A 57,671-nucleotide genomic window follows, 5' to 3' on the forward strand; every position below is an offset into this window, starting at 1 on the left:
TCGGTTACGGGCATCGGGTCCGCCTTCCGGTCGGGTCGTTGTCGTCACGACCTTCACCCGCGCGGCCTACACCGCTCCTACAGTCGCCCTACACGCCCCGGAAAGCGGGTACGTATCGTCACTGGTCATGCGGTTCGGTGTGCTCGGTCCCTTGACGGTGTGGACGGACCGGGGCGAGCAGGTCACGATCCCGGCCGGGCAGGTGCGCACGGTGCTGGCCGTGCTCCTGATACATCGCGGGCGTTCGGTATCGGCCGATCGGCTCATCGAGGTTCTGTGGCCGCGGCGAGTTCCACGGGATGCGTCGGCGGCGCTGCAGGTGAAGGTCTCGCAATTGCGCAGTGCGCTGGCCGCGGCCGAGCCGGAGGCGCGGGCCCTCGTGGTGTCGGGGCCCGCGGGATACCACCTGGACGTAACAGCCGATGCGGTGGACGCGGGCCGTTTCGAAGATATGCTCGCCCTCGTCGACCTGGACCCCCGGCAGCGGGCCGATACCGTCACCACCGCACTTGAGCTGTGGCGTGGCCCCGCGTTCGCGGAGGTGGCCGACGCGGAGTTCGCGCAGGCCGAGGTCGCCCGGCTGGACGAACTGCGCCTGTCCGCGGTGGAATCCCGGGCCGAGGCGCTGCTCGAGCTCGGCGAATATACCGGGCTGGTCGGCGAATTGGCACCGCTGGTCGCCGAACATCCACTGCGCGAACGCCTGCGCGCCGCGCACCTGTGGGCGCTGTACCGAGCCGGACGGCAGAGTGATGCGCTGGCCGAGTTCACCGATCTGCGCACACGATTGCGCACCGAGCTCGGCGTGGACCCGAGTCCCGAGATCGTTGCCGTGCACCGGGCGATCCTGGCCCAGGACCCGCTGCTCACGCCCCGCTCGGCCACCGCGACGAACCTGCCCGGCCAGCTCACCGAACTGATCGGGCGGGCCGAGGCAGCGCGCGATGTGCGGGCACTGGTCGGCGCGCATCGCTTGGTGACCCTGGTCGGGCCCGGCGGTGTCGGCAAAACGCGCCTGGCGATCGAGGTGGCGCGCACGCTGCTCCCCGCCCGGCCCGACGGCACGTGGTTCGTCGAGCTGGCCGGAATCGAGGAGACCCCCGCCGCGCGCGCGACCGTCGTCGACACCGTGCACGCGGTGCTGGGCATCCGCGACGATATCCGCTCCCCCGCCGGCCCGGTCGACCAGCTGATCAGCGCGTTACGCGGCAAGCGGGTGCTGCTGATCCTCGACAACTGCGAGCACCTGGTGACCGTGGTCGCCGAATTCACCGAGCGGCTGTTGCGCTCGGTTTCCGAACTGTGCGTGCTGGCCACGAGCCGCGAACCACTCGGCGTGGCCGGCGAGGCCGTGTACCCGGTGGCCGCGCTCGAATTACCGCACTCCCCAGTCGATACCGGCCCCGACGCGCTACCGCGGTTCAGCGCCATCCGCCTGTTCACCGCACGCGCGACGGCCGCGGCGCCCGGTTTCACCCTCGATGCGGGAAACGCCGGTGCCGTCGCCACCATCTGTCAACGGCTCGACGGAGTCCCGCTGGCACTCGAGCTGGCGGCCGCCCGGGTGCGGGCGCTCGGCGTGCGAGAACTGGCCGCCCGGATGGACGATCGGTTCGACCTACTGGTCGCCGGCCACCGTGGCGGGCCGAGCCGCCAGCAGACCCTGCGCGCGATGATCGACTGGAGCTGGGAACAACTCGCCGAGCCGGAAAAGATCGTACTGCGCCGGCTTTCGGTGCACGCCGACGGATTCGAGCTGGCGGCGGCGGAGTGCGTCTGCGCGATCGGGGAACTTTCTCGCGCAAGGGTTCTCGATCTGCTCGCCCGGCTGGTGGACCGGTCGCTCGTCGCGACCGCCGACACCGGCGACGGGCCGAGATACCGGCTGCTGGAAACGGTCGCACTGTACTGCTCGGAACGACTGAACGAAGCCGGTGAGTCCGGCCTGGTGCACGAGCTGCGCAACGAGTACTACGCGACGCTGGCCGAACAGGCACGCGACCGGCTACGCGGCGCCGAACAGCGGCGATGGCTCACGTTACTGGACGTCGAATACACGAATATTCGTTCCGCCATCGAAGATTCACTGCGTCGCGGGGATCGTGTCGTCGCGCTTCGGCTGGCGGACGCGATGGCCTGGTACTGGTTCCTGCGCGGCCGCATCGGAGAGGGTGTCCGGCTCCTCGGCACGGCGCTGGCCGCCTCCCACGACGCCGCGCCCGTGCTGTGGGCCCGGGCCAACGGCTGGCGGTCGGCGCTGACGCTGCTCGGCGGCGGCGATACGGACCGTCCGGGATTGGTGCCCGCCGCGCTGGCCGGGTTCGACGATGTGGACGATCCGGCGGGTCGCGCGTACACCGAATGGCTACTCGCCGAAGTGCTGCTCGGCGGCGGCGACCAAGCGGCCAGCGATACGCTGGCACAGCGCGCGCTCGCCGGATTCCGTGCGACCGAGGATCACTGGGGTATCGCCGCGGCCCTGAGCAGCGCCGCGCACCATGCCATGCTGCGCGGCGACCTCCCCGCCATGGCCCGCGACGCCACCGAAAGCGCACGGCTGTTCACCGATCTCGGCGACCGCTGGGGACAGCTGCGCGCCACCGAACTGCTCGCTCGCCGCGCCGAAATCATCGGCGACTACCCCGAAGCCGCCCGCCTGCTCCACGACGGCCTGTGCCGGGCCGAGAAGCTCGGGCTCTGGCCGCAGGTCGCCGATATGCTGTCCGGACTGGGCCGGCTCGCCCTGCTCGCGGGCGATCTGGACCAGGCACGCCGCCTCCACGAACGCGCGCTCGAGCTGTCGGTGAGCCAGGCCCACGAACTCGGCCGGGTCTTCGCCGAGGTCGGCCTCGGCATCGGCGCCCGGCGCGCGGGCCGCCTCGACGACGCCGAACGCCACACCCGCGCGGCCCTGGACTGGAATCGGGAAGTCGGCTACGCACCGGGCCTCGCACACAGCCTCGCCGAACTCGGCTTCATCGCCGAACTGCGCGGCGATCCCGAACAAGCACGCGCACTGCACGAAGAGGGAATCGCGGTAGCCCGCCACACCGGCGACCCTCGCGCCATTGCCCTCGCGCTGGAAGGCCTCGCCGGAGCCGCCGCCCTCGCGGGGGATGTCGAACAGGCGAGAACCTTGCTCGCGGACGCCACCGCGGCACGCGACACCGCGGGAGCGCCACTGCCGGAACAGGAACGCACCGATGTGGACCGCATCGCGGCGGCGATTCGCGCGGCCGAGTGATACGGAGTGCAGCCGAGTTCGCGACTGAAAGCGCACGACGTTGGTTGGGGAAGCTCTCATCTGCGATAAGGACCGATCATGAGCCCTCGCGGTCCGTCGCCTCACCGAAATTCTTGGGATCTCTGTGAGGAGGAGAAATTCCCGCGTTCGGCATGGCCGAATGTCGTCACGGGTACTTCGGGCCCGCTGGCTGGGGCCGGTTCGGGTCGCGATGTCGGTATTGCCGGATTGTGTTGGTTCGTATGCATCACACGAAACTTCGGCGTGGGAGTTGGCTCGGGAGTTACCGCGCGGCCGGAGGCAGAAGCCTCCCGCTGAGGACGGGGCGATCGATGCGGGCATCTTCTTCAGGCACCCCGACGCCGAAGTTCTCTGCAAGCCTGTAGAACAGACCGCGGGACCCCGAGGGGCCGTATTCGTCTTCTTCGGGTCGGGCGTCTAGGGCATGCATCTCGGTGTCGAAGCGGTACGGGTCACTGCCTGTCCGTGCGAAAAGCTCCGTGGTGTCGAGTCCGGTGATGAGGCGGCCGTCCTCGGCGTACCGGAACTCCACTCCCGGTTCCTCCCCGGCGTGCAGTTCCAGAGCCGCGGTTCCGATCGAGGCGCGCAGCACCGGCCCCCGGTCTTCGACGCCTTTCCAACTACCGTGCTCCCACGCCCAGTTGGATCGACCGACTCCAGCTCCTGTCAGAGGTTCCCCGGCAGGGCACACAGCAGGGGCAACTGGAAAGCGCCTGGTCATCACGGATTCTTATCCGGTCTGACGATGCCAGTCCGCTGAACGGGCTGTCCCTGTTGGCCGCGACGTCGGCGGTGTTCCCCCAGTGGGTCGGCGGCATAGCGGCCCATTTCTGCCACGGTGGGTTCCGGTTTGCCGGGAGTGGCAGGCTTCGTACGAAGCCTGGCCGCCCCAGGTGGTCTGGAGGGCTACAACCGGGCGTTCACCGCGATCACGGTGGCGATGGTGGCGGCTGCGGCCGCCACGGTGCTGCTTCCCGCCCACCGCGATACCGCCGACCCCGGCCGGTAGGTGACTTCCGGGCCGGGCCCGGGGCAGGGGTGGGTGCGTGCGTCGAGGAGTTCGCCGAATTCGTTGGCGTAGGTCAGGTGGCGGCGCAGTCGTTCGGCGCTGTCGCGGGTCCGTTCCCGGCACTGCTGTAGGAACTCTCGTGCCCGGGCGTGCTGCTCGTGGTCGGGTTGACCTCCCAAGACGGCTCCGTGCGGCATCTCGGTGACAGTGTCACTGGTGACGGCAAAGGCGACAACGAGGTCGTCTCGATCGATTTCACCCGCGTTCCGGCTGTGGTCGACCGGATCGTCCTGCTGGTCACCTGTCACACGGGGCAGAGCTCCGCCGAAATCGAGAATCCGTTCTACCGGTTGGTGGATGCGCGCGACGGGACCGAACTGCTGCGGCACGACCTGAGCCTGTACGCCGCCAGCGGTTTCGTCCTGGCAGTGCTGGTTCGTGGCGAGCACGGATGGCAGCTACGTGAAATTGCGGACACAGTCAACGCCCAGCATCCAGTGGAGGCAGTGCCCCAGGTTGGGAGGTACCTGGCCTGCGCCGTCACCCATCCGCCCGCCTCCTCGGTGGTGCCGGAGTCCTTGTTCCGGTGAGTGAGTCGGCGGCCGGGGCGGAGTTGTCGATCCGGCAACATCCGTACCGGACGGTAAGTAGCGACGTACCTGTCCAACGTCCGTGGTCAGTACATCTAGTTGCCCTTGTTTTGTGTTTCCTGGAGGATCGAACCAGGGCAACCGTTTGACCTGCATATATGTGGTTCTGTTGATTATTCACAAGCCTGTTGAGGATCAGGAAATCCTGTTGACCTGCGGGAACGCTGTCGCAGATTGTGCCCTCGGCAGGATTCGAACCTGCGACACCCGCTTTAGGAGAGCGGTGCTCTATCCCCTGAGCTACGAGGGCCGGGCCCGGGGGCCGGTGGGCGAGAGTCTACCGGGTGACCCGCTGTGAGGCCGCATCGTACGCCCGGCGGGCCCACAGTAGTCAGGATGCGACCGTGGTTTCGTAGTCGGCGGCGTCGAAGCGGCGGGTTTTCCAGCGGTAGAGGACCGTGGCGCCGGGCCAGTTGTTCGTGATGCGGCCCGAGGCGTTGCGGTACCAGCTGGAGCAGAAGTTCCAGGGGGTGTCCTTCAGGCGTTTTTGTAGCCAGTTGTCCCAGCGCTGTTCGGTTTCCACGCGGGCGGCCAGGCCGCGGCCGGGATGGTGGCGGAGGTGGTCGACGGCTTGGCGGATGTAGCGGGCCTGGGATTCCAGCATGTAGACGATGGAGCCCGAGCCGACGTTCGTGTTCGGGCCGTACATCATGAACAGGTTGGGGAATTTCGGAACCGAGATGCCGAGGTAGGCGCGGGCGCCTTCGGCGGCCCAGGCATCGGAGAGTTTGTGGCCGCCCGTGCCGTAGATGTTCATGGGGGCAAGGAATTCGGTGCCCTTGAAACCGGTGCCGTAGACGATGACGTCGACTTCGTGGTCGATACCGTCGGCGGTCCGCACGCCCGTGGGAGTGATCTCGGTGATCGGGTTGGTCTCCACGGTGACGTTCGGCCGGCCGAGGGCGGGGAAGTAGTCGTTGGAGAACAGGGCACGTTTGCAGCCGGCGGCGTAGTCGGGGGTGAGTTTTGCCCGCAGGATCGGGTCGGGAATCTGCCTGGCGCGGTGGGCTTGCGCCACCTTCAGAACCGGGGCCTGGATGCCTTGCAGATCGGTGAGGGCCAGCGCCATGACCTCGAAGAACATCCACCAGCCGAAGCGTTCGGCCCAGCGAATAGGGGGTAGGTACTTGAATACGGTGTGGTGGCGGGGGGCGTATGCGGCGTCGGCTTTAGGGAGCACCCAGGCGGCGGAGCGCTGGAACAGGGTGAGGTGTTCGGCGATCGGCTGGATACGGGGGATGTACTGGATCGCGCTGGCGCCGGTACCGATACAGGCGACCCGTTTGCCGGTGAGGTCGACGGAGTGGTCCCATTCGGCGGAGTGGAACGCGGGCCCGTCGAAGGTGTCGATACCGGGGATGTTCGGCATGGCGGGGCGAGACAGCTGGCCGACGGCGGAGATCAGCACATCGGCGGTGAGCGGGTCGCCGTCGCGGGTGCAGATCTGCCATTTCGCGGTGGTTTCGTCGTATTCGGCGTCGCTGATCTCGGTGCCGAAGCGGATATAGCGTTCGAGATCGTATTTGCCGACGATCCGGCGCATGTAGTCGTGGATATCGGGCTGCTCGGAGAAACGCCGGGGCCAATCGGAGCGCGGTTCGAAGGACCACGAGTACAGGGGGCTCGGTACGTCGCAGGCCGCGCCGGGGTAGGTGTTCTCGCGCCATACGCCGCCGAGGTCCTGGGCGCGTTCGACGATGGTGAAATCGTCTATCCCGGACCGCAGGAGTTCGAGTCCCATACCGAGCCCACCGAACCCGGCCCCGATGATGATTATCGACGGCGCTGTCATAGTTCGAGCGTAGGTCGGCGAGCGGTCATAGCGAAGGGGAACGAAGGTCAGTGAATCAATATTTCCGGCCATATTTTCGGGCTCGGGCAGCGCTGCGCGTGCATCTGTAAGTGATTCCGGATTTCTGCGCCGAGTGGGTTTGTGTCGGTCATAAAGGGTGGTCGCGCGGCCGGGGCGGCGGTGGATTCATCCCGCCGGTCGGTACACGAATGCGGTGCGTGTCTCGTTTAGATGTCGTTTCGTTATCTGACTTGGCAGCAGGCCGGATTCCCGGCTATCACAGGTGAGTGCTCGGCGGCGATGGCGCAGTGCCGGTGGCCCGCAGGGGGCGTCGCGGGCGCTGCGTCTCATCCCGTACCGTCGCGTCACACCCTCCTTCGTGCTGACCAGGTCGTCGGCTACTTCTCTCGGTTTCGCCCGAGCTTCCCCATGTCCGGCTACTCCACGGTAGTCTCCGGCGGTGTGATGTGAGTCATGCCCACTTCTGTGTCTCACCGACCAGGGCCGGGCTCATATCGCATGCCTGCCGCCACCCAGATCAGTAAGGGGTAGTTCCGATGTTGAGCACCATGATGGACGACCAGCTCTCGCTGGCGACGCTGCTGCGCTACGCGTCCACCTTCGTCGGCGATTCCACGGTGTCCACCTGGACCGGCGACGGAGTGCGCACCATGACCTACCGCGAGGTCGGTGCCGATTCGGCCCGGTTGGCCAATGCGCTCACCGATCTCGGTATCGGGCTAGGCGACCGGGTCGGCACCTTCATGTGGAACAACAACGAACATCTGGTCGCCTATATCGCCATTCCCGCGATGGGGTCGGTGTTGCACGCCCTCAATATCCGGCTCTCGCCCGAACAGCTGATCTATGTCGCCAACCATGCCGAAGACCAGGTGGTACTGGTCGACGGCAGTCTGGTGCCGATGTTCGGGCAGTACCTGCCGCAACTGAAAACCGTCCGGCATGTGATCGTGGTCAACGGCGACACCGCGGCGGTGCCCGCGGTCGACGGGGTCACCGTGCACGACTACGCCGACCTACTCGCGAAATACCCCGACACCTTCGATTTCCCGGTTGTCGACGAACGGACGGCGGCCGCGATGTGCTACACCTCCGGCACCACCGGCGAACCGAAGGGCGTGGTGTATTCGCATCGCTCCAATTGGCTGCACTCCATGCAGGCCACCACCCCCGCCGCCATGGGGTTGCGGATCGACGACACCGTGCTCGGAATTGTGCCGATGTTCCACGCCAATGCCTGGGGGCTGCCGTACGCGGCGCTGATGACCGGCGCGAATGTTCTGATGCCGGACCGTTTCCTGCAGCCGGGGCCGCTGCTGGAGATGATGGCCGCTGTCAAGCCGACGTTTGCCGCGGCCGTACCGACCATCTGGGGTGGTGTGCTCGCCGCACTGGCGGCACAACCGCAGGACATCACCCATCTGCGTGCCGTGGTGGTGGGCGGTTCGGCCGCGCCGCCGTCGATGATGAAGGCCTTCGAGGAGAAGCACGGGGTGCGGGTGGTGCACGCCTGGGGAATGACCGAAACGTCACCGCTCGGCAGCCTGGCGCATCCGCCGAACGGCGTGAGCGAGGAGGAGGCATGGACGTACCGGGTCACCCAGGGGCGGTTTCCGGCCGCCGTGCAGGCGCGGCTGGTCGGCGACGACGGATCGGTGGTGCCCAATGACGGGAAATCCCTGGGTGAGCTGGAGGTGCGCGGACCGTGGATCACCGGCTCCTATTACTCACCCGACGGGGCGGCCGTGGATCCGGGCAAATTCGACGACGGCTGGCTGCGCACCGGCGATGTCGGCAAGGTCACCCCGAACGGCTATCTCACACTGGTGGATCGATCCAAGGATGTGATCAAGTCCGGTGGCGAGTGGATCTCCTCGGTGGACCTGGAGAACGCGGTGATGGGTCATCCTGCCGTTGCCGAGGCGGCGGTCATCGGTATTCCGGACGAAAAATGGGATGAGCGACCGCTGGCGGCGATCGTGGTGGCCGAGGGCGCTTCGGTGCGGCCGGAGGAATTGCGTGAGTTCTTGTCGTCGCGGTTCGCGAAATGGCAGCTGCCCGAGTACTGGACCTTTGTCGAGGAGGTGCCCAAGACCAGCGTCGGCAAATTCGACAAGAAGCGGCTGCGGGCGCGGCACGCCGACGGTGAACTGGATGTGACCACGGTGCGCTGAGCTCCGGGAAAATACGGTCCCCGGCGCGAGATCGCGCCGGGGACCTGTGTTCTCAGCAGTTGCGCAGTTCCGGGCTCTGGTTGAGCAACTGGTTGCGTGGGCTGATGAACCGGCTGTATGTATCACCGCCGACGGCCGCGAGCGGGAACGCCGCGACGCGATGGCAGTTCTGGAACGCCAGTTTCACGCCGAAATGCCGTTCCAGCCCGCCCCGGATGGCATCGGAGGCCAGGGCGCGCAGCAGTTGGCCCCGTGCGGTCTCGTCCGGCGGGGCTACTTCGTTATCGGCGAATTCCGCGGTGCCGGTCTGCAGTTCACCGGCGACGCGGCTGACGACCTCCCAGGCGTAGGGCAGTGAGGTGCGGACGCATTCGACGAATTCGGCGTCGGTGATCTCGCCGCTTTCGGCGCGTTCCAGTAGGGCGGTGGGGACATCTAAGGACACGGCGACCTCCTGAGGTCAACTGGTCTGTGCGACAGGTGATGCGGAAACCCGCGGCAGATCTGCCGGACCGAGTCTAATCGAAATCGGTTGTCAATAACAGGGGGTTGCGAATGAAAGATGTTCGGTGGTTGTCGTTTTGGCTCTCGCCCTACCGGTCCGTCGTCTCCGGGGTGTGGCCTCGGTGGCCGACCGGGCCGGCGCGGGGGTGAAGCGGCCGGGGTGCTGTAGGGCTTCGGCGGAGTGGCCGGGAGCAGCCGGGTGGCCGCGGTAGTGGTGCCGGGCCCGGTTCGCCGGCGGCCGGTTCGCAACCGGTCAGGTAACGGAAAATTCGCGCGATCGTGACCGTTTCACACCGGCGTATCGGGCCTCTGACCGGCCCTTTTCGGGTGAAGGTTGCGATATGATCACGGGGCGGTAGAGTTACCGTCACAACGGATGCCTAAACGTTACGTTTACCGGGCTCGAGTCTGGGTCCGCACGTGAGGCATTCGTGAACATGTTGACCGGATAGCGAGGACGGACAGTGGCGCACCATCGATCAGGCACCGGTTCCATAACCGTTATGAGCCTCATCGGCGACGAGGTCCGCGTGCGGCCGCATCGTCACCGGGCCGGAACCACCGCTGTCGAGAAGGTTCGGACGGCGGCCGGAGCCGCTGTCGCGGCGGGTGCGATCATCGGGACGGCCTCGCAGGTCGCGCCGGCGCTGGCCTACGCCGCCCCGATGCTTCCGGGAGGCGGTGAAAAGGAGGCCGTCGAAGCCGAACCCGCGCCCCCCGTCGCGGAGGAGATCGCACAGCCCGCCGAACAGGCCGCGGAGGCGGACATCGCCGCTCCGGCACCGGCTCCCGTTCGGGCCGCCGAGGTCGCGGCCCCGGCGCCTGTCGCCGCGCCCTTCGGGTTGAGCAACCTTCCGGTCGAGGTCGCCGCGCCGCTGGCCCATGCCGAACAGACCCTGAAACAGCTGCACCAGCAGTTCGCTCCCGCGCCGGTCGTGCGTCCGGTAGCGGGGACGGTGAGCTCCAATTACGGCAGTCGCTGGGGCGCCATGCACTACGGTATCGATTTCTCCGATGCACTGGGCGCGCCGATCAAATCGGTCGCCGATGGCACAGTGATCGAGGCCGGGCCGGCCTCCGGCTTCGGTATGTGGGTCCGTGTCCTGCACGACGACGGCACCACCGGCGTCTACGGCCACGTCAACGATATCTATGTCGCAGAAGGGCAGCGGGTGCGGGCGGGCGAGGTGATCGCCACCGTCGGTAACCGCGGCCAATCCACCGGTCCGCATCTGCACCTCGAGATCTGGGACCAGGGTGGGAGCAAAATCGATCCGATGACATGGATGGCTTCCAAGGGGGTGCCACTGGAGTGGGGACCCTCGCACTGAGTTCCTCGAGCTCTCTCGACCGTCCGATCCTCACCGGCCCCACAGGGCTGCAAGGAGACCTACGAATCCCCGGCGTGACCGAACTGGCGGAAATCTTCGAACCCGACTCGATCCACGGACGCGTCTACGCCACCCTGGTGCAGCGGCCACGGTCCGGTACCGCCGATATCGCGCGGCATACCGGCCTGTCCGACTCCGCCGTCGAAACGGCTCTGGACGAATTGTCCGAGCTGCGCGCGGTACTCCGGGTGGTCGATACCGACGGCACACCGCGATGGGATGCGCATGCCCCGGAATCGCTGTCGGAGGCCGAAGCTCGCCGGCGCCGGCAACAGATCAGCACCATGCACGCCGCCGCGGCCCGGCTCAGCGAAACGTTCCGGTCGGTGCGTCGTGCCCAGGGCTGGAACGGCACGGTGGTTCCCGTATTCGAACGGGCCGAGCTGCTCGCGGATTTCGAGGCCCTGCACGCGAACGCGGCGTCCGGCGTGAAAATGGTCGAGCGCAGTCCGCATCTCAGCGATGCCGAACGCGATAGCCGGATCACCGATCTCAAACAGGCCCGGATGGCCGAAGGCGTGCGGTACCGGATCCTCTACCAGGACACGATCTACCAGGATGCGGACCGGCTGCGGCATACGCTGGCCACCAACGCCCGCGGGGCGCAGGCCCGCACGCTGCCCGATCCGCCGTTCAAGCTGATCGTCGCCGACGACGAACGTGCCAGCCTCGTCCTGCACGCCGACGAACGCCGGCCCGATCCGATGGCATTGCGGATCAGCGGGTCACCGCTGCTGGATCTGCTGGTTCGCAGTTTCGATGTGCTGTGGACAATGTCGGCGCCCATCTCGGTGCAGCCGGCCGCCGACGAACTCGACGAACGCGACCGGGCCATTCTCACGATGATGAGCATGGGCGCGACCGACGATACGATCGCGCGCCGGCTCGGGATGTCGCGACGCACGGTGGTCCGGCGGACCGCGCGGCTGCTCGAACGGCTCGGCGCGAGTACCCGGTTCCAGGCCGGGGTGCAGGCGATTCGCCGCGGCTGGCTGTGAACTGATCGCAAGTCCGGTCCGGCCGATATGATGGCCGCACCGCGCACGGCCCGGGCACACCGGTTCTCCGACGTACGGGCACGCGGGGGCCGGATCCGGGTTCGATGCGAGAGGGTGAATGCACTCGAATGGAAACTGCCCGTCGTCCTTATCGTGGCAGTCGCCGCCGTCGTGCGGGCACCCCTCCTCTCGGCCAGTTACTGACCGCGGCAGTGGAATCCGCCGCGGACGAGGTCGCGATGCGCTACAACCCGACGGGGGCGCCCGCCGACCAGCGCGAGCTGACCTATCGTGCGCTCGACGAGCAGTCCTCGCAGGTTGCGCGGGAGCTGATCGAACGGGGAATCGGGCCGGGTGACGTGGTGGCGATCGGGATCGCGCGCAGCCCGGAATCGGTGCTGTCGGTATGGGCCGTTGCCAAAACCGGGGCCGCCCACGTTTTCCTCGACCCCGCTGATCCGGCCGACCGCATCGCGCATATCGCCACAGATTCGGGGGCTACCTTCGGCCTGACCCTGTCGAAGTACCGGCGGGTCCTGGGGCGCGCCCTGTATTGGATCGAACTCGACGACCCGGTCCAGGCCGACCGTATCGCCCGGCGGCCCCGGCACCCCCTTTCCTACGCCGACCGGATCCGGACCCTCGACGAGCGGCATCCCGCGTATATCACCTACCCCCGCGGTCCTGCCGGTGAGCTCGTAGGCATCGTGGTCCCGCACGCCGGACTCGGCGCGGTGGTCGCCGCGGTCGGCGACAGCTATGGAATATCCAGTGATTCCCGGGTCGTGCACAGTTGCCCGCCGACCGTCGATATCGCGGTCCTCGAACTGCTGCTCACCTGCACCGCGGGCGCGACTCTGGTGATCGCCCCGGCCGGTGTATCCGGCGGGGGCGAACTGGGCGAACTGATCCGCCGGGAACAGGTGACCCACCTGATCACCACCGCGGCCGTCGCGGAATCGGTGGACCCGGGCGGGCTCGACGATCTCGCGCTCGTCGCTGTCGTGGGCGACCGGAGTGGATCCGCGCGGACCGGGCCCTGGGCAGGGGAACACTGTTTCGTGGCCTCCTACGGCTGTTCGGAGGCCGGGATCGTCGCCACGAGTACCGGACCGGTGCTTCCGGAGGAGCCGAGCACCATCGGCACCCCGGCTGCCGGGGTCGTGATGCTGGTACTCGATGCCTGGTTGCGTCCGGTACCCGAGGGCGAAGTGGGCGATCTATATCTGGCGGGTCCGGTTCTGGCGCAGGGTTATTCGAATCGGCCGGTGTTCACCGCCGCACATTTCGTGGCCGTACCCGGCGGTGCCGGGCGGCCGGGTGCCCGGATGTTCCGGACGGGTGACTCGGCCCGGTATGTCGAAACACCGAGTGGCCTGGAGGTCGAGTTCCCGGGCAGCGCCGATTTCCCGCTGGGTTCCGGGCGCGCGGAGAGCGATAACGCGCTGAGCCGCCGAGGCGCCATCGAATACGCCGTGGCAGCCGAGCCCGATCACAGTGCGCCGCCGGAGCCGATGTTCGGGTGGCGGGGTTCCCGCACTTCGGCGGAGGCGGCCGCAGTGGTGGACGGGAAGAGAACCGAATCCGCGGCCGAAGTTGCCGCCGGTGGCCGCCGGGCGGCTCGGTGGCCGCTGGAGCCGTCGGGTGGCACGGGTCTACCGGATGGCCCGGATCTGCTGGGCGACGCGGGCCTGGTGGATGGCCATGAGCTCGTGGCACATGGTGGTGGGCGGGGCTGTGCCGGGATACGGGCCGATACGGGAACCGCCGGTCCGGGCGAGGTCCCGCTGACTCCGCTCCTCGGCCGGTACCTGGCCGGCGGGGTATTTCCGGGGTTCGCGCAGTGCGTGGTGCTGTCACTGCCGGAAGGTATCGATCGCGCCGGCCTGGCTGTCACCGTGGGTGCGGTACTGGCCCGCCACGAAATGTTGCGTGCCCAGGTGGTGACCGAGGGCGGCCGGTACCGGTTCGAGGTGCCGGATCACCCGCCGGGGGCCGGTGCGCTCATCTCCGAGGTCGAGGTTCCGGCGGGCACCGGCGGCGCGGGGCCGGCCGAGGTGGTCCGTTCGGCGGTCAATTCTGCTGTCAACCAACTGGATCCGCTGGGCGGCCGGATGATCGCCGCGACCTGGCTGCGCCGGCCCGGCGCGCGGGATGCGCTGTTGCTGGCCGTGCACCGATACGTCGTCGACGCAGTGTCCTGGCGTATCGTCGTCGACGACCTGATGCAGGCGTGGGAGCAGACAACTGCGGGGCGCGAGGTCGAACTACCGCCCACCGGGATATCGTTCCTGACCTGCGCACATACGCTGGCCACAGCGGACCGGGGAGGCGAGAACTCCTACTGGCGCGAGGTCCTGGCCACGCCCGACCCGCTGCTGGGCGCTCGCGCGGTGGACCCGGCCACCGATACCCACGCGACGGTGTGCCGATTCGCGGTCGAGGTGCCGGCCGAGATCGCCCGTAAAGTCCGGGGAGAGCTTCCGGGCCGGTACGGCACCGGCGCCGACGATGCGCTGGTGGCCGCGCTGGCGCTGGCGGTGCGGAATTGGCGTTTACGGCGCGGTGTGGACTGTGCTTCTACCCGGATCCGGCTCGAAGGGGACAGCCGTTGGTCCTCGGTACTGTCCGAGGCCGATATCGCCCGGACGGTCGGCCGATTCGGCACCGAGTACCCGGTGGCCCTGGATCTGTCCGGTGTCGCCGGCGATGCGGCCCTACGTGGCGGCGCCGAGACTGCCGCGCTGGTGCAGACCGTGTGTGAGCAGCTCGGCGCGGTTCCGGACGGAGGGACCGGGTTCGGGTTACTGCACCCGGCCACCCCCGGTGAACCCGGCGCCGCCCCTGCGCAGATCGGCTTCACCTGCCGTGATGGGGGAATGGCCGAACGCGACGATGCGGCCTGGTCGCCGACCGGTGATTTGGGCGATTTCCCGGCCGAGCCCGACCCCGGTATGCCGGTGGACCTGGTCGTCGATATCGATGCCGCCGTGCGGGCCGACGGCGCGATGACCGTGGTGTTCGGTTATCTCGCCGATATCGTCGACGAGTCCGCGGTCCGGGAGCTGGCCGGTGACTGGCTGGCTGCTCTGCGCGCGCTGGCTCGGCACGCCGGGGACCCTGCGGCGAGCGGGTTCGATTCGCCGTTGATGCGAGTGGCGGACGCGGAACTGGACGCCTGGCGGGCGGTGCATCCGCGCCTGGTGGAGGTGCTGCCGCTGGGACCGCCGAGTACCGGACTGTTTTTCCGTTCTCAGCTCACCGCGGACGGCTCCGTTGCCGAGGCAATGCTTTTCGCGCTGGAACTCGGCGGCGCTGTCGACCTCGACCGGCTGCACAGTGCCGCGCAGGCGCTCACCGACCGGCATCCGGCACTGCGTTCGGTATTCACCACCGGTGCCGACGGGACACCTGTGCAGCTGGTCGTCGAAACCGCCGAGGTGCCGTGGCGAGTGGTCGGCGATGTCGGCGACTACGAGATGGCCGACCTGCTGTCGACCGAACATCGCCTCGGATTCGCCGTGGACAGCGCGCCACCGCTGCGGTTCACGGTCTATCGCACGGTATCCGGGCGTACGCATTGTGTTCTGGTCGCGCATCCGCTGCTGTTCGACACCGCGTCGGCGGCGATTCTGCTGCGGGATCTGCTGACCCTGTACGCACGGCACGGCGACGGGGCAGTGCTGCCCGATCCGCCGGCCTATCGCGAATACCTCCGGTGGCGCGCGCACGGCGATGCCGAGGCCGCTCGCGCCCGCTGGGCGGAGGTGCTGCGCGGAGCCCGCCCCACCGAACTCGCGACGGTACTCGGCTCGGCCGGGCAGCCGGAGGAGGGCGGATACGGGGAATCGGTGCACGCGCTCGGCGAAGCGGAAACAGCCGCGTTGGCCGCCTATGCGGTGGCCTCCGGTGTCACGGTCGAAACCGTCGTGCGGGCCCTGTGGGCGCTGGTCCTGGCGAGTCTGACCGCCCGCGCGGATATCGTCTTCGGCGTCGTCGTACCCGGTCGCCCGCCGGAACTCGGGGGAGCGGACGAGATGGCCGGGCTACTGGCAGAGACGATTCCCGTGCGGGTACGGCTGGAGCCGGGCTGGACAGTGCAGGAGCTACTCACCCGGATCCAGTCCGAACAGGCCGCCCTGCTCGAACAGCACTATCTCGATCCGGCAGGTATTGCACCGGGCGCCGCCCACCTTTTCGACACCGTGCTGGCTTTCGACCCCGACCCGGTGGACGCGGCCGGGCTACGCGCCGCGGCCGGTGCCCTCGACGGTTTGGAAGTCGTGGAGCTCACCACCCGGATCGACAGCCACCACCCGGTCACGCTGGTGGTGGAATCGGCCGACCGGCTGCTGTTGCGGCTGCGTTACCGCCGCGACAGCGTCGCCGAACTCTCGGCGCAGGCACTGTCGGAGCTACTGCGGGCGCTCGTGGGGCAGTTGCTGGCCGTACCTGCGCCGGTTGCCTTTCCGGCCGCCGGCTGGTGGCGCGCTCCCGCCGCGCTCGGCGCTCACGGTGAGCTACCCGCCGACCGGCCGCGACCCGCCACCGCGTCCCGGCGCAGCGCGGTGCTGCGCCGGGAACTGGACGGCAAGCTGCACGACGCACTGAATATTGCCGCCGCACAATGCGATACGAACGATTTCACCGTGGTGCAGGCTGCGTTGGCCGTTCTGCTGGCGCGATTGTCGGGATACCGGGAAACCGCGGTGGGCGCGTTCGCGACCAAAGGTTCTGCGGCGGGGCTGTCGGTTCTGCATACCGATGTGAACCCGGCGGCCGGTTTCGACGCGCTACTGGTCGAAGCCCGGGAAGCCGGTGCCGCGGCCCTGGGCACGGCGAGCCGGGGCAGCGAACGCCTCGGCCACTTGATCGACACCCTCCGAACGGTGGCCGGCCGGCCACCGTTCCGGGTTCTGCTGTCGACCGAGGGCGAACCCGCCCAGCTACCGGGAAGACTGGACCTGCGGGTCGATCTGGTGGCCGACGGCGCCGGCGCGACCCTGGTCTTCACCTACGCCCGCGACCTGTTCGACGCGCCCACCGTCGGCGATCACGCCGACCGGCTGCTCCGCATCCTGGCCGCCGTGGCCGCCGAACCCGGTGTGGTCGTGGGCGATATCGACCTGCTCTTTCCCGGGGAACGCGAACTGGTCCTGCGCGAATGGAACAGTGCGGGCGCCGCGGTGCCACCGGTGACGGTGGTCGATCTGATCGAGGCCCGTGCGGGCCTGGACCCGTCGGCCCCGGCCGTGCGGTCCGGGGACGCGATTGTGAGCTTCGATGAACTGCTCGGCCGCGCCTACCGGGTGGCGCGCAGTGTGATCGGCGCGGGCGCCGGCCCGGAAACCCTGGTGGCGGTTGCTGTACCGCGCACCGCAGACCTCCCGGTCGCCCTGCTGGGTGTGCTGTCGGCGGGCGCCGCGTACCTGCCGATCGACCCGGCGCAGCCCATATTCCCGGCAACGGGGTCGGTCGTTGTCCTCACCACCTCGGCGATGCGGGACGCGGTGCCCGCCGAACTGCCGGTGGTGGTTCTGGAAGAAACCGAACAAAATTCCGCGGCCCCGGTCACCGACGCGGACCGGCGCGCGCCACTGCGGCCCGGCAACTTGATGTATGCCGCGCACACGTCCGGGCCTGCCGGCCGCACCGGCCTGACACATCGCAATGTGGTGGAGCTGTTCGCGAACACCCAGCTGCTGTTCGATTTCGACGACGCCGATGTATGGGCGCTGTGCCATCCCGTCACCTCCGATTTCTCGGTATGGGAGCTGTGGTGCGCCCTGGCCGGCGGCGGATGTGTGGTGGTGATAGACGAGGAGACCGCCGATTCGCCGAAACGATTCCGCGAACTACTCGTACGCGAGCGGATCACGGTGATCGGCCAGACTCCGTCGGAGTTCTCCCTGTTCGCCGAAGCCGATCGCCTCGCGCATGCAGCGGGTGACACGTCCGCCCTGCGGTATGTGGTGCTGGGCGGCGAAGCTCTCGATCTGCACCGGCTGCGCCCCTGGTACGAGCGGCACGGTGCCTCCGCGGGCGCCGAAAAGGACACACCGTGGGTGGTGAATATGTACGGCACCACCGAAACTACCGTGCACGCCGCGTACCTGATCTTGGACGAACACCTGGTGGACCACCCGGCCAGTGTGATCGGGCGGGCACTGCCGGGCATGGACGCGCTCGTGCTCGACGATCGGCTACAGCCCGCGCCGGTGGGCGCACCCGGCGAAATGTACGTGGCGGGTGCCCAACTGGCCCGCGGCTACCTGGGCAGGCCGGGACTCACCGCGACGCGGTTCGTGGCCGACCCCTTCGGTGCGCCGGGGTCGCGAATGTACCGGTCCGGGGATTTCGGTCGGTGGGCAGGGTTCGCCGGGCGCGTCGATCTCGAGTACACCGGTCGCCGGCAGCTGCGCGGATTGGGGGCCGGGCCCGAGACGGCCGATACGGCGCTCGCCGAGCCTTCCGGGGTGCGTGCGCCCTATACGGAACCCGACGGTCGTACGGAAACCGTTGTCGCCGAGGTGCTCGCGGAGCTACTCGGTGACGACCGGATCGGCGCGGACGACGATTTCTTTTCCCTCGGCGGTGATTCGCTGCTGGCGAGCCGGGCGGTGGCCCGGATCAACGAGGCGCTGGGTGCCGATCTCACCCTGCGTGCGGTGTTCGAAGCTCCCGTTGTTTCCGCGCTGGCCGCCCGGGTAGTGCCCGGTGCAGGCCGGGTGCCGCAGCGGCCTGCACTGGACCGGGCCGAGCGGCCGGACCGGATCCCGTTGGCGCCCAATCAGTACCGGATATGGCTGCGGGGCAGAGCCGACCCGGGCGCGCACAATATCGTGCTGGCTGTCGGACTCACCGGTGCGCTCGACACCTCGGCGCTGCGGTATGCGATCTCGGACCTACTGGAACGCCACGAACCGCTGCGCACCCGCTACCCGGCAGGCCCGGACGGGCTGCCGTATCAGGACATCCTGCCGGTGGTCCAGGTGCTGCGTGGCGGCCTGGAGATCGAGGACACCGACGACGCATCCGGCCGGATCGCCGAATTACGCGCCACCGCATTCGATATCACCACCACCGCGCCGATTCGTGGCCTGCTGCTCGCCACCGGCGCCGACGAACATATCCTCGCACTGGTGGCGCACCGGATCGCCGCGGACAGCGCGTCCCCGGCGCCGTTGCTGCGGGATCTGATGATCGCGTACCTGGCGCGGGTCAGCGGGGAATCGCCGCGCTGGTCGCCGCTACCGGTGCAGTACGCGGATTACGCGATCTGGCAGCGTGCCCTACTCGGTGACGAGAACGACGCGCATTCCGTCGCGGCACAACAATCGGGGTACTGGCGGGAACAGTTGCGCGGATCCGCAGGGAGCAGGGGGCTACCACCGGACCGGTCGCGCCCGGATCGGATATCGCTACCCGACGCCGCAACAGATATCGTCCTGTCCCCGCAGGTGCATCGGTCGCTGGACGCACTGGCCGAAGAGCGCGGCGTCACCGTTTTCCTGATCCTGCACGCGGCGGTGACCACAATGCTGCACCGGCTGACGGGCGCCGCAGATATAGCAGTCGGCCGCCGGATCACCGGTCGCGACGAACCGGCGCTGGCCGATCTGGTCGGCCGATTCGCGAATACGGTGACCGTGCGGACGCGAGTACGGGCCACGCAGACCTTCACCGAACTCCTGGACCGCACCCGGGAAGCGAATCTGGCCGCATCCGCAAACGCCGATATTCCGTTCGAACAGGTCGTGGACACCGAATCACCCTCGAACGACCCGCTGTTCGGTGTGTTGCTGTCGCCGTTCCACGAGCCGGCCGTCGTGAATCTGCCTGGCCTCGCGGTCCGCGGATTGGATCACGACATCTCGGATGCGGAGGTCGATCTGCGAATAGATATCGATCCGCGCCGAGACAGCGACGGAACTCCCGTCGAGCTCCGATGCGCGCTGGCGTACCGCACCGACCTGTTCGACGAGGAGACGGTGCGTTCGTTCGGCGACGGGTTGACCCGGATCCTCACCGCTGTCGCCGCGGAGCCACGGTTGCGGATCGGGGAAATCGATATCACCGGCGACTCGGATCAGGGGCCCGCTGATACAGCGGAGGCGGCGCCTGCCGACGCGAACCCGTCAGCCATCGAGACGGCAGGTACCGCGGGAGCGGGAGGTACGGCGCCTGCTGCTGACCAGGCCGGCCAGGGGGCCACGGCCGGCGATGCCGTTGCCGCCGGACCGGGCGTCCCCGCGGGTTCCGCTGAGACCGTTGCTACCGCCGGAGCATTCGGACCGCCGGATGGGTCGGACGCTCTGTTCGCAGCCGGACCGGTGGTTGCGGCAGCGACCGCGGGAGTCGCGCTTGCCCGAGCCCTCGCGGTCTCCGTGGAAGACGACCCGGACGGCCCGGCGGTGGTCCGCGGCGACGAGGTGCTTACGTACCAGGAACTGGATGCACGTTCGTCCCGGTTGGCGCGGGTTCTGATCGCCCGCGGTTGCGGACCGGGGGCCGGGGTCGTGACCGCGCTGGAGCGTGGCGTGGATTCGGTGGTGGTCGTCTGGGCGGTACTCAAAGCCGGTGCGGCACTGGTGCCCGCCGCTGCCGTATCGGTGGCGGCGACCGCAGGTCTGGCCGTGGAGTTCGGTGTGGCGGTGGCCGCGGTACCGCGGCAGCCGGAGGTGGAGTGGCTGATACTGGACGATCCGGCAATGCAGGCCGAGACGGGCCGGCAGTCCCCGCGGCCGGTCACCCACGCGCACCGGGCCAGGACGTTGCGCGGCGACGATCTCGTGGTGGTGGACGCGACCGGCCGGCGGGTGACATACGACCGTTTGGCGGCTGCGGTGGCGCGGGTACATGCCGCCACCGAGTTGAGCTACGAGGCCAGGACATACGGTTACGGCCGCGGCGACGGCCCGGCGGCGGTGATGGAGTTCGTGGCGGCCGGGGCCGCGGGCGCCTCGATCGTCCTGCTGCCCGGCAACGTTCGCCGGGAGACTCCCGGCGAGGAATGGATCACCCATCTGTGGTCCGACGACGAGGGGCTCGGGGTCCTCGATCCCGGATCGCTACCCGACCTCACCGCCTTGATCCTGGCGGACGGTGGTCCGCCCGGGCCGGCCTGGCACGAGGTCGCCTGGGTGCTGGATCTACCGGCGCTGTTCGGCTGACCGTCCGCCGGTTCGGATACCGTCGCCGGATGGTCGAACAGTGACCGGGGCGGTAACCTGCCGGGTGCCATACCGGGGACCGGCGGGTTGTGGCAGGCTGCCATCATGCCGCGGCCACGGTCGGCGCGGCGGTGAAGTGCGATAGGCAGGCGAGGCGGATAGATGGATGCGGTAGTCGGTCAGCGGTATGACCTCCTCGGGAGCGCAGCGTGACGCGGCCGGTCCGGAGCAGGCCGCAGCGAACCCGGCGGCCCCGCGTCACCACTCTGCCGCAACTGATCGCCAATGCCGTCGAAACCAATCCCGATGGCGTAGCACTCGTCCTCGCCGACGGTACCGGGCCCTTGGAGCAGGTCGGTTACGCCGAACTGGACGCCTGGTCCAGCCGGTTGGCCCGCGCGCTGATAGCCCGCGGCATCGGTCCGGAGGACCTGGTCGCCGTGGCCGTTCCGCGTTCGCTGGATGCGGTCCTCGCAGTGTGGGCCGTGGCCAAGACCGGGGCCGGATTCGTTCCGATCGACCCGGCCTATCCACCGGGTTGGGTCGCGCATCTACTCGTCGACGCCGGCGCCGTCTACGGCCTGTCGGTGTCCTGGGTGCGCACCGAACTGCCGGAAGAAATCGACTGGTTGCAGGTCGACACCGTCGATACGGCCCGTTCACTGGAGCAGTTCTCCGCGGACGCCGTCACCTATGCCGACCGGGTCCGCCCGCTGCGCGCCGAACATCCGGCCTACGTCACCTATGTCGCTGACGGCGAGACGTTGCCGGACGGGGTCGTGGTGACCCAGGCCGGATTATCCGGTCTCTGCAGCGAACAGCAGGGCCGCTACCGGGTGGAACCCGATGACCGGACCCTGAACTTCGCGCCGCTGCCCTCGGATTCGTCGGTACTGGAGCTGCTGCTGGCGCTGGGCGGCGCGGCGACCATGGTCGTGGTGTCCCCGCTGGTCTCGCGGGCCGACGAATTGGCGGCATTGTTGCGGCGCACCGGGGTGACCCACGCCTACCTGCCCGCGGACGCGCTCGACCTGATCGACCCCGCCGGACTGGACGAACTGGGTGTGGTGATCGCCGGACGGCGGCCGTGCACGCCCGAGACGGTGCAGCGCTGGGCGATTCCGGTGACCGGCGGTTCGTCCAGGGCCCTCTACCAGGGGTACGGCCCGGCCGAGGCCACCGTGATGACCAGCATCAGCTCACCTCTGGTTCCGGGCGGCCCGCTTTCTCTCGGCGCACCGATCCGCGGAGTCACGGCGCATATTCTGGACGAACAACTCGACGCGGTCACCGATGGTGCGGTGGGTGAGTTGTACCTGGGTGGTACGCAATTGGCGCGTGGCTACCACCGCCGGCCGGGCCGGACCGCGCAACTGCTGGTCGCGGACCCGTTCGCCGCGGACGGCGCCCGTCTCTACCGCACCGGTGACCTGGTGCGGCGCGGTTCCGGCGGCGCCATGGAGTATGTGGGACGGGTGGAGTTACCGGCTCTCGAGGGGCCCGCCGTGATATCGCCGCCGAGTCGCGACGAGCCGGCGCCGCCGCCGGAAAGCCCGGCCGGTGAACTACCCGACTACGAGCAGAGCCTGCCGATCCGGGATCCGGCGCCCACAGCTCGTCCGGTTCACGACCTCGATCGGACGGACGGCGGATTCGGGGCGTCCGGACCGGATTTCGGTCCCGGAACCTCCGCGCCACAGGACGCCGACCCTGCGGCAAGTGCCGTGCCGGAGCCGGTATCCCAGGATCATGGTTTCGCCGCCCATTCCAACGGGCTTTCCCCGGACTCGTTACCGGAGAACGGCAGCCGGCCGGCATCCGAACAGCGGGATATGGAATTACCGGGTCGCGGCTACCTGGAGATGCCCGACCGTCGGCAACCGCTTCCGAGCCGGAGTCCTCATGGCGCGGCGGAACCGTTCGAACCGGCGGTTGCCGATTCGCCCGGACCCGGGCTACACGGCGAGCCGGAAACATACGGTGCACCGGAAACAGCAGGACCCGGTGCGGGCGAGCGGGCAGATCGCGGGGAACCCGTGGATTCGGGGTTGTCCCAGCCTGGGTTCGCCGCGGCCCCCGAACGGCGCCGGTTCGAGGATTCGGCCGACGACTGGCTGCGTAGCGGTCAACAACTTCCCGGGCCTTCGGGTGGTCCCGAGGATCCCGCGAACCAGCTCCCGGCCGCCGCGGACCGATCGCCGGGTACCGCCGACGCGCTACCCGTGCGGGGCAGCTCCGCACCGATCCCCAGCGACGCCACCGCCTTCTACGAGAACCCGTTGTCCGCCGGACGGGAGTCGGATCGCCGGGCCGAACGCGGTACCGCGGTATCCGGCCCTGCACAGCCACTGTCCAGCCGGCCGGACTGGGCGGTACCTCCCGCCTGGTCCGCGGAGCCGGAGCTACCGAGCCGCCCCGGTGTCGGACCGGGGGCTCCGCCCGATCCGGGTGCTGCGGATGCTACCCGCCCGCCCGGCCCGCCGGCCGTAGTAGAACGTCCCGCGACCATTGCGCTTTCCCCCGGGCAGCTGCGGTTGTGGGAACGCAACCAGAGCGCGCCGGGTACCGCCGTCGAAACGATCACCGCGGCAATGCATCTGACCGGACCCCTGGACGCGACGGCCATGCAGGCCGCGGTCGCCGACGTGGTCGACCGGCACGAAACCCTGCGCACGGTCTACCCGGCGAATGGCGCGGTACCACAGCAGGTGGTGCTGCCCCGCGAGCAGGCCGTGCCCGAAGTGGTCGCCGAAACGGTGCCCGCCGCGGACCTCGGCGAATGGCTGCACGCGTTATCGCAGACCGATTTCGACGCCGCCGACGCCGAGCAGGTTCCGGTACGGTTCGCGCTGGCCGAGCTGGGGCCGCGGGAACATGTGGTCGCGGTGGTGGTGCACCGGATCCTCGCCGACGACGCCTCGGCCGGCCTGCTGCTACGAGACTTGCTGCGGGCGTTCCTCGGCCGCCGCAACCGGTCGCGGCCGCTCTGGCAGCCGCTGTCGATCCAATACCTCGACTATTTCCTCGGCCGCCGGGCCGAGCTCGGCGATATCGCCGACCCGGATTCCGTCGCTGCCCGGCGGCTCGCGTTCTGGCGCGAGTACCTGGCCGAGCTGCCTGCGCGGCTCGAGTTCCCGGCCGATACCGCAGCCGCCGCCACCGGCCACGGAATTCATGCTTTCGATATCGGTACCCGCACCCACCGCCGGATCGCCGAGATCGCCCAGCGGGCCGGTACCTCCGAATTCATCGTGCTGCGGGCGGCGTTCGCGGTGCTGCTGGCCCGGTCGGGGACGGTCGCAGATATCGTGCTGAGCAGTTCCGTGCGCGGAGGTGACGAACGCGAACTCGACGACGCGATCGGTCCCTACGCCAACACCGTCGTGCTGCGCACCCGCATCGATCCGGCCGAATCCTTTCTCGACCTGGTGCAACGCGTCGCGGAATCGGATCGCCGGGCCTTCGCCAACGCGGATCTGCCGTTCGAACTGCTCACCGAGGCACTCGGTATCGACGACTCTCTGTTCGATGTGGCGATTGCACTGCGGCACAACGATATTCCCCGGCTCGAAATGCCGAGTCTGGCCACCGAACCCGTCGAGGTTCCCGCGACCCCGGACGGCGCGGCATTAGGACTGATCATCGATCCGCACCGGGCGCCCGACGGTTCCCCGGACGGAATCGCCGCCGCATTCCGCTTCGCGGCGGACCGGATCGGGCGCACCGCCGTCGCCGAGGTCGCGCGGCGGTTCCAGCGGGTCCTCACCGTCGCCGGCGGCGACCCGGACGGCCCGGTCGGCGATATCGATCTGCTCTCGCGGGCCGACCTGGACCGGTTGCTGGTGGTGTGGAACGACACCCGCTATCCGGTGGCGCCCGAACTCTTGCTCGACGGCTATCGCCGAACCGTCGCCATCCGGCCCGACACGATGGCCGTGGCCGATTCGGAAACCGAGCTGAGCTACAAGGAATTCGACGGCCGGGTCAACCGCCTGGCACGCCGATTGATCGAAGCCGGGGTCGGCGCGGAAACAGTGGTGGGTATCGCCACCCGGTGCACCCCCGATCTCGTGGTCGCGATCTACGCCGTGCTCACCGCGGGCGGCGCTTACCTGCCGCTGGACCCGCGCGATCCGGCGCACTGGACCGCGCAGGTCATCGATACCGCCACGCCGGCCCTGGTCCTGGCCGACCGTACGAGCGAATCCCCGGCCGCGGAAGCTGTGCGCGCGAGCCGATGGTCCGCACCGGTTCTCCTTGTCGATTCGGATGAACTCGGGCAGTACTCCACCGAACCGGTGCGCTCCGCGGAACTGATCCGCCCTGCGCGGCCCGGTAACCCGGCCTGCGTCATGTGCGTATCTGCCGCCGCGGACGGACCCGAACTGGCGGTTCTCTCGCATACCGCCCTCAACAACCAGATCACCCTGATGCTCGCCCAGACCCCGCTGGGGTTCACCGATGTCTACCTGCAGCGCAACGCGGCCACTGCCGCAACCTCCCTCTGGGGGTTCTTCCTGCCGCTGCGCGCCGGCGCCGAACTGGTACTGGCCGGACCCGCGAATGCCCGGCAGATCGCCGAGGCCGTCACCGCGCACGGGGTGACGGTCACCGATTTCGGGCCGGCCGAACTCGCCGAATTCGCCGAACTCATCGACCCCGATCGCGTGGGCACCCTGCGCGAGATCTTCGTGACCGGTGAACTGCTGTCGCCGGAGATCGTCTCCGCGCTGCGTACCCGCTGTAGCGCCCAGGTGCACAACCTGTACGGGACCTGCGAAACCGCGGTATCGGCCACGTCCTGGCCGGCCGCCGGATCGGCCGAACGGTCGGTCCCGATCGGCCTGCCGCAGTGGAACACCCGGGTGTATGTCCTGGACGCCCGCCTCCGCCCGGTTCCGCCGGGAGTGCCCGGCGAACTGTATCTCGCCGGTGACCAGCTGGCCCGCGGATACGCCGATCGGCCGGGGCTCACCGCGGACCGCTTCGTGGCCAACCCCTTCGGGTACGGCCAGCGCATGTACCGCACCGGTGATCTGGTGCTGTGGCGCGATGCCACCCACGCCACACCGCACCGTCTGGACCTGCTCGGCCGCACCGACCACCAGGTCCGGTTCCGCGGCCACCGCCTCCGGCTGCACGTGATCGCGGCAGCCCTGCGCACGCTGCCCGGGATCACCGATGCCGCGGTCCTGGCGCGCACCGTCGCCGCGGGTAGCGACCCGACCGCCCCGGGCAGCCGGTTGGCCGCCTACGTGGTGCCCGAACACGGCGTCGACCCGGACCTCGACCGAGTCCGGGCCGGGCTCGGCGGGCTGCTGCCGGCCTCGCTCCTGCCGGTGGCGTACCAGGTGGTCGAACAGATTCCGTCGAACTCCGCGGGCGAACCCGACAGCGACCGGCTGCCGGACCCCGACGATGTCCCGGTGCTCAGCACCGTGCTCGAGCCGCGGCCGACGGAATCCGTCGCCCTACCGGCCAATCGTGGTGGAGAACCCGCTGCGGGCGCCGTGGAGACCTCGACATCGGATGCTTACGGGTTCGGCGATGCGCATCCTGCGAACCCGGACCCGGCCGGTCGCGCAGATGTCCGGACCACGGCCACGGATGTCCTGGATGACACCCGTGCCGCGGATATGGCCGACGATGCCGAGGCGGGAACTGCGAACACAGACCCGGCAGGTCGTGCCGGTGCCCGAGCCGTCGGCCCGGCGGATCTCGCTGGTGGCGGGCCTGCGAACACCGGCGTAGTGGGCGACGCCGGCCGCGGAGGTGGTGCCGGGGGCCCAGCGGATACCGATGTGGCCGAAGCTGTCGGTTTTCGGGCCACGGCCGGGAGTGCCGGCGGTGGCCCTGCGGACGTCGACGTGGTCGGCGAGGCCGGTCGTGGGTCTGCGGCTGTGGACGCGGCCGGTGGTCGGGCGGCGGAGACCGGGGTGGCCGGTCGGCCGGATACCAGGACGAACAGCGGCGCTGATACTGCGACGGTCACCGGTGCAGGTCCTCGATCCGGAGACAGTGCTGCGGTCGATGCCGGCGCTGCGGACCTCGTGGGTGTGCGTTCCGGGTTCGGCGCCGCCGACGGTACACGGCCCGGCGAGGGCGATGCCTCCGCATTCGATGCGGGGACCTCCCCGGCGGCGGGCGCCGCTGCGGTCGCGTCGGTTTCCGAATCGCAGCACGGACCGGCTGCCGAAGACGAGAGTTCCGGCGGCTCCCAGGTTTCCGGTGAACTCCCCGCCACCCCCACGGCGATCCGTCTCCTCGACAATCCACTGCCGGGGGTCGAAGTCCGGTCGATCGTGCTGGACCTGCCCGCGGGCCGGCCGCTCGATCACACCGAGGCAGTGGTTCGTGCGCTGGTCACCCGGCATCCGCTGCTGTCGGCCCGGCTCGACAGCAGCGATCGGTCACCCACGCTGTGGATTCCGCCGCGTGACCAGCGCGGTGACCGGCAGTACTGGTGGCTCGATCGCGAATCCGGCGAGAACACGGTCGCCACCGACGATGTGGTGCAGGCAGCCGCGGATGCTCTCGATCCGGCGACCGGCCGCAATATCCATTTCGTGGTTACCGGCGCCGAATCGGCGCGGCGGCTGGTGGTCGTAGCGAACGGTCTCGTGGTCGACGACCGGTCCTGGCGCGTGATTGTCGATGAACTGATTACCGGCGATACCGCGCCCGCGGCCTCGGAATCGCGGCTGCCGCAGCTCGTGACGGCTCTCGATCAGCGCGCCAGGTCGATCGATCTCCTCGACGAGGCCGGCTGGTGGCGCCGGAATCTGGCGGGTGCCCGGACCGCGGCCCCGCTGGGGACCGTCGATCTGCGGCCTCGGCGCCGGGTATCGCTGGCCATCACCGCCGAAGGCACCGCCGCGGTGACCGCCGCCGCCGACGCGTACCAGGCCACGGTGCCCGAGGTGCTGCTGACTGCGGTCGCGATCGCGTTACGCACCGGCGAGCAGGGCGCAGTGGCCGGGGCTCTCGGCTCACTGGTGCGCTACGACGCCGATGCCCGCTCGCTGGTGAGTCGCAGCGATGATCTGGTCGGCGGATTCGCCACCGAGTTCCCGCTGTCGGTGCAGCTGACCGATATCGATACCGCCGATGCGCTGGTCGGTGGTCCCGCTGCGGGAGCCGCGCTCACCCAGATCCGCGATCTCGTCCGCTCGGTCCCCGGCGGTGGCGCCGGGTATGCGCTGCTGCGCTACCTGAGCGCCGAGACCTCCGCCGAATTCGCTGCCGCCGATTCGGGGCGGTTCACGCTGCGCTACCGCGACCTGCGGCCCGCCCGCGTGCACACCGACGGACCGGCCGACGGGGTTCCCCTGGTTTTGACTGTCGACGTCACCGACGACGGCCTGCTGTGCCGTTTCGACTACGCCACCGCGGTCTTCGTCGGCGAAGATGTGAAAACCTTTGCCGAGCACTGGGTTCGCGCCCTGGGAGGACTGGCCGAACACGGCCTTCGCCCCACGCCGCCTGTCCCGGCTTCACCGGTATCCAACGTCGGGGATCCGTACGCAACGACCGGCCGCGACCCGTATACGCCGCGCACCACCGATCCCTACCCGCCCGCCGGGTACGAGACCGCCGATTCCGCGGCCGGCGCGCGTACATCACCGGATCCCCATCGGCCGGCCGTCCTCGATTCGCCCGCCGCGGGCCACTCCGGCGGCCGAGTGTGGCAGGACGGCGGGCCCGCGCCGGTGGACCCGGAACCTCGCCCGGGCCACGATCCGAACACCCCGGAACCCCTGCCGGACGCGGAGGTCACCTCTCTGCTGCGCCCGATCACCGACCCCCCGCATCCCCCTGTCGGCTCCGGTCTGCCGCAGCGCCGGCGCCGGACCGGTGGTGACCCGGCTCCCGCCGTACCCGAACCCGCCGCCGAGGCGCTTCCACAGCGACAGTCCGCGAACCTCGACGACCGCGCCGATCTGGGCTTGAACGGTCTGCCGCAGCGCCGTCCGCGCTCGCAGGATCATCCGATTCCCCTGGATTCGCCCGGTGGTCCGGGCGTTCCGCAGCGCCGCCGTCAGGCGGAGGACCAGGTCGCGGGTGCTGAAGATCAGCGTCCGGAAGCATCCACGTCCGGTGCGGTCGAGCGGCCGGCCGGCGAGGCGCCCGGAGATTTCGCCGACCGGACCGGGGAGGTTTCCCGGTCGCGCTCGGGCGGCCTTCCGCAGGACGCAGGAACAGCGGACCGGCGGCCGGAAGTATTGATGTCCGGTCCGTCCCGGGCCGGCGAGGACCCGTCGGCCCTGTCGCCGATCTCGGGTCTGCCGCAGCGCCAACCGCGGTTGCACGATGGCCCGCTGCTGCCGGAAGGGGGCGAGCACACACCCGGTACCGGTGGTTTGCCGCAGCGACGGTCACGGCCGGAAGACGGTGTGCTTCAGTCCGAGCCACCGACCGGTTCCGGCCTGCCGCAGCGGTCGCGGCGGCAGGATGGCTCGCCTTCGTCTGAGCCGCCGGTGGATTCGGGCTTGCCACAACGGCAGCCCGGCGTGGCGGATCGCTCGCTTCCAACGGAGCCCGAACCCGGTCCGGACCTGCCGCAGCGGCGTCACCCGGCCGGTGAGCAGCTCACGGAAACCGGGGACGAGCGTCCGGAATCACCGCTGGCCGGTCTTGTCGACGTGCCGCAGGTGAGTGACGACCCCGGGGGGACGGGTGAAGAGGCTGCTCGTCCCGGCTCGAACGGCCTACCGCAACGCCGGCCGGGGTGGCAGGACAGTCCGGGGCCCGGGGAGGCGACGGTTTCGTCGCTGCGTACCGATTTGCCGCGGCGCCGGCCGGGGCTGCCGGGTGGCCCGGATTCTTCGGAGCTGCCGGTTTCGGCCCGTCCCGCGGGCCTGCCGCAGCGTCGGCCGCAACCGGCCGATCAAAGCATCGATGAGGCTTATCCCGGCACCTCTGCCCAGGACCGGCCGGCTACCGGCGCGGATCCGCAAGAGGGTACGGGCGCCGGGCCGGTATCGCTGCCGCAGCGACGCCCGGTTCAGGTCGAAGAGTCCACAGATTCCGCACAGACCGCCGAGCCGCCGCTGCTCCCACAGCGGCGGCCCACATCCGGCGGACGGTCCGTACCAGAGACCCCGGCGCCACTGCCGCGGCGCCGTCAACCCGCCGCGGTAGCGGACGACCCCGCAGCGGAGAGCCTGGAACTGCCGGCCGTGGGTGCCGAGCCGGAATCCACGGCCGACCCGGAACCGACGACCTTCCTGCGGCCGGTCACCGATGTGGAGACCACTGCGTACCTGTCGCCGATTCGCGATCTCGGCCCCCGCGACGACGAGAACACTCTGCTGTCGCTGTTGGACGCCCAGGTGGCGCGCACACCTGCCGACCCGGCTGTCCGGCAGGGTGCTCGGTTGCTCAGCTATGTCGAACTCGACCGCAAATCGCGGGCGCTGTCGGTGGAGCTGATCCGGTTCGGTGTCGGAGCGCAGACCCCGGTTGCGGTGGCCATGCGACCAGGAATCGACCTGGTGGTCGCGGTCTGCGCGGTATTGCGTGCGGGCGGTGCCTATGTACCGGTGGATCCGGGTGGTTCCGCCGAGGACCTCGACCGGGTGCTGGCGTCGGCGGAGCCGATCTGCGTGCTGAGCATTTCCGACGACGGCGTGACCACGGGTACCGGTATCCCGGTCGTCGCGATCGACCTGCTCTATCTGGACCTGCCGACCGATCCGGCCGCGGACCCCGTGGTGGACGCCGACGATCTCGCCGATATCCGCTACCGGCCTGATATGGCGACAGGGGTCACGGGGACGCACCGGCAGATGGTCGAACGGTTGCGCCGGGCGCAGCGCAGCCATCCGTACGATTCGGCGGATCTGGTGCTGCACGCGGCGCCCACGGTCGGCGATATCACCCTCTGGGAGCTGTTCCGGCCGCTGCACAGCGGCGCGCAGATCTTGATGCCCGACCATCCCGGCCGGGCCGCGGATCTGTCGCGGTCGATAGCCGCCAACCGGGTGACAGTCGTGCATGTCGTCCCGGCGCTGCTGGACCGGTTCCTCGATTCGGTGACCGACGGGGGTGGCCGGGCCGCGCATCCGAGTCTGCGGCGGCTCGTCGTGGACGGTGCCGCTCTGCCGTCGGGTGGGGTGGAACGGTTCATGAATCTGCTGCCCGGCGCGGAATTGGTCATCTGGTACGGGCACAGCGAGACGGGTGTGATCACCGTCGGGTCGGTCGGTGGGCGGCCGGTCACCAACGATCGGGTGTATCTGCTGGACGAACAACTGCGTCCGGTGCCGCCGGGCACCGCGGGGGAGATGTACATCGGCGGGCCGCAGCTGGCACGCGGTTTCTACGAGGCCGCGAGCGAAACTGCCGCCCGGTTCGTCGCCGCCGCCGGCGGCGGCCGGTTGTATCGCACCGGCGATATCGTGCGGCGTCGCGCCGGTGTGCTGGAATACCTGGGGCGGGTGGAACGGTACGGCGGGTCGTTGCCGGTCGGTTCGCGGCGTGGCGGGCATGATTAGCGCCATCAGCGCGACCGAACCGAGATATTCGGACAACGCTACGGTAACGATATGCCCACGCCGTACGACTACACAGGCGGAAACTCCGGGGCGGTCGATTCGTGCCCGGATACTGTGAGCGTTCGGTCCGGGACCCGGCCTGTGCCGGTGTGTGGAAAGAGCCGAATGAACATTCGATACGAAGCGAAGGTGCGAAATTGATACGTCGACTCAGCCGGCGTGGCGGAAGACGCGCCGCGGCGATGGTCGCGGCCACAGCGGTGTTCGCGGGAATGATGACGGGGCTCGGTGGTGGTACCGCAGCGGCGGCCGACCCGATCATCGAGTCCAAGACTCTGCTCGCCGACCCCACCTCGCCCAACGGGTCGCGGATTGTCAAGGCCGAGTACAAGGACGATCGCAACCTGCGCCTGTATGTGCACTCGACGGCCATGGACAAGGAGATCGTCGTCGATGTCCAGCGTCCGGCCGACGCCTCGGAGCCCCGGCCCACGCTGTATCTGCTGAACGGTGCGGGCGGCGGCGAGGATTCCGCATCGTGGCAGGCACAGACCAATACGCTCGAATTCTTGTCCGACAAGAATGTGAACGTGGTCCAGCCGATCGGTGGTAGCTGGACCTACTACACCGACTGGATCGCCGATGATCCGGCGCTCGGCCGCAACAAGTGGAAGACCTTCTTCACCGAGGAACTTCCGCCGCTGGTCGACGGCGCGCTCGGCACCAACGGTGTGAACGCCCTCGCCGGCCTGTCGACCTCCGCCACCACCGTGCTGGCCCTCCCGATCGGGAATCCGGGCCTGTACAAGGCGGCCGCCTCCTACAGCGGTTGCGCGCAGACCAGCGATCCGGTGGGGTCGGAATTCGTGAAGCTCACCGTCGAGACGTGGGGCGGTGGCGACACCATGAACATGTGGGGTCCGCAGGGCTCGGAGGCGTGGGTCGCGAACGATCCGTTCGTCCACGCCGAGGCGCTGCGCGGTATGGAACTCTACGTGTCCACCGGTAACGGCCTGCCCGGCCGCTGGGACACGCTGGACGGCCCGCACACGCTGCCGGGGTCCTACGGCCTGGCCAACCAGATCCTGGTCGGTGGTGTCATCGAAGCGGGTACGAATTTCTGCACCCACAACCTGAAGGGCCGGCTGGATTCGATGGGTATCCCGGCGACCTTCAACTTCCGTGATTCGGGCACCCACTCGTGGGGCTACTGGGAAGACGAGTTCCGGGCTTCCTGGCCGGTGCTCGCCCGTGGCCTGGGGGTCTGATCCCGGCTCCGCGCCGCTGAGGAAGGCGTGAGATAAGTCGAATATTGGCGGCCCGGTCGAATCGACCGGGCCGCCAATGGTTTCCGTACAGGCGGGCGATCACCCGAAGATCGGGCCGGAGCTTGTCGGTGCGGGCCGGCCGGTGGTGTTTCACCCCGGAACAGAACAACGGCCCGGCCGAATCGACCGGGCCGTCCTGGTAGTCCGGGGCGGCACCTACTCCGCGAAGACCGCTTTGCGCTTGCCCAGCATGGCGGCGGCGCCCTCGAAGAAGTCGGGCGACTGCAGCAGTTCGACCTGCCCGGCTTTCTCGTCGGCGAGGGCGGTGTCCAGCGCGGCCAAGGTAGCGCGGTTGAGGGCCTTCTTGGTGAGCTCCAGTGCCCGGCGGGGGCCGTGGCCGATCTTTTCGGCGGCGGCCTCGACGGCGGCATCCAGTTCGTCGGTGGTCGCCAGGACATCGGTGAACAGGCCCTCGGCGCGGGCGGCCGGGGCGGGCAGGCGCTCGCCCAGCAATGCCAGGCGGGCGGCCAGGGGGCGACCTGCCGCCGCAGCGACCAGGGCCGCGGCGCCGCCGTCGGGCATCAGGCCGATATTGACGAAGGCCAGTAGTAGGTAGGAGTCGGTTTCGGCGTAGACCAGGTCGGCGGCCAGCGCGATACCGACACCGACCCCGGCGGCCGCACCCCGGATCCGGGAGATCACGGGGACCGGCATATCCACAATGGCGCGGACCAGACGGTTCGCCGCATCCATCACCATTTCCGGGGTGATTCCGCGGGCGCCTTCTCCGGCGCCGGCGGCCAGATCGGCGCCGGTGCAGAAATCGCCGCCCGCACCGGTGAGTACGACGACGCGGACCGATGTGTCTTCGGCGGCGGCTAGGAAGGTGTCGCCGAGCGCGACCAGGCTGTCGTAGTCGAGGGCGTTCTTGCGCTTGGGTTTGGTGAGCGTCACCCGCAGCACCCGGCCGTCGTGCACCGCGGAGAAACCCGCCGGCTGTGTTGTGGGGGAATCTGTGTTGACCATGTGCGCTCCATCGGGTGCTGTCCGGTGCCGGTCGGCGTGCGAATACCGGTTAACATTGCGAATTGTGGTTAACTTAGGTTGACTTGTCGGGCGCTGTCAACACCGGCGGCGTCGCCACGGAACGGAGAATGCATGGTCGCGGAGAGCAGCCGGGTGAACCCGGTGCGCATTCGTCCGGCCGACCGTGGCAACGGCCAGGGCGGACGCCGGCGTCCCAAGGATCGCAAGGTGCAGATCATGCGCGCGGCGGCCCGCGCGTTCAGCGAGCGCGGCTACTACCCGGTCGGCGTGGACGAGATAGCAGCCGAGGTCGGGATCTCCGGTCCGGCGCTGTACCGCCATTTCGCCAACAAGTATGCGCTGCTGGTCGCCGCGGCCGAAGAAGGCGCCCGGCAACTACTCGATGCCGCGCGCGGCGCGGACGAACCCGGTGCGACCCCGGAACAGCACCTGGATGCCCTTATCCGCGCCGTGGCCGAGCATACGATCGAGATCCGCCGTGAGGCCGGCCTGTACCGCTGGGAGGGCCGCTACCTCGAGCAGCCCGACCGCGCCCGGATCCGCACCCTGTACAACGAGATCAACCGGACCTTCGCCGGGCCGATCGAGAAGTTGCGGCCGGACGCGCCACCGGAGGACATTGCCCTGCTGGCGGCCGCGGTGCTCAGTGTGATCGGCAGTATTTCGGCACATCGCACCGCCTTGTCGAGCGCCAAACTGCTGCCGCTGCTGTGCGATATGGCGTGGGCGATCGTGCGGACCGAACTCCCGCCCGCCCCCGGCCCCGGTGAACCGGATCCGCAGCCGCGGGGCCTGCCGGTCACCTCCAAACGGGAGCAGTTGCTCACCGAGGCGATCCGCATCTTCGGCCGCCGCGGCTATCACGAGGCCAGTATCGAGGAGATCGGTGCCGCCGTCGGTATCAACGCCTCCAGCGTCTACCGGTACTTCAGCAGTAAATCCGATCTGCTGGCCGCGGCGTTCCACCGCACCGGTGACAGGCTGGCATTCGCGATCACCGAGGCGCTGGCCGAGGCCAGTGGCCGCGCGGATGCCGTGAACAAGATCGCCGACCGGTATGTGCGGCTCAGTTTCGCCATGCCGGAGATCATGCCGGTGTACTACGCGGAATTCCCGAACCTGCCGCAGGCCGAACAACACAAACTACGGGCGATTCAGCGGCAGAACGTGCACGAATGGGCGAATCTGCTGGACGACGACCCCACCGAGGCGCGTTTCCGGGTGCATTCGGCGATCGGTCAGGTGATCGATGTGGGCCGGTTGATCCGCTTCGATTCCCGCCCGCAGCATATGGCCAGGCTGCACGCGCTGATGATGGCCACGTTGCTGGGATCCGAACTCCGCTGAACTGCCCTACGGATCCGGCCCCGGCCGGGCGAAGGTGAGATCTCGCAGGAGTGCGCTACCCGTGCCGGAACCGGAAGACGGTGCGCGCGAATCGCAGTCGCCGCGCGTTCCGGTAAAAGCTGGACAGCCCCAATGCTTCGCCGTAGCGGTTCCGGGCGATGGACAGGGTCCGGCTGAATTCGCGCAAGCCCAGATCGCCGTGGCTGTGGCCCTGCCCGTACTCGCCCACACCGCCGAACGGCAGCGCCGGGATGCTCGCGTAGGTAGTGGCGGTATTGACCGTGACCACTCCCGCCCGCAATCGTTCGGCGTAGATTTCGACCTCGGCGATATCGCGGGTGAACACCGAGACCGCGATACCGCGACCGGCATCGTTGATGCGGGTTACGGCATCGTCGAGGTCGCGCACCTTGTTCACGATGAGAACCGGGCCGATACCCTCCTCGGTGATGGCGATGCTCTCCTCCGGGACGTCGGTCAGAACGATGGGTTCGACGTAGGGCTCGCGAATCGAGTCCAGGCCGCCGACGACCGCTCGGCCGCCCCGGGCGAGCGCGTCGCGGACCTGTCTGCGCACCACCTCGGTCTGCGATTCCAGGATCATCGGGCCGTAGGACGACCGGCGGTCGGCGCCCGGACGTAGTGCCCGTGCCCGGTCCGCGACCAAGTCGAGGAACCGGTCGTAGATCGATGCCGCGACGTAGGCGCGCTGGACACCGGTCGCGTTCTGGCCCGCATTGGCCATGGCGCCGAATACGGCCGCCTCGGCGGCATCGTCGATTTTCGCGTCGACGTGCACGATCATGGCGCCCTTGCCGGAGTTCTCCACCACGACCGGCGTCATGGTCTGCGCGCACAGCGAGATCACCTCCCGGCCCTGCGCCTCCGGACCTGCATACGCGATCTTGTCGACACCGGAGCGGCACAGTGCGGCGGCGGTGGAATCGTCACCGGTGACCGCCGACAGCACCGGTTTGTCCGGCGCGACCTCCCGCCAGGTCGATGCCAGCCACAATCCGGTACCGCTGGTGAGCTCGTGGGGTTTGAAAACCACGGCGTTACCGGCGGCCATGGCGTACACGATGGACCCCATCGGGGTGAACACCGGGTTTTGCCAGGGCCCCAGCACCCCCACCACGCCCAGCGGCAGATAGCCGACCGACGCGTGCTGGTTGCGGGTGAGCCAGTTCGGTGCCAGTGTGCGCCGGCTCAGGACCGGGCCCGCGTTGCGCGCGGCCCAATCGAGGTTCTCCACCGCGAGCATCACCTCGATCGCGGCATCGGCCTCGGGCTTACCGGTTTCCTCGCGCAGAATCTCCACCAACTGTGCTGCGCGGCGGGCGATAACGCGTTTCCACTCCAGTAGCAGTCGTTTGCGTGGGCCGAAACCCGCTGTCGACCACCAGCTCTCGGCGGATCGGGCTTCGGACACTGCGCGTTCGAGTTCGCCCGGTCCGGCGATGGAGTAGTTGCCGACGATCTCTCCGGTGCGGGGATCGTAAGAGGTGAGCACGCTCGGTCGGCCGGATCCTCCCGAACGCGCCGCCATCTCGGGCTGCGCGGTATCGGCCATGCAAGTCAGATTATGGTGGCGGCCGCCACGCCGACAAGGCACCCGCACTGCCCGTGCACTGTCATTGCACCGCCGACCAGGGGTGATAGTCCGCCTATACGCTGCTGTGAGCAAACGCACAGTTGGCCCGGATTTCATTCGGGGTACCGGCGGCGCCCCGGCCGCCGAAACGCCGATCGGTAACATCGCGACCGGCGCCGGGGATCATCCAGCGGGATACCGATGCGCCGGTCCGCCCCACCGCCCCATCCGGCCGATAGTGGAGAGTTGATGCCGAGTTCGAATGATGCTGGGACAGCCGCCCGGAACGTTGTCTCTCCGGCTGAGCCGGGCAATGTCCTTCCGGCCGAGCCGGAGGGTGTGCCCGCCTCGCCGGACGAGAGCGCCGCGGCCCGGCCGGGCACCCCCCCGCCGGAGACGAATCGGGCGGGTTCCCGGAAGTCCGGCCCCGGCGCGACCGCTGTTACGGCGACGGTCGAGGTCGACGGGATCACCAAATCGTTCGGCGAGGTACACGCACTGCGGGGGGTGAGCTTCACCGCCGAGCGCGGCACCGTACTCGGCATCCTCGGACCCAACGGGGCCGGCAAGACCACCGCCGTAAAAATCCTCTCGACCCTACTGCGGCCGGACGCCGGGCAGGCGATCGTGGCAGGTCACGATGTCCGGCGGGATCCGGCGGCGGTGCGCCGTTCGATCATGATGACCGGGCAGTATGCGGCGCTGGACCTGAACCTGTCGGGTCGGGAGAACCTCGAACTGTTCGGCCGGTTGATGGGCTTGGGCAAATCGGCGGCGCGGAAACGCGCGGACACACTGCTGGCCGAATTCGATCTCGTCGCCGCCGGCCGGCGCCCCGTGCACCAGTATTCCGGTGGTATGCGGCGCCGGGTGGATATCGCCTGCGGGCTGGTGGTCCGGCCGGAAGTGGTGTTCCTCGACGAACCGACCACCGGCCTCGACCCGCGGAGCCGGCAGGGCGTCTGGGAGCTGGTGAACGCGCTGAAGGAACAGGGCATCACCGTTCTGCTGACCACCCAGTACCTGGAAGAAGCCGATGTGCTGTCGGACAACATCATCGTGATCGACAAAGGCACGGTGATCGCCGAAGGCACCGCCGACGAACTCAAGGAGAAGACGGGCGGCAGCTACTGCGAAATCGTGCCGCTGGATCCCGCCGAGGTACGTCGTGCCGCCGCCGCCCTGGGAGACCTCGTCCCGTCCGTGGTGGCAGCGGATCTCGACGGTTCCGAGCGGCTGTCCATCCCCGCACCGGAGGGCGCCGCGACACTTGCCGAGGCATTGCGCCGGCTGGATGCCGCCGAGATCAGGCTCGCCGATATCGGGCTGCGGCGTCCCTCCCTGGACGATGTCTTCCTGTCCATCACCGGCCATACCGGCACCGAGCGGCCGGGTGAGCCCACATGAGCGCTCCCGCCCTCGACCGCCCCGGGCTCTTCGCCGCCGAACTGCCGCGCACGCACGTCTCGTACTTCGCACAGTGGCGGGCACTGACCGGCCGGATCGTCTGGACCATGATCAGCAAGGGTGAGCTGATCGGCGCGATCCTCACGCCGCTCGTCTTCACCGTCGGCTTCTACCTGCCGCTGCGCATGGTGATGCAGTTCCAGGGCATCGACTACGCGCAGTTCGTGATGCCCATCGTCGTATTGCAGACCATGGCGTTCACCATGATGTCGAACGCGCAACTGGCGGCCTTCGAGGCGCGCACCGGATTCACCACCCGGTTGCAGACCATGCCGATCGGACTGCTGGTGCCGTTGACCTCGCGGATCGCGGCCGGACTCGTCCGATCCGTCGTTTCGCTGACCGCCGCGCTGATCTACGGGCACATCATCGGATTCGAATTCACCGCCGGGTGGGGCCAAACCATCGGGTTCTGTGCCTTCGCGCTCGCTGTCGGCACCATGCTGGCCGTCGGCGCGGACGGTCTGGGGAGCCTGACGAAGAGCCCGCAGGCGCTGAGCCAGGCGTTGACCCTGCCGACCTTGATCTTCGGCATGATGTCCTGCGGTTTCGTACCGGAAACCCAGTTTCCCGAATGGGTCCAGCCGTTCGTCCGCAACCAGCCCATCACCCAGTTCGCCTACGCCCTGCGCGATATGGCGGGCGACGGTGTGAGCTGGGAAGTGCTGCGGGTCGGTGTGATCTGGCTGGTCGCCGGGGCGGTGCTGTTCGTCCCGTTCGCGGTCTGGGCGAGTGTGAGGCGATCATGAGCATTGTCGATACCCCTGCGGGCCGCGAACGTTTCGCGCCGACGGCCGCCGCGATCGATCTGCCGAAGGTCGCTGCGCGCCCCGAGACCTCGCCGGTGGCCTGGGCGGTACACAGCTGGCTCGAATGCAAACGGCTGCTGACCGCCTGGCTTCGCGATCCGTCGACCACCATCCAGACCATCGTGTACCCGGCGCTGACCCTGGTGATGTTCTGGATCGTTCTCGACGAGTCCATTTCGAGTTTCTCCGGGAAGCCGGCCGTCTACGGCACCGTCCCGATGATCACGCTGATCGCGGCGATGATCGGGGCCGTGGTGAGCGCGCTCGGCTTCAAGAACGAGAAGGCCACCGGGCTACTCGGCCGGTTCTGGACCATGCCGATCCATCGTGCGGCCGGTCTCACCGGCCGGATGCTGGCCGAAGCGATCCGCGTGCTGGTCACCACGCTGATCGTGATCGCGGTGGGCTTCTGTATCGGTTTCCGATTCGAACAGGGCCCGGTGGCCGCGCTCGGGCTCATCGGGATCCCGATCCTTTTCGGTATCGGCTTCGCAGTGTTCATCACCGCGATCGCCACCGTCACCGAAGGGCCGCTGCTGGTGCAGCTGGTCGGGCTGCTCACCAACCTGCTGCTGTTCTTCAACTCCGGATTCGTGCTGATCGAGGCCTACCCGACCTGGCTGCAGTCCACCGTGGCGAACCAGCCGATGAGCTGCGCCATCGAGGCGATGAAGGGGCTCTCCTACGGCGGCCCGGTCGCCGAACCACTCATCGACACCCTGCTGTGGGTGGGCGGGGTAATCCTGGTATTCGGTTACCCAGCGGTCCGCGGCTACCGGAAGGCGTCGGAGACGAGCGGCTGAGGACCGGCCGCGATACCGGATGACGAACTGCCGCCGCGGCCGGTCAGCAGATCGCCGCGGTAGTGCAGGGGTCGCCCGGGTTCACCTTCCAGCCGCCGGCCCGGCGCTGCTCGGGGCTATTTCCTACTGTCGGCGGGCACTGCCGGGGCGAACGGGTAATCGACCCACCGGTTGCGGTTGGTCCAGCCGACGAGGTCGTAGCGCCAGCGGAACGGCCAGGTGTGGGCGACGGTGTTGAAAAGCACCGACCCCAGGACGGTGTAGTCGTCATGCGCCGACAGGAGTGCCCGTTGCCCGCGCGGGGAAGCGGAGAAGAAGGAATCGAACATGGCGACGGACTGTTCGGTGGTCAACCGGCCCAGCCCCCACAGCCCGCGCATCCGCATCCAATAGGTGAGACGTGCTTGCCACGGCCACAAGGCGGCGATCGCGTCCTCGCCGCGCTGGATGGCGCCGACCGCGGTATCGGCCAGCGCGAATGAATCGGCCACGCTGTAGCCGGTGCACGGATGCATCATTCCGCCGCGCGAGCCGAACGGCACCACCCGCCCGACGCCTTTGGCCGGCGGCGCCGTGTCCAGCGGGTAGTGCGCGGCTTCGGTGGGTTCCTCCCCGGTCAGTTCGATACCGTGCGCGGCCAGCCGGTTCAGGGCGCGTTTACGCAGTTCGTGCTGTGGCATCCCGCCCCGCAACCCGAGGCTGGTTTCCTCGAAGATCACCGTGCCGTCGCCGAGCGGCACCGCGTACAGGAACGACGGCGGCTCGTCCGGTCCCGCGCCGTTCTCCGGCCGCCAGTCCAGCAGCAGCCCCTCGCCGTCGCGAACCATCGGCTCAGCGGTTTCGGCGGCGACGAAGATTCCGTGCGCGCTGGCCGTACGGCGGTCACCCGGCCCGGGCATACCGCGGGAGTCGACCACCACCGTCGCGCCGATCACCGTGCCGTCGGCGAGTTCGACCTCGTGCGCTTCCACCCGGGCCGCACGCTGTGCGAACACCCGGGCGTCGTCGAGCGCCAGCGCGTCCCGCAGCAGCGGTTTCGACAGTACGCAGTAGGGGCGTTCGATCCGGAGCTCGGAAGTGGACCAGACGACCGGTGCGGGGATCCGGCTTGCGATCACGTTGTGCGGCAACCACTCCGGCAGTTCATCGATCCAGCACGAAAACGTCGGCGGCCACAGACGATCGGGCCGGGGATCCACGGCCGCCACCCGCAGCCCGGCCACGGTGGCGCGGTGGGCGAGAGCCCGGCCGGCCGGGCCCAGCCCGACGACGCAGATATCGAACTTGTCGGTACTGGCTGACATACAACGCATTCAACGGGGTTCACCTGGGGAAGACAACAGGCGGCTGCGTGCGATGGTTGTGAGCTGGATCGCGCAGGTAATGAGTGGCCCTGCTCGCGAAGGTGTTGTGTTTCTTGCGGCGCCGCGGGTTTCGGCCCCCCTTGGACGGGCCGAAACCTTTCAGGGCCTCGCTGAACTCGGCACCGCCGTTGGTTACGTGGGGATGGGGGTGGGTCCGGGTTCGGAGTCAGTTCTTGGGGGTCACCCAGGTGGTGATGTCGGCGTGCACGACCTCGCGACCGGTTTTGTCGAAGATCGATACGGGGACGGTCACGTCGCGGCCTTCGACGATGGCGGCGAAGTCGGGGATTTCCGGGAGTTCGGCGACCGCGCGGAGGCCGGTGGTCGCTTTGGTGAGGTACTGGACCTGCATCGCCTTGGGAATCCAGCGGTGTGTGTCGGGAACTGTGGCCTCGCTCAGCATGCCCATGGCGATCTCCGCCAGGTTGCAGGCCGCGATGGCATGGAAGGTGCCCAGGTGGTTGTGGACACCGAACCATTTCGGAGCCTTGACCTCGCACAGGCCGGGTTCCAGCCGGGTCACCCGGGGCAGGACCGTGGCGAAATAGGGGACACGGGCCACCATCGACAGGGAGAACAGGCCGTGGCCGACGGCGTTGTCCGGCAGTTTGCGCCAGCCACGGTAGGTGCCGGTTAGGTTCGTCATGCCACTATCTTACTCAGCGGTAAGATAGTGCCTCGGCGGTATGGTCGACGCAGTGCCGGACCTCGGTCGACCCCGATTTGAAACCCCTCGGGGGGCTCGTGCATACTGTTCGGGTTGCCTTGCCCCGGGTCGCCGTCGTTTCCATGAAATGACACGGCTGGGCGGGGTGAGTAAAACCAGCGAGTACCTCACCGAATGCGGTGCGGGTACGTCCGGGACGAAGTTCCGCCGGCCACGATCGAAGTTTTCTTCCGGGGCCGAGGAATGAGCGGAATGGCGACACGCCCGACCGCGTGGACCGGAGAACCATGACAGATGAACAGCGGCACGGACTGGGTTGTCCCCGGTCGTGGTCTCCACTGAGACGTCATCGTGTGTTCGGGCTGTGCAAATGAAGGTGGTACGGACGCCCTAGCCGGTATCCGGATCACGGACGAAAGCGGAGAAAAGGACACTTAGCGTGGCGGGACAGAAGATCCGCATCAGGCTCAAGGCCTATGACCACGAGGCGATCGATGCGTCTGCACGCAAGATCGTCGAAACGGTGACCCGCACCGGGGCCCGGGTCGTCGGGCCGGTGCCGTTGCCGACCGAGAAGAACGTGTACTGCGTCATCCGTTCGCCGCACAAGTACAAGGACTCGCGCGAGCACTTCGAGATGCGCACGCACAAGCGGCTGATCGACATCCTCGACCCGACGCCGAAGACGGTCGATGCCCTCATGCGCATCGATCTGCCGGCCAGCGTCGACGTCAATATCCAGTGACGGGGACTCTCGATATGACTGACAACAAGAGCAGGCCCGCGGCCGGCATCCTGGGCACCAAACTGGGCATGACCCAGGTGTTCGACGACAAGAACCGGGTCGTCCCGGTCACCGTCGTCAAGGCCGGACCGAACGTGGTCACCCAGATCCGTACCGTCGAGCGCGACGGCTACAGCGCCGTGCAGGTCGCCTTCGGCGCCATCGACCCCCGCAAGGTGAACAAGCCGGAATCCGGTCAGTTCACCAAGGCCGGTGTCACCCCGCGCCGGCACGTCGCGGAGATCCGCATCGCGGATGCCGCCACCTTCGAGGTCGGCCAGGAGATCTCGGCCGATGCCTTCGAAGAGGGCACCTACGTCGATGTCACCGGCACCAGCAAGGGCAAAGGCTTCGCCGGCACCATGAAGCGCCACGGTTTCAGTGGCCAGGGTGCCTCCCACGGTGCGCAGGCCGTGCACCGTCGCCCGGGTTCGATCGGTGGCTGCGCCACCCCCGGCCGCGTGTTCAAGGGCATGCGCATGTCGGGCCGGATGGGTAACGACCGCGTCACCACGCAGAACCTGTCGGTTCACAAGGTGGACGCCGAGAACGGGCTGCTGCTGATCAAGGGAGCGATCCCGGGTCGCAAGGGCGGCGTCGTGATCGTCAAGAGCGCCGTGAAGGGTGGTGCGCACGCATGACCAGCCTCGAGAAGAAGGCGAATCTGACGCTGCCGGTCAAAGAACTCGGTGGCAAGAGCAACGGCACCGTCGATCTCCCCGCGGAGATCTTCGATGTGACCGCCAATATCGCGCTGATGCACCAGGTGGTTGTGGCCCAGCAGGCCGCTGCCCGCCAGGGCACCCATTCCACCAAGACCCGCGGTGAAGTCCGCGGCGGTGGGAAGAAGCCGTACCGGCAGAAGGGCACAGGCCGCGCCCGCCAGGGTTCGACCCGCGCTCCGCAGTTCGCCGGCGGTGGCATCGTGCACGGCCCGAAGCCGCGCGACTACAGCCAGCGCACCCCCAAGAAAATGATCCAGGCCGCCCTGCGTGGTGCGCTGTCGGATCGGGCGCGTAGCGAGCGGATCCACGTGATCAGCGAACTCGTCGCGGGCCAGGACCCCTCGACCAAGACCGCGAAGACCTTCCTGTCCGAGCTCTCGGATCGCAAGAAGTTCCTCCTGGTCGTCGGCCGCGAGGACGTCAACGCCTGGAAGAGTGCCCGCAACCTGGAATACGTGCACACCATCGCACCGGACCAGCTGAACACCTACGACGTTCTGGACAGCGACGAAGTCGTGTTCAGCGTCGAGGCGCTCAATGCCTTCGTGCACGGCCCGGCTGAGGCTGCACAGGAGGAGAGCAAGTGAGCACCATCGCCGATCCGCGCGACATCCTGCTGGCGCCGGTCATCTCGGAGAAGTCCTACGGGCTGATCGAGGAAGGCACCTACACCTTCATCGTGCACCCCGACTCCAACAAGACCCAGATCAAGATCGCGGTCGAGAAGGTCTTCGGGGTGAAGGTCACCAGCGTCAACACCGCCAACCGTCAGGGCAAGCGCAAGCGGACCCGCTTCGGTTACGGCAAGCGCAAGGACACCAAGCGCGCGCTCGTGACCATCTCGGCCGACAGCAAGCCCATCGAGATCTTCGGAGGCCCGGTCGCGTAAGCGGCGGGGAATCCAGAAAGCAGAGAAGAACTCATGGCAATCCGTAAATACAAGCCGACTACTCCGGGCCGCCGCGGGTCGTCCGTCTCGGACTTCGCCGAGATCACTCGGTCGACCCCTGAGAAGTCGCTGGTTCGCCCGCTGACCAAGAGCGGTGGCCGTAACGGCCACGGCCGGATCACCACCCGTCATCGCGGTGGCGGTCATAAGCGCGCCTACCGGCTGATCGACTTCCGCCGGCACGACAAGGACGGTGTACCGGCCAAGGTCGCTCATATCGAGTACGACCCCAACCGCACCGCCAATATCGCGCTGTTGCACTTCCTGGACGGCGAGAAGCGCTACATCATCGCCCCCCGTGGCGTGGTGCAGGGCACCAAGATCGAGTCTGGTCCGACCGCGGATATCAAGCCCGGCAACAACCTGCCGCTGCGCAATATCCCCACCGGTACCACCATCCACGCGGTGGAACTGCGTCCCGGCGGCGGTGCCAAGATGGCCCGCTCGGCCGGTGCCAGCATCCAGCTGCTGGGTAAGGAAGGCCCCTACGCCACGCTGCGTATGCCCTCCGGTGAAATCCGCCGCGTCGACGTGCGCTGCCGCGCCACCGTCGGCGAGGTCGGCAATGCCGAACAGTCGAACATCAACTGGGGCAAGGCCGGCCGTATGCGCTGGAAGGGACGCCGCCCCACGGTCCGTGGTGTCGTCATGAACCCGGTCGACCACCCGCACGGCGGTGGTGAAGGCAAGACCTCCGGTGGTCGCCACCCGGTCTCGCCGTGGGGGCAGCCGGAAGGCCGCACCCGTAAGCCGAACCGTCCGAGCGACAAGCTCATCGTCCGTCGCCGCCGCACCGGCAAGAAGCGCTAAGGAGGAGGTAAGAAATGCCACGCAGCCTCAAGAAGGGCCCGTTCGTCGACGACCACCTCCAGGCGAAGGTGGACGTGCAGAACGACAAGGGCACCAAACAGGTCATCAAGACCTGGTCGCGTCGTTCGACCATCACCCCCGATTTCATCGGCCACACCTTCGCCGTCCACGACGGTCGCAAGCACGTGCCGGTGTTCGTCTCGGAGAACATGGTCGGGCACAAGCTCGGTGAGTTCGCGCCGACGAGGACGTTCCGCAGCCACGTCAAGGAAGATCGGAAGAGCAAGCGGCGATGAGCACAGAAACTCAGAATCCGACTGCGCGCGCGACCGCCAAGCACGTGCGCGTGACCCCGATGAAGGCCCGCCGAGTGGTGGACCTCGTTCGCGGCAAGCGTGTCTCCGATGCGCTCGACCTGCTCCGGTTCGCCCCGCAGGCCGCCAGCGAGCCGGTCGCCAAGGTCGTGGCCAGTGCCGCGGCGAACGCCGAGAACAACCTCGGCCTCAACCCCGACACCCTGGTCATCTCGACGGCGTATGTCGACGAGGGCGCGACCATGAAGCGGTTCCAGCCGCGCGCCCAGGGCCGCGCGTTCCGGATCCGCAAGCGCACCAGCCACATCACCATCGAGGTCGAGAGCGTCCCCACCGCCGGTGGCACTCGTGGCCGCCGGAAGGGAGGGGCAAAGTAAATGGGACAGAAAATCAACCCCCACGGCTTCCGCCTCGGTATCACTACCGACTGGAAGTCCCGTTGGTACGCCGATAAGCAGTACGCGGATTACGTCAAGGAAGACGTCGCCATCCGCAAACTGCTGAGCACCGGCATGGAGCGGGCCGGCATCTCCAAGGTGGAGATCGAACGCACCCGTGACCGGGTCCGCGTCGATATCCACACCGCGCGCCCCGGCATCGTCATCGGTCGCCGTGGCGCCGAAGCCGACCGGATTCGCGCCGCGCTGGAGAAGCTCACCAAGAAGCAGGTCCAGCTGAACATCCTCGAGGTCAAGAACCCCGAATCGGATGCCCAGCTGGTTGCTCAGGGTGTCGCCGAACAGCTGTCGAACCGTGTGGCGTTCCGTCGCGCGATGCGTAAGGCCATCCAGTCGGCCATGCGTTCGCCGAACGTCAAGGGCATCCGTGTGCAGTGCTCGGGCCGCCTCGGCGGCGCCGAAATGTCGCGCTCGGAGTTCTACCGCGAAGGCCGCGTCCCGCTGCACACCCTGCGTGCCGATATCGATTACGGCCTCTACGAGGCCAAGACCACCTTCGGTCGTATCGGTGTCAAGGTCTGGATCTACAAGGGCGATATCGTCGGCGGCAAGCGTGAGCTGCCCGCCCCCAGCGCCCCGGCAGGCGATCGCCCGCGCCGGGAGCGGCCGAGCCGTCCGCGTCGTTCCGGTTCCTCCGGCACCACTGCGACCAGCACCGAGGCCGGGCGCGCCGCTACCGCGGTGGCCGAGCCCCCGGCAGAAAAGCAGGAGGGCTGACCAATGCTGATGCCCCGCAAGGTCAAGTTCCGTAAGCAGCATCACCCGAGCCGCAGCGGTCTCTCCAAGGGCGGCACCTCGGTGGCGTTCGGCGAGTTCGGCATCCAGGCTCTGGAGCCGGCGTACGTGACCAACCGGCAGATCGAGGCGGCGCGTATCGCGATGACCCGCCACATCAAGCGTGGCGGCAAGATCTGGATCAACATCTACCCGGATCGCCCGCTCACCAAGAAGCCGGCCGAAACCCGTATGGGTTCCGGTAAGGGTTCGCCGGAGTGGTGGGTCGCGAACGTCAAGCCCGGTCGCGTGATGTTCGAGATGAGTTACCCGAACGAGGAGATTGCTCGTGAGGCGCTGCGCCGCGCGATGCACAAGCTCCCCATGAAGTGCAGGATCGTGACGAGGGAGGAGCAGTTCTGATGGCAACCGGTACCCCTGCCGCAGAGCTCCGCGAGCTGAGCGAGGAGGAGCTCGTCTCCCGCCTGCGTGAATCCAAGGAAGAGCTGTTCAACCTGCGCTTCCAGATGGCGACCGGTCAGTTGACCAATAATCGCCGGCTGCGTGTGGTGCGTCATGAGATCGCGCGTATCTACACGGTCATGCGTGAGCGCGAGCTCGGTTTGGCCACCGGACCCGCTGACAAGGGAGATGCGGCATGAGCGAGACAGAGCAGGAGCGCGGCCGCCGCAAGGTTCGAGTCGGTTACGTCGTCTCCGACAAGATGAACAAGACGATCGTCGTGGAGTTGGAAGACCGTCATCGGCACGCTCTCTACGGCAAGATCATCCGCACCACCTCCAAGGTGAAGGCGCACGACGAGAACGAGGCCGCCGGTGTCGGCGACCGCGTGCAGCTGATGGAGACCCGGCCCACGTCGGCCACCAAGCGGTGGCGGCTGGTCGAGGTCCTGGAGAAGGCCAAGTAAGGTCTGCTTCTCGGCGAGGTCGTAAACGTAAGGCCCGCTTCCTATTCTGGGGAGCGGGCCTTCGTTGTCGTTACGAGTTCCCGATTACGTCGATAGCCCTGATCATCGAAGCTCGGTAGTATCGGATGCCGATCTCAGAGAATGGCGTGTGACGTATAAGTACTTGGACACAGGCCGAGATGGAGTGGTAGCTGTTTCCACAGCTGGAGGGGTGAGAAAATTGGGAAAATAACTCCTAGCCTTGGGGAATGAAATGGGAGATGGTCATATCGCTGGTATCGGGGAACCCGTGACGGTACCCGAAAACAACGAGTTCGAAGGAGCGAAGTGGGGCGAAGGTCCTTCCGTTGGGGGGACGAAGGTGACCCCCGAGTCCGAACGGGAGCCCCATCCTTTGCCCGAGTCCGAACGGGAGCCCCATCCTTTGCCCGCATCTGATCCCGATCCCGATCCCGATCCATCTCCGCCTCCAGGGGCCGGGACTTCGAACCAAGGGAGCGGGAACGATTCCAAAGGCGGGAACGATTCCAAAAGCGGGAACGGCTCTAAAAGCGGGAAGGATGACAAAGAAACTCTTGCCGAGAACCCGTGCGGGGACGGCGATGTACGAATCCTGCCGATCACGGATGGCGAATTGGTGTGCCCGAGTGGCGCCTCGCCGGGGCTGCGATCCTATATCGCCTGCGCGGAGAATGCCATCGGGAAGGCGATCGAACTGCTGGCCGGCGGTGTAAAACCCCTGCCACCGCCGAATCCCTCCGTCGAGGTACCGGCAATCGCCCCGCTCGACACGGGCACCAGCAAGATGGCAACGGTGTACCGAGATGTCGCGGACAACGCTCGAGCGCAGTACAGCTTCTTATGGAACAGCGACAGTCAGGTTGTCACCGCATCGGACCATGTTGCTACCGAAAAGCAGGCAGCATTGCACAAAATCGGGAACATCGTGCGTGATCTGAATGCGAAGCTGTCGGCCGCAGATGGCCGGAAGCTGACTACCGCCCAGGAGGTATCCCTGATGCAGGGCGTATCGCAGGCGGTAGCCCGGGTCTATGAACAGCTCTCGATGACAGCGGAATACAACACCCAGGTAGCCAATGGCTCCGATGGCAGCGGCGGTACGGTGCCCAACCTGGACGGACTGTTGAACCAGGTCGGCGGTGTCGGCGGGTTGGAGAGTCTCCTGCCGATGCTCGCGGCTGCCATACCTATGGCCGGCATGGCGGTGCCGGAGTTGCTGAAGGCGGGCGAAGGTCAGGCCGGCGCGGCCACCGAGACAGCGGTCGCTACGGGCGAGGCTACGGAACTCTCCATGCCGGACGCTGCCGGGGTAGTACCGATTGCTGACGTGGAGCGCGGGAGTCTTGTATCGGATACCGGGCAGCCGGGTCTCCATCCGTCGCTACCCGGTCTCGGTAGGACCTCGACGTCCCGGCGTGCCGCCGGACAACAGGTGTCGAACACCGGCGAATCGGTCGAGGAAGATGAAGCGGAGGCTGTCGAACCCGATTTCCTGGCTGTGTGATGCGAGGGGGCGCGTGACCCCGGCTATCAGCGCGCAACCACGTCGGTCGCCGGTGGCCCGATTACAGTTCGCTCGGTGTCTGTTTCGCGTCGCCGCGCACCTGGAATGCGCCGACGATCTCGACGAGGCCCATGAAGATCAACCACCATCCGGCCACCAAAGTCAGGACGGTGACGGAGTTGAACGGCCAGACGATCAGCATGCCACCGCCGATCAGCAGCACAATGCCGAAGAAGATGTTCCAGCCGCGACCGGGTGTGCCCGAGGGCGCCTCGGTGGCGGAAACAATGACCGCCACGCCCCGGAACAACCACCCGATACCGATCCACAGCGCCATCAGCAGAACGGCGTCACCGAGATGGCGAAGTGCGAAGAAGGCCAGGACGAACGACAGTATTGCGCTGATGATCAGAATGACCCGCCAGCCGCTCGATACATGCTGTCCGAACGCCGCTACCAGCTGGAATACGCCCGACACCAGGAGGTAGATACCGAACAGGATGGCCAATACCACGATCGTCGGCCCGGGCCAGAGCAGAACCAGAACACCGACGGCCACCGACACCACGCCGATGATCAGCATCGCCTGCCACGCTCGCTGAGCCAAACGATGCAACGGCCCCTCGTAGTGTGTTTCGTTGGATGTCATTCCGGCAGAATATGCCGTGACCAGTCCATTTCCGGTGATCGCCCGGCATCGAAACGGCTACAGCGGTGACCGGCCCGATACGCGCGGTAGATCTCGGACCTGACCATCGCCGTCACGGTGCCCAGTTCCGGTTACACCTGGTCCAGCCACCGATGATCAGGTGCACGCTCCGGCGTTCCATGGACGGGCCTCTATTCCTGTCGAGGGTGCTCCGGTTCTACGGCGCACTCAGCTGTTGCGAGGTGATGGCCGGCAAGAGAATTCGGCGGCGGCAGATCGAAATGTGCTGTAGGGAGGGCGGTTGACCGCCCGGAAACGGTTGGCGCTACAGTGTACGGGCTATGAGGGACGCTGCGACAACGATTTCGGGGGCCTGGCGGAGCGAGGACGGAACGGCGGTCGCCTTCCGTGATGCCGCAGTGGCCTGGGCGATGGCCGCTCATGAAGTGCTGACAGAGACCGCGACGGAGTACGGGTACTACGTCACGGCGCAGGAGTTGGCCGAGCGGGTCCAGGAGATGTCGGGGGTGCGTACCGACGCACCGACCCGCACCTGGATGGATGCGATTCTGCGGAAGGTGGCCCGGCGCTGCCACAACGGTGGGGAGCCGCCGCTGACCGCGCTGTGCGTGAAGCGGAATCTGAAGGTGAGCGACAGCTACAAGTATGTGCTGGAGCTGGCTGCGCTGCCGGTGCCGGCGGATATCGAAACCCACGCCGCGTACGCCCGCTGGGCCTGCTATGCGGCGCACGGTGCCGATGTTCCCGCCGACGGTGGCACTCCGCCGCTGATTCCGCGGGGCGGGTCGGCGCGACGCTCCAGCGATGGGTCCGCCGCGAGTAGGCCGGCGCCGCCGAAAACCGAGTCGCGGACGGTCGTGTGCAAGAGCTGTTTCATCCAACTGCCCGCCACCGGGATCTGCGAACACTGCTGACACCCTCGACTGATCCGGCGGGGGACCACGGGCCAGCGATATCGAGCGGTTCGGCGCGGTCGCGGGGTCAGGCCAAAGTCGTATGCCAGAGGAAGGCAGCGGTGAGTGCGCCGGCGCCGTTGACCGCCCAGTGCAGGGCGATGGGGGCCAGCAGGCTGCCGCTGCGGTGGCGGAGCCAGGTGAAGACCACGGCGGCTGCTGCGGTGGCGGCTACGGCGAGCAGGATTCCGGTGACCTGGCCGAGCAGGCCGCCGCCGAGTAAACCGGACAGGCCGCGGTTGCCGGTGGTGAGGCCGAAGGACGAGGCGATATGCCAGAGGCCGAACAGTAGTGAACCGGCGGCGAAAACGCCCCGGGCACCCCACAGCCGATCGAGGGTGCCGTGGAGGACGCCACGGAAGGCGAGTTCTTCCGGGATCACGGTTTGCAGGGGGATGACGATCATCGAGGCGATGAGGGCGCCGGAGATCGTGGCGTAACGGTCGGCGAAGAAGAAAGGGCGGGTCAGGGGGAGGGCGGCGCCGATGACGACCGCGGCCAGCACCACTGCGACCGCGGCGAAGGCGTATGTGGTTCCGGTGCGCCAATGCCGTGGGGACAGGCCGAGCTCCGACCAGTGCAGCCCCCGGCGGCGCATCAATGCCAGCAGCACGAGGGCGGCAACCGGGACGCTGACGATATTGGCCCACGCCGTGGTGAAGTGGGCGATCAGGTTGGTGCAGACGAGTACCACCACCACGACCGCGACATCGATGTAGGCGTGGATTTTGCGCCGCGGAGCAGCCGTTTTCTCGGGAACCGGGTGGAGCATTCGGCCCAGTGTACGGATCGGCCGCGGGCACTTGGGGGGACGTGCCGGGCGACCGCGTTCATCCGGCGGGTCCCCGGCGCCTCGATTAGCATATGCGGCGCGGCAAGGCCGCGAGCTCGATCGTGCCCAGCGGTACAACCAGCGGTTTCCGGGGAAAGTGGGTTGTGATGTCGACCGGCGAAACGGACGCCGAGCGGCGTTCCGGGCGTGCCCGGTGGCGGGCGGTGGGGTGGCTGCTCGCGGTGATCGTGCTGGTGGCCGTGGCGCCGGTGCTGGCCGGTGATCGGATGCGTATTCCGTATTACAGCCAGGAACTGGATTGGCAGTTGTGCGATACGCCCTCGGTCGATACCCCGGGTGTCGAATGCGCAGACGTGGTGGTCCCACTCGACTACTCCGACCCCGACGGGCGCACGCTGACCGTGGTGATCTCCCGGGTACCGGCCACCGACCCGGATCGGCGGCGCGGAATCCTGATGTCGAACCCGGGCGGCCCGGGGGCGGCGGGGTTGGACAGCCCGGCGCTGCTGGGGGATGTGCTGAGCCCTGACGTGCTCGCACAGTACGACCTGATCGGCATGGACCCACGCGGTATCGGTGCCTCCGACCCTGCGGCGCCCTGCGGCTGGCCGGTCTCGGAGGCCGTTCGGTCGGCCGGGCCGACTCCGGCCGGTTTCGACGAAGAAGTGATGTTCGCCGGTGAGCTGGCCGCGGCCTGCCTGGACGGTGATACCGAGAAGCTGCGTCACCTCACGACCCGCAATACCGCGCGCGATATGGACCTGATCCGCGCCGTGCTGGGGGAGGAGAAGATCAACTACTTCGGGTTGTCCTACGGGACGTATCTGGGCGCGGTGTTCACCGAGATGTTCCCGCGCCGCAGCGACCGGATGGTGCTCGACAGCGCGATCGACCCGGACCGCTACTGGACCGGCCTCGTCCAGGACTGGGGCCCGGCCGACGAGATCGCATTCGACGACTGGGCCCGCTGGGCCGCGGCCCGCGACGCCACCTACCGTCTGGGCGCGACCGCGCCGGAGGTCCGCGCGACGGTGGACGCGCTCTATCAGCGGACGGCCCGGGAGCCGATCATGGTCGACGGCTACCCGATCGACGACCATATCTTCCCGTTCATCCTGCACAACCTGCTGCGTGGTTACCAGGTGAACGAAACACTGGCCGCGACGGTGCGCGATATCGCCGACGCCACCGCGGGTGATACCCGGAGTTCGGCCGAATCCGGGCTCGCGGACCTGCTCGCGGCATTGTTCACCGGGGAGAACTCGGAACTGATGTTCGTTGCCTGCGGCGACTCCGACGCACCGGACGATCCGCAGTGGTACCGGCGCAACGTCGACGCCACCCGCGTCGCTCAGCCGCTGTTCGGGGCGCTGGCGAACAATATTCAGCCGTGCGCGTTCTGGCCGCCGCCCGTCGAGCCGGCAACCGTGGTGCGCAATGAGGTGCCGGTACTGATCGTGCAGGCGACCGGTGACCCGCGCACACCCTACGGCGGGGCGGTTCAGCTACACCGGCATCTCAGCGGGTCGCGGCTGGTGACCCTGCGCGATATCCGCATCCACCTCACGTTCCGGCCGGGCCTCAGTAGTTGCGTGAACAACGCGATCAATGGCTATCTCGCCACGGGGCAGCTGCCTGCCACGGATATCACCTGCACCCCGGATCAGCCGGTTCAGTGAGTCGAAACCAGCTCGCCTGGTTGGTCCGAGATCGATCGGCCCTGGGCGGTCCGGAGTGGTCGCCCCAGCACCGCGGCCTGGGGTTCGGTTCACCGGCCTTCAGGCCGGCCCACCGGCATGGCCTGATCCCGGTCCACCGGCGTGACCAGGGGCCGGAGCGGCGGCCTCGGCGAGCACCGCCGGTCCGGCGGCCCACCCGTCGGGGTCCGTCCATGCTTGGAGCGATCGCCTGGTTTCGAACCGCCGGAGCTCACCGGTGTGTGGATCGGTGAATTCCAGGGTCGCGGCCAGCAGCTGGAGCGGGCGGCGGTAGTCGTCGAGCTGTTTATCGGTGAGCACCGGGTAGAAATCGTCGCCGAGGATGGGGATACCGAGCGAATTCATATGCAGGCGCAGCTGGTGGGTGCGCCCGGTCGCCGGGTGCAACCGGTAGCGGCCGAGTTCACCGCGCCGTTCGAGAAGTTCGATGCGGGTGCGTGCGTTCGGCGGGCCCGCAACCTCCTGTGCCGCCAGGATGTGTTTTTCCTTGATGATCCGGCTGACCAGCTCGACCGGGAAATCCAGGCCGGGCCGGAATCCGGCCACGGCCTCGTATTCCTTGCGGACGTGTTGGCGCTGGAACATCGTCTGATAGGCGCCGCGAGATGCCGGATCGATCACGAACAGCATCAGCCCGGCGGTGGCGCGGTCGAGGCGGTGCGCGGGAATCAGATCGGGCAGGTCGAGTTCGCGGCGCAGTTTGACCAGCGCGGTCTGCAGAATATGGCTGCCGCGCGGGATGGTGGCAAGGAAGTGGGGTTTATCGGCGATCAGGATGGTGTCGTCGCGGTAGACGATCGGAATATCGAACGGGACCGGGTGCTCGGCGGGGAGGTCGCGATGGAACCAGACCGCGCCACCGGGAACAAAGGGGGAGTCGAGGCCGAGCGGGCCTTCCAGATCGACGATCTCGCCGGCGCGCAGCATTTCGTCGATGCGGGCGGGTTCGACTCGCGGCAATCGGTGGATCAGATGCTCGCGCAGGCTCGGCCAGTTACCTTCTTCGGGGAGCCGTAGCCGGGCCGGGTCGAGCCCGTACCGCTTCGGCAGCGGGGGCTGCTGCCTTCTTCGCATCGTCGCAGCATAGTCGGCGCGACCCGGGCGGCTTCGGGGTGGACCGGTCGGCTATTTCCAGTAACCCTGTGCTTTGATCTGGGTTTTCGGCAGCGTGCCGCGCAGAGTTTTCACCACGGCGCGGGTGGTGGCGGCATCGCAGGCGACCCACGCGAACGCATCCCGGGCGACGGTGAGTCCTTGGGCTGCCTCGCGTATGGCCCGGCCGTCGTCGACGCGCTGGAGCCAGGTCACCGTGTGGTGCGGTTTGTTGCGTACCGGCAGAGTGGGGTCGGATTCGTATTGCCATTCCAGCCATACCCGTGCCGGTGTGTTGCCGATGGCTTCGAGCAGGGTGTTCACCGCAGGTAGCGACGCGCTGTCACCGAAGATCACGTATTCGCCCGGGGTGGTGGCGGGCAGCTCGAAGTTCGAGCCCAGCACGGAGGTTTCGATGACCTCGCCGATCTGTGCGCGCTCGGCCCATGCGCCGGCCGGGCCGGTGTGGACGGCGAATTCGATGTAGAAGTGGTCGTTGCCGGGGTCCTGGTCGATCAGGGTGTAGCCGCGGTGGTGGAGTTTGTCGGTTTCGGCGTCCGGAATCCACAACCGGATGAACTGGGTGGGATGAACGGGATGGTCGTTCAGCAGCCCGCCGGCAGTGAAACCGATGCGGATGTATTTGTCGGTGATCCGCTCGGTGGTAGTGACTGTCAGCCGGTAGTCCTCGGCCCGCCACACCTTCATGATTACGCCATTACCGCCTCTACCCATGCAGGTTAGCGTAACCTAACTTCGATGTGGTGTCGGGGTTTGTCGAGACTCCTTGCCGGGGCGGGGAGTCCGTCCGTTTGCGTGTATCGGACGGATCCTGTTCGCGCGACATTGGTGAAGATGTTAGCTTAGCCTAAGCGAATTGTGAGATGAAAATGGAAGATGCTTGTATGGAGAATCCCACTCTCGCAATGTAAGGTAAGCCTAAGTGTAAGGGTGTCAGGGTTCGGTGGTGACCGTGCCGAGCAGTGAAGCGGGAGCGGTGGTGAGCGATCCGATGGTGGTCGGTGCCCGAGTGCTGCCCGCGCCAGGAGGTGACCGATGACCGTCGTCGACGATATCCGGGGAATCGATTCGCTCGTCGTTGCGAGCCCGACAGCCGGTGAACGGGAACGCATCCTGGGCGAATGGGCCACCGGTGTCGAACCGTATGACCTGTCCCCACTGGTTACCGTGATCCGGCACGGTCATATGGTGCCCGGTACGCGGGTTGCCGCCCGCTGTGGCGGCGATGTGGTGACCTACGGTGAATTGTTCGGCCGGCTCGATGGGATCGAAGGGGTACGTGGTTCGTCCGCGCTGCCCACCCCCACCGGACTCGCCGCGCTGCTCGCCGAATTCGTCACGGCCTCCCGGGTCGGTGCCGGCCGTTTCGGTTGCGCCGGTCTGCTGCTCGGCGCCGATGCACTCGCGGTAGCCGTTGCCGACCGCCGCGGTGTCGCCGCCGACCGCCGCCTGCGCCGGGTCGATCCCGCGATGCGGCCCGCGGACGTCCGGCTGCTGGCACTGCCGTGGGGCGATCCGCAGAACACGGTCGACCTGCTGGCGGCCTGGTCCTCGGGTGCGTCGGTCGTGGTGCCGACCGAAGCGCAGCGCCGCGACCCGGCTGCACTGGCCGCACTCATCGAGACCCACGCGGTATCGCAGATAGTCGCCGAGGCCGAACTTCCGATCTGTCTCGCCGAGTCCGGGGCAGACCGGATGCCGACCGTGGCGCGCTGGGATCTGGTCGGCACCGATGGTGGTTCGGCGCTGCCGGATGCGGTGCGCCGGTTGTCGCCGGATGCGGTGGCGACCGTCGCCTATCACGCCTCTGCCTACCTGGGTGCAGTCGCGCGCGGGCCGCTGGCGGCGACCGCCTGGACCCGTCCGGTGCCCGGTGCGAAGGTGCTGTTGCTGGATGAGGGCCGGTTGGTTCCGCCGGGTGTCGTCGGTGATGTTCACGTCGGCGGCCGCGCGCTGGGGGCGGAATTCGCCGGTGATCTCGAACGTGAGCGGTTCGTCGGTGATCCGTATGAACCCGACGCGCGCCTGTTCCGGACAGGTCATCGGGGCTGGTGGACCTCCGAGGGTCGGTTGATCATCGAATCCTGAGCGCGGCGGGCTGTGCTTTGGGGCTGCTCGCGAATCGCGCCTTAGGTCCCGGTATTCGTGCTGTTCACAGGCTTTTCGGCTGAGCATTCGCGTTATTCTCCGATCGGACCGAAGGTTTCGTCACCCAACCTGATGTAAGGTAAGCCTATGCGAACTCGGGTGGTTCGGCCTGTCCCGTGCGACAGGCGCCGCCGTGTAGAACGAGGCGCGACGCCATCGGGCTGTCGGGAAAGTGGGAGAACCAGTGGACAGACTTCTGGTGGTGGGTGCGGGCCCCAAAGCCATGGCGGTTGCGGCCAAGGCGTATGTGCTGCGCGAAATGGGTCTGCCGGCGCCGCATGTCACCGTGGTCGAACCCGATGCGGTGGGCGGGAATTGGCTGGCGACCGGCGGGTGGACCGACGGCAGGCACCGGCTGGGGACCAGCCCGGAGAAAGATATCGGCTTCCCGTATCACTCGACCTGGGCGCGCGGCCACAATCACGCCGTCAACCAGGCCATGATGGGCTTCGGGTGGACGGCCTTCCTGATCGATCGCGGCACCTACGCGGAATGGGTGGATCGCGGACGGCCGAGTCCGGAACACAACCTCTGGGCGAAATATCTACAGTGGGTGGCACGTAAGTCCAGGGTGGAAGTGGTGCGTGGCCGGGTGCGCACCATTCGGGCGGAGGGTGCCGGCTGGCGGGTCACTGTAGAAGGTGCGGACGGGGAAACCGCCGAGATCGACGCGCAGCGGTTGATGATCACCGGTCCGGGTGACAGCAGGCGGGCGCTGGCCGAGCATCCGAAGCTGTTGAGTATCGCCGACTTCTGGGATCTGGCGGGTAGGCGGAAATTGCCGGCGTCCTCCCGGGCCGCGGTGATAGGTGGCGGTGAGACAGCGGGTTCGGCCATGGACGAACTGGTCCGCCATGATGTGCTGACGGTGTCGGTGATCTCGCCCGCGGCCACCATCTACACGCGGGGTGAGAGTTATTTCGAGAACTCGCTGTTCAGCGATCCTGCCAAATGGCGGGCCCTGAGCGTCGCCGAACGCCGGGATGTGGTGCGGCGGACGGACCGGGGCGTGTTCTCGGTGCGGGTGCAGGAGACGCTGCTCGCGGACAACCGGGTGCATCATTTGCAGGGCCGGGTGGTCCGGGTGGCCGATCAGGGCGACGGGGTGGCGCTGACCTTGCGTAACGACTCCCGGCCCGATCAAACGCACGCCTTCGACCTGGTGGTCGACGCGATCGGCGGTCAGCCGCTGTGGTTCCTGGACCTGTTCGACGACGAGGTTGCGGACCT

Annotated in this window: 41 protein-coding genes and 1 tRNA gene (2 of these 42 running past the window's edge); 28 read left to right on the forward strand and 14 right to left on the reverse strand. The window is 68.0% G+C overall.

Annotated features, from left to right (window positions below; genetic code table 11):
- On the reverse strand, window positions 1-14 hold the 5' portion of the coding sequence (locus tag NS6_RS12740) for an NADPH-dependent FMN reductase (RefSeq protein WP_068040940.1). Its footprint begins 559 nt before the window's first position; the window shows 14 of its 573 coding nt (coding positions 1-14); it begins with the start codon at window positions 12-14; the stop codon falls past the left edge of the window.
- A gap of 113 nt (window positions 15-127) precedes the next feature.
- Here NS6_RS12740 and NS6_RS12745 point away from each other — a divergent pair, with 113 nt between their 5' ends.
- Window positions 128-3,244: an ATP-binding protein gene (locus tag NS6_RS12745; RefSeq protein ID WP_068040942.1), complete on the forward strand. Its 3,117-nt coding sequence runs from the start codon at window positions 128-130 to the stop codon at window positions 3,242-3,244.
- Window positions 3,245-3,527: 283 nt separating this feature from the next.
- Here the strand turns inward: NS6_RS12745 and NS6_RS12750 are convergent, their stop codons facing one another.
- The gene (locus NS6_RS12750; RefSeq protein ID WP_068040944.1) at window positions 3,528-3,857 is read right to left on the reverse strand and encodes a hypothetical protein; all 330 of its coding nucleotides are present in this window, start codon (window positions 3,855-3,857) and stop codon (window positions 3,528-3,530) included.
- A gap of 314 nt (window positions 3,858-4,171) precedes the next feature.
- Window positions 4,172-4,453 (reverse strand): hypothetical protein, encoded by a 282-nt coding sequence (locus tag NS6_RS34700; RefSeq protein WP_157112739.1) that lies wholly within the window; start codon window positions 4,451-4,453, stop codon window positions 4,172-4,174.
- On the opposite strand from NS6_RS34700, the gene NS6_RS12755 reads away from it, so the two are divergent.
- On the forward strand, window positions 4,442-4,864 hold the full coding sequence (locus tag NS6_RS12755; RefSeq protein ID WP_168443527.1) for a TerD family protein: 423 nt from the start codon (window positions 4,442-4,444) through the stop codon (window positions 4,862-4,864). The two genes, NS6_RS34700 and NS6_RS12755, sit on opposite strands and share 12 nt — an antisense overlap.
- Window positions 4,865-5,101: 237 nt before the next feature.
- Here the strand turns inward: NS6_RS12755 and NS6_RS12760 are convergent.
- Window positions 5,102-5,174: transfer RNA gene (locus NS6_RS12760), tRNA-Arg, on the reverse strand.
- Between the two features lie 81 nt (window positions 5,175-5,255).
- Complete coding sequence (locus NS6_RS12765) at window positions 5,256-6,716, reverse strand: flavin-containing monooxygenase (RefSeq protein ID WP_068040948.1); 1,461 nt, start codon at window positions 6,714-6,716, stop codon at window positions 5,256-5,258.
- Between the two features lie 557 nt (window positions 6,717-7,273).
- Here NS6_RS12765 and NS6_RS12770 point away from each other — a divergent pair.
- The gene (locus tag NS6_RS12770) at window positions 7,274-8,911 is read left to right on the forward strand and encodes a long-chain fatty acid--CoA ligase (protein ID WP_068040949.1); all 1,638 of its coding nucleotides are present in this window, start codon (window positions 7,274-7,276) and stop codon (window positions 8,909-8,911) included.
- A gap of 52 nt (window positions 8,912-8,963) precedes the next feature.
- Here NS6_RS12770 and NS6_RS12775 read toward each other — a convergent pair whose 3' ends face one another.
- The gene (locus NS6_RS12775; protein ID WP_068040951.1) at window positions 8,964-9,356 is read right to left on the reverse strand and encodes an SCO5389 family protein; all 393 of its coding nucleotides are present in this window, start codon (window positions 9,354-9,356) and stop codon (window positions 8,964-8,966) included.
- Between the two features lie 562 nt (window positions 9,357-9,918).
- On the opposite strand from NS6_RS12775, the gene NS6_RS12780 reads away from it, so the two are divergent.
- The 5 genes from NS6_RS12780 to NS6_RS12800 all read left to right on the forward strand — a co-directional run bounded on the left by NS6_RS12780 (window position 9,919) and on the right by NS6_RS12800 (window position 32,741).
- Entirely contained in the window at window positions 9,919-10,746 is an 828-nt protein-coding gene (locus NS6_RS12780; protein WP_068040953.1) for a M23 family metallopeptidase, read from the forward strand.
- A 74-nt stretch (window positions 10,747-10,820) separates the two neighbouring features.
- Window positions 10,821-11,804, forward strand: a complete 984-nt coding sequence (locus tag NS6_RS12785) for a LuxR C-terminal-related transcriptional regulator (RefSeq protein ID WP_068041049.1) — start codon at window positions 10,821-10,823, stop codon at window positions 11,802-11,804.
- Window positions 11,805-11,932: 128 nt separating this feature from the next.
- Window positions 11,933-20,977 (forward strand): condensation domain-containing protein, encoded by a 9,045-nt coding sequence (locus NS6_RS12790; protein ID WP_157112740.1) that lies wholly within the window; start codon window positions 11,933-11,935, stop codon window positions 20,975-20,977.
- A gap of 209 nt (window positions 20,978-21,186) precedes the next feature.
- The gene (locus tag NS6_RS12795) at window positions 21,187-31,473 is read left to right on the forward strand and encodes an AMP-binding protein (RefSeq protein WP_068040957.1); all 10,287 of its coding nucleotides are present in this window, start codon (window positions 21,187-21,189) and stop codon (window positions 31,471-31,473) included.
- Between the two features lie 242 nt (window positions 31,474-31,715).
- The gene (locus tag NS6_RS12800) at window positions 31,716-32,741 is read left to right on the forward strand and encodes an alpha/beta hydrolase (protein ID WP_068040959.1); all 1,026 of its coding nucleotides are present in this window, start codon (window positions 31,716-31,718) and stop codon (window positions 32,739-32,741) included.
- Window positions 32,742-32,957: 216 nt separating this feature from the next.
- On the opposite strand, the gene NS6_RS12805 is transcribed toward NS6_RS12800, so the two are convergent.
- A complete protein-coding gene (locus tag NS6_RS12805) occupies window positions 32,958-33,767 on the reverse strand; it encodes an enoyl-CoA hydratase-related protein (protein ID WP_068040961.1) in 810 nt (269 codons plus the stop codon).
- Window positions 33,768-33,899: 132 nt separating this feature from the next.
- Here NS6_RS12805 and NS6_RS12810 point away from each other — a divergent pair, with 132 nt between their 5' ends.
- Window positions 33,900-35,135: a TetR/AcrR family transcriptional regulator gene (locus NS6_RS12810; protein WP_084471007.1), complete on the forward strand. Its 1,236-nt coding sequence runs from the start codon at window positions 33,900-33,902 to the stop codon at window positions 35,133-35,135.
- Between the two features lie 55 nt (window positions 35,136-35,190).
- Here NS6_RS12810 and NS6_RS12815 read toward each other — a convergent pair whose 3' ends face one another.
- On the reverse strand, window positions 35,191-36,708 hold the full coding sequence (locus NS6_RS12815; RefSeq protein ID WP_084471008.1) for an aldehyde dehydrogenase family protein: 1,518 nt from the start codon (window positions 36,706-36,708) through the stop codon (window positions 35,191-35,193).
- Window positions 36,709-36,978: 270 nt separating this feature from the next.
- Here NS6_RS12815 and NS6_RS12820 point away from each other — a divergent pair, with 270 nt between their 5' ends.
- The 3 genes from NS6_RS12820 to NS6_RS12830 are packed head-to-tail and all read left to right on the forward strand — an operon-like array spanning window position 36,979 to window position 39,808.
- A complete protein-coding gene (locus tag NS6_RS12820; RefSeq protein ID WP_245669300.1) occupies window positions 36,979-38,136 on the forward strand; it encodes an ATP-binding cassette domain-containing protein in 1,158 nt (385 codons plus the stop codon).
- Window positions 38,133-38,945: an ABC transporter permease gene (locus tag NS6_RS12825; RefSeq protein WP_068040963.1), complete on the forward strand. Its 813-nt coding sequence runs from the start codon at window positions 38,133-38,135 to the stop codon at window positions 38,943-38,945. Before NS6_RS12820 ends, NS6_RS12825 begins: the two co-directional genes overlap by 4 nt.
- The gene (locus NS6_RS12830; protein WP_068040965.1) at window positions 38,942-39,808 is read left to right on the forward strand and encodes an ABC transporter permease; all 867 of its coding nucleotides are present in this window, start codon (window positions 38,942-38,944) and stop codon (window positions 39,806-39,808) included. Before NS6_RS12825 ends, NS6_RS12830 begins: the two co-directional genes overlap by 4 nt.
- A gap of 116 nt (window positions 39,809-39,924) precedes the next feature.
- Here NS6_RS12830 and NS6_RS12835 read toward each other — a convergent pair whose 3' ends face one another.
- Together NS6_RS12835 and NS6_RS12840 are read right to left on the reverse strand one after the other, a co-directional pair.
- Complete coding sequence (locus tag NS6_RS12835; protein WP_068040967.1) at window positions 39,925-41,112, reverse strand: lycopene cyclase family protein; 1,188 nt, start codon at window positions 41,110-41,112, stop codon at window positions 39,925-39,927.
- Window positions 41,113-41,338: 226 nt separating this feature from the next.
- Complete coding sequence (locus NS6_RS12840; RefSeq protein ID WP_068040969.1) at window positions 41,339-41,818, reverse strand: hotdog fold domain-containing protein; 480 nt, start codon at window positions 41,816-41,818, stop codon at window positions 41,339-41,341.
- 460 nt (window positions 41,819-42,278) lie between these two features.
- Here NS6_RS12840 and rpsJ point away from each other — a divergent pair, with 460 nt between their 5' ends.
- The 12 genes from rpsJ to NS6_RS12900 all read left to right on the forward strand — a co-directional run bounded on the left by rpsJ (window position 42,279) and on the right by NS6_RS12900 (window position 49,046).
- Window positions 42,279-42,584 (forward strand): 30S ribosomal protein S10, encoded by a 306-nt coding sequence (gene rpsJ / locus NS6_RS12845; protein WP_003938093.1) that lies wholly within the window; start codon window positions 42,279-42,281, stop codon window positions 42,582-42,584.
- A gap of 14 nt (window positions 42,585-42,598) precedes the next feature.
- Window positions 42,599-43,264 (forward strand): 50S ribosomal protein L3, encoded by a 666-nt coding sequence (gene rplC, locus NS6_RS12850; protein ID WP_068041057.1) that lies wholly within the window; start codon window positions 42,599-42,601, stop codon window positions 43,262-43,264.
- Window positions 43,261-43,935 (forward strand): 50S ribosomal protein L4, encoded by a 675-nt coding sequence (gene rplD / locus NS6_RS12855; protein WP_068040971.1) that lies wholly within the window; start codon window positions 43,261-43,263, stop codon window positions 43,933-43,935. The genes rplC and rplD overlap by 4 nt, the downstream gene beginning before the upstream one ends.
- The gene (gene rplW / locus NS6_RS12860) at window positions 43,932-44,237 is read left to right on the forward strand and encodes a 50S ribosomal protein L23 (protein ID WP_030522697.1); all 306 of its coding nucleotides are present in this window, start codon (window positions 43,932-43,934) and stop codon (window positions 44,235-44,237) included. Before rplD ends, rplW begins: the two co-directional genes overlap by 4 nt.
- 33 nt (window positions 44,238-44,270) lie before the next feature.
- Complete coding sequence (gene rplB / locus NS6_RS12865; protein WP_068040973.1) at window positions 44,271-45,107, forward strand: 50S ribosomal protein L2; 837 nt, start codon at window positions 44,271-44,273, stop codon at window positions 45,105-45,107.
- 14 nt (window positions 45,108-45,121) lie between these two features.
- Window positions 45,122-45,403 carry a 30S ribosomal protein S19 gene (gene rpsS, locus NS6_RS12870; protein ID WP_030522695.1) on the forward strand — a complete coding sequence of 94 codons (282 nt, stop codon included), beginning with the start codon at window positions 45,122-45,124 and terminating at the stop codon, window positions 45,401-45,403.
- A complete protein-coding gene (gene rplV, locus NS6_RS12875) occupies window positions 45,400-45,798 on the forward strand; it encodes a 50S ribosomal protein L22 (protein ID WP_030522694.1) in 399 nt (132 codons plus the stop codon). Before rpsS ends, rplV begins: the two co-directional genes overlap by 4 nt.
- Window positions 45,799-46,596: a 30S ribosomal protein S3 gene (gene rpsC, locus NS6_RS12880; protein WP_033244238.1), complete on the forward strand. Its 798-nt coding sequence runs from the start codon at window positions 45,799-45,801 to the stop codon at window positions 46,594-46,596.
- A 3-nt stretch (window positions 46,597-46,599) separates the two neighbouring features.
- A complete protein-coding gene (gene rplP, locus NS6_RS12885; protein ID WP_068040975.1) occupies window positions 46,600-47,016 on the forward strand; it encodes a 50S ribosomal protein L16 in 417 nt (138 codons plus the stop codon).
- Complete coding sequence (rpmC, locus tag NS6_RS12890) at window positions 47,016-47,255, forward strand: 50S ribosomal protein L29 (protein WP_068040977.1); 240 nt, start codon at window positions 47,016-47,018, stop codon at window positions 47,253-47,255. The genes rplP and rpmC overlap by 1 nt, the downstream gene beginning before the upstream one ends.
- Complete coding sequence (rpsQ, locus tag NS6_RS12895) at window positions 47,252-47,521, forward strand: 30S ribosomal protein S17 (protein ID WP_068040979.1); 270 nt, start codon at window positions 47,252-47,254, stop codon at window positions 47,519-47,521. The genes rpmC and rpsQ overlap by 4 nt, the downstream gene beginning before the upstream one ends.
- Before the next feature lie 289 nt (window positions 47,522-47,810).
- A complete protein-coding gene (locus tag NS6_RS12900; RefSeq protein ID WP_157112741.1) occupies window positions 47,811-49,046 on the forward strand; it encodes a hypothetical protein in 1,236 nt (411 codons plus the stop codon).
- Window positions 49,047-49,107: 61 nt separating this feature from the next.
- On the opposite strand, the gene NS6_RS12905 is transcribed toward NS6_RS12900, so the two are convergent.
- Entirely contained in the window at window positions 49,108-49,695 is a 588-nt protein-coding gene (locus NS6_RS12905; RefSeq protein ID WP_068040982.1) for an HdeD family acid-resistance protein, read from the reverse strand.
- Between the two features lie 341 nt (window positions 49,696-50,036).
- Between NS6_RS12905 and NS6_RS12910 the strand changes: the two genes are divergently transcribed.
- Window positions 50,037-50,630, forward strand: coding sequence for a hypothetical protein (locus NS6_RS12910; RefSeq protein ID WP_245669302.1), 594 nt, complete (start codon window positions 50,037-50,039; stop codon window positions 50,628-50,630).
- Between the two features lie 67 nt (window positions 50,631-50,697).
- On the opposite strand, the gene NS6_RS12915 is transcribed toward NS6_RS12910, so the two are convergent.
- Complete coding sequence (locus NS6_RS12915; RefSeq protein ID WP_068040984.1) at window positions 50,698-51,441, reverse strand: CPBP family intramembrane glutamic endopeptidase; 744 nt, start codon at window positions 51,439-51,441, stop codon at window positions 50,698-50,700.
- A 167-nt stretch (window positions 51,442-51,608) separates the two neighbouring features.
- Between NS6_RS12915 and NS6_RS12920 the strand changes: the two genes are divergently transcribed.
- Window positions 51,609-53,141, forward strand: coding sequence for an alpha/beta hydrolase (locus tag NS6_RS12920; protein WP_068041060.1), 1,533 nt, complete (start codon window positions 51,609-51,611; stop codon window positions 53,139-53,141).
- Between the two features lie 99 nt (window positions 53,142-53,240).
- Here the strand turns inward: NS6_RS12920 and NS6_RS12925 are convergent, their stop codons facing one another.
- Both NS6_RS12925 and NS6_RS12930 read right to left on the reverse strand, forming a co-directional pair.
- Window positions 53,241-54,254, reverse strand: a complete 1,014-nt coding sequence (locus NS6_RS12925) for a pseudouridine synthase (protein WP_084471009.1) — start codon at window positions 54,252-54,254, stop codon at window positions 53,241-53,243.
- Window positions 54,255-54,305: 51 nt separating this feature from the next.
- A complete protein-coding gene (locus NS6_RS12930; RefSeq protein ID WP_068040986.1) occupies window positions 54,306-55,007 on the reverse strand; it encodes a siderophore-interacting protein in 702 nt (233 codons plus the stop codon).
- 321 nt (window positions 55,008-55,328) lie between these two features.
- Here NS6_RS12930 and NS6_RS12935 point away from each other — a divergent pair, with 321 nt between their 5' ends.
- Both NS6_RS12935 and NS6_RS12940 read left to right on the forward strand, forming a co-directional pair.
- Window positions 55,329-56,381 carry an AMP-binding protein gene (locus NS6_RS12935; RefSeq protein WP_068040988.1) on the forward strand — a complete coding sequence of 351 codons (1,053 nt, stop codon included), beginning with the start codon at window positions 55,329-55,331 and terminating at the stop codon, window positions 56,379-56,381.
- A gap of 244 nt (window positions 56,382-56,625) precedes the next feature.
- Window positions 56,626-57,671: the 5' portion of a SidA/IucD/PvdA family monooxygenase gene (locus NS6_RS12940; RefSeq protein ID WP_068040990.1), read on the forward strand. 247 nt of this gene lie beyond the right edge of the window; only the first 1,046 of its 1,293 coding nucleotides appear in the window; it begins with the start codon at window positions 56,626-56,628; its stop codon lies off the right edge, out of view.

The organism is Nocardia speluncae NBRC 108251 (assembly GCF_001613245.1).
Lineage (GTDB): Bacteria > Actinomycetota > Actinomycetes > Mycobacteriales > Mycobacteriaceae > Nocardia > Nocardia speluncae.

What these genes read in the sequence shown, in the direction of transcription:
- NS6_RS12745 (WP_068040942.1), top strand. Translation starts at nt 128, where the DNA reads ATGCGGTTCGGTGTGCTCGGTCCCTTGACGGTGTGGACGGACCGGGGC.
- NS6_RS12765 (WP_068040948.1), bottom strand. Translation starts at nt 6,716, where the DNA reads ATGACAGCGCCGTCGATAATCATCATCGGGGCCGGGTTCGGTGGGCTC.
- NS6_RS12770 (WP_068040949.1), top strand. Translation starts at nt 7,274, where the DNA reads ATGTTGAGCACCATGATGGACGACCAGCTCTCGCTGGCGACGCTGCTG.
- NS6_RS12780 (WP_068040953.1), top strand. Translation starts at nt 9,919, where the DNA reads ATGAGCCTCATCGGCGACGAGGTCCGCGTGCGGCCGCATCGTCACCGG.
- NS6_RS12790 (WP_157112740.1), top strand. Translation starts at nt 11,933, where the DNA reads ATGGAAACTGCCCGTCGTCCTTATCGTGGCAGTCGCCGCCGTCGTGCG.
- NS6_RS12800 (WP_068040959.1), top strand. Translation starts at nt 31,716, where the DNA reads ATGGTCGCGGCCACAGCGGTGTTCGCGGGAATGATGACGGGGCTCGGT.
- NS6_RS12805 (WP_068040961.1), bottom strand. Translation starts at nt 33,767, where the DNA reads ATGGTCAACACAGATTCCCCCACAACACAGCCGGCGGGTTTCTCCGCG.
- NS6_RS12810 (WP_084471007.1), top strand. Translation starts at nt 33,900, where the DNA reads ATGGTCGCGGAGAGCAGCCGGGTGAACCCGGTGCGCATTCGTCCGGCC.
- NS6_RS12815 (WP_084471008.1), bottom strand. Translation starts at nt 36,708, where the DNA reads ATGGCCGATACCGCGCAGCCCGAGATGGCGGCGCGTTCGGGAGGATCC.
- NS6_RS12820 (WP_245669300.1), top strand. Translation starts at nt 36,979, where the DNA reads ATGCCGAGTTCGAATGATGCTGGGACAGCCGCCCGGAACGTTGTCTCT.
- NS6_RS12825 (WP_068040963.1), top strand. Translation starts at nt 38,133, where the DNA reads ATGAGCGCTCCCGCCCTCGACCGCCCCGGGCTCTTCGCCGCCGAACTG.
- NS6_RS12830 (WP_068040965.1), top strand. Translation starts at nt 38,942, where the DNA reads ATGAGCATTGTCGATACCCCTGCGGGCCGCGAACGTTTCGCGCCGACG.
- NS6_RS12835 (WP_068040967.1), bottom strand. Translation starts at nt 41,112, where the DNA reads ATGTCAGCCAGTACCGACAAGTTCGATATCTGCGTCGTCGGGCTGGGC.
- NS6_RS12840 (WP_068040969.1), bottom strand. Translation starts at nt 41,818, where the DNA reads ATGACGAACCTAACCGGCACCTACCGTGGCTGGCGCAAACTGCCGGAC.
- rplC (WP_068041057.1), top strand. Translation starts at nt 42,599, where the DNA reads ATGACTGACAACAAGAGCAGGCCCGCGGCCGGCATCCTGGGCACCAAA.
- rplD (WP_068040971.1), top strand. Translation starts at nt 43,261, where the DNA reads ATGACCAGCCTCGAGAAGAAGGCGAATCTGACGCTGCCGGTCAAAGAA.
- rplB (WP_068040973.1), top strand. Translation starts at nt 44,271, where the DNA reads ATGGCAATCCGTAAATACAAGCCGACTACTCCGGGCCGCCGCGGGTCG.
- rpsS (WP_030522695.1), top strand. Translation starts at nt 45,122, where the DNA reads ATGCCACGCAGCCTCAAGAAGGGCCCGTTCGTCGACGACCACCTCCAG.
- rplV (WP_030522694.1), top strand. Translation starts at nt 45,400, where the DNA reads ATGAGCACAGAAACTCAGAATCCGACTGCGCGCGCGACCGCCAAGCAC.
- rpsC (WP_033244238.1), top strand. Translation starts at nt 45,799, where the DNA reads ATGGGACAGAAAATCAACCCCCACGGCTTCCGCCTCGGTATCACTACC.
- rplP (WP_068040975.1), top strand. Translation starts at nt 46,600, where the DNA reads ATGCTGATGCCCCGCAAGGTCAAGTTCCGTAAGCAGCATCACCCGAGC.
- rpmC (WP_068040977.1), top strand. Translation starts at nt 47,016, where the DNA reads ATGGCAACCGGTACCCCTGCCGCAGAGCTCCGCGAGCTGAGCGAGGAG.
- rpsQ (WP_068040979.1), top strand. Translation starts at nt 47,252, where the DNA reads ATGAGCGAGACAGAGCAGGAGCGCGGCCGCCGCAAGGTTCGAGTCGGT.
- NS6_RS12905 (WP_068040982.1), bottom strand. Translation starts at nt 49,695, where the DNA reads ATGACATCCAACGAAACACACTACGAGGGGCCGTTGCATCGTTTGGCT.
- NS6_RS12910 (WP_245669302.1), top strand. Translation starts at nt 50,037, where the DNA reads ATGAGGGACGCTGCGACAACGATTTCGGGGGCCTGGCGGAGCGAGGAC.
- NS6_RS12915 (WP_068040984.1), bottom strand. Translation starts at nt 51,441, where the DNA reads ATGCTCCACCCGGTTCCCGAGAAAACGGCTGCTCCGCGGCGCAAAATC.
- NS6_RS12920 (WP_068041060.1), top strand. Translation starts at nt 51,609, where the DNA reads ATGTCGACCGGCGAAACGGACGCCGAGCGGCGTTCCGGGCGTGCCCGG.
- NS6_RS12925 (WP_084471009.1), bottom strand. Translation starts at nt 54,254, where the DNA reads ATGCGAAGAAGGCAGCAGCCCCCGCTGCCGAAGCGGTACGGGCTCGAC.
- NS6_RS12930 (WP_068040986.1), bottom strand. Translation starts at nt 55,007, where the DNA reads ATGGGTAGAGGCGGTAATGGCGTAATCATGAAGGTGTGGCGGGCCGAG.
- NS6_RS12935 (WP_068040988.1), top strand. Translation starts at nt 55,329, where the DNA reads ATGACCGTCGTCGACGATATCCGGGGAATCGATTCGCTCGTCGTTGCG.